At 69.2% G+C, this 56,897-nt stretch carries 45 protein-coding genes, 1 tRNA gene and 1 pseudogene (1 of these 47 only partly in view); 16 read left to right on the top strand and 31 right to left on the bottom strand.

Going from position 1 to position 56,897, the window contains the following annotated elements; all coding sequences use genetic code 11:
- The 3 genes in view from AC0VYB_RS00475 to AC0VYB_RS00465 are tightly spaced (at most 11 nt apart) and all read right to left on the bottom strand, a layout consistent with a single transcriptional unit that may run on beyond the window.
- Window positions 1-2,776: the 5' portion of a cytochrome b/b6 domain-containing protein gene (locus tag AC0VYB_RS00475; RefSeq protein WP_131248213.1), read on the bottom strand. Its footprint begins 17 nt before the window's first position; 2,776 of the gene's 2,793 nt are visible here — the first part of the coding sequence; its start codon is at window positions 2,774-2,776; its stop codon lies beyond the left edge, outside the window.
- A 1-nt stretch (window position 2,777) separates the two neighbouring features.
- Window positions 2,778-3,764, bottom strand: a complete 987-nt coding sequence (locus tag AC0VYB_RS00470) for an electron transfer flavoprotein subunit alpha/FixB family protein (RefSeq protein WP_063248744.1) — start codon at window positions 3,762-3,764, stop codon at window positions 2,778-2,780.
- A gap of 11 nt (window positions 3,765-3,775) precedes the next feature.
- Complete coding sequence (locus AC0VYB_RS00465) at window positions 3,776-4,552, bottom strand: electron transfer flavoprotein subunit beta/FixA family protein (protein WP_009379718.1); 777 nt, start codon at window positions 4,550-4,552, stop codon at window positions 3,776-3,778.
- A gap of 295 nt (window positions 4,553-4,847) precedes the next feature.
- On the opposite strand from AC0VYB_RS00465, the gene AC0VYB_RS00460 reads away from it, so the two are divergent.
- Window positions 4,848-5,339, top strand: coding sequence for an Lrp/AsnC family transcriptional regulator (locus tag AC0VYB_RS00460; RefSeq protein WP_255249009.1), 492 nt, complete (start codon window positions 4,848-4,850; stop codon window positions 5,337-5,339).
- A gap of 389 nt (window positions 5,340-5,728) precedes the next feature.
- Here the strand turns inward: AC0VYB_RS00460 and AC0VYB_RS00455 are convergent, their stop codons facing one another.
- Window positions 5,729-6,463, bottom strand: coding sequence for a TetR/AcrR family transcriptional regulator (locus tag AC0VYB_RS00455; protein WP_063248746.1), 735 nt, complete (start codon window positions 6,461-6,463; stop codon window positions 5,729-5,731).
- Window positions 6,464-6,694: 231 nt separating this feature from the next.
- On the opposite strand from AC0VYB_RS00455, the gene AC0VYB_RS00450 reads away from it, so the two are divergent.
- The 4 genes from AC0VYB_RS00450 to AC0VYB_RS00435 all read left to right on the top strand — a co-directional run bounded on the left by AC0VYB_RS00450 (window position 6,695) and on the right by AC0VYB_RS00435 (window position 11,036).
- On the top strand, window positions 6,695-7,204 hold the full coding sequence (locus AC0VYB_RS00450) for a YqeB family protein (protein ID WP_063248747.1): 510 nt from the start codon (window positions 6,695-6,697) through the stop codon (window positions 7,202-7,204).
- Between the two features lie 168 nt (window positions 7,205-7,372).
- The gene (gene pdhA, locus AC0VYB_RS00445; RefSeq protein WP_009379727.1) at window positions 7,373-8,476 is read left to right on the top strand and encodes a pyruvate dehydrogenase (acetyl-transferring) E1 component subunit alpha; all 1,104 of its coding nucleotides are present in this window, start codon (window positions 7,373-7,375) and stop codon (window positions 8,474-8,476) included.
- The gene (locus AC0VYB_RS00440) at window positions 8,473-9,498 is read left to right on the top strand and encodes an alpha-ketoacid dehydrogenase subunit beta (RefSeq protein WP_095376595.1); all 1,026 of its coding nucleotides are present in this window, start codon (window positions 8,473-8,475) and stop codon (window positions 9,496-9,498) included. The genes pdhA and AC0VYB_RS00440 overlap by 4 nt, the downstream gene beginning before the upstream one ends.
- Window positions 9,498-11,036, top strand: a complete 1,539-nt coding sequence (locus AC0VYB_RS00435; RefSeq protein WP_082834838.1) for a dihydrolipoamide acetyltransferase family protein — start codon at window positions 9,498-9,500, stop codon at window positions 11,034-11,036. Before AC0VYB_RS00440 ends, AC0VYB_RS00435 begins: the two co-directional genes overlap by 1 nt.
- Before the next feature lie 178 nt (window positions 11,037-11,214).
- Here the strand turns inward: AC0VYB_RS00435 and AC0VYB_RS00430 are convergent, their stop codons facing one another.
- The 8 genes from AC0VYB_RS00430 to AC0VYB_RS00395 all read right to left on the bottom strand — a co-directional run bounded on the left by AC0VYB_RS00430 (window position 11,215) and on the right by AC0VYB_RS00395 (window position 23,642).
- Window positions 11,215-13,254 (bottom strand): heavy metal translocating P-type ATPase, encoded by a 2,040-nt coding sequence (locus AC0VYB_RS00430; protein WP_063248750.1) that lies wholly within the window; start codon window positions 13,252-13,254, stop codon window positions 11,215-11,217.
- A 137-nt stretch (window positions 13,255-13,391) separates the two neighbouring features.
- Window positions 13,392-14,597, bottom strand: coding sequence for an acyl-CoA dehydrogenase family protein (locus AC0VYB_RS00425; protein ID WP_063248751.1), 1,206 nt, complete (start codon window positions 14,595-14,597; stop codon window positions 13,392-13,394).
- Entirely contained in the window at window positions 14,594-15,904 is a 1,311-nt protein-coding gene (locus AC0VYB_RS00420) for a beta-ketoacyl-[acyl-carrier-protein] synthase family protein (RefSeq protein ID WP_095376597.1), read from the bottom strand. Before AC0VYB_RS00420 ends, AC0VYB_RS00425 begins: the two co-directional genes overlap by 4 nt.
- Entirely contained in the window at window positions 15,901-17,496 is a 1,596-nt protein-coding gene (locus AC0VYB_RS00415; protein ID WP_131248215.1) for a class I adenylate-forming enzyme family protein, read from the bottom strand. The genes AC0VYB_RS00420 and AC0VYB_RS00415 overlap by 4 nt, the downstream gene beginning before the upstream one ends.
- Window positions 17,496-17,990, bottom strand: a complete 495-nt coding sequence (locus AC0VYB_RS00410) for a monovalent cation/H(+) antiporter subunit G (RefSeq protein WP_009379741.1) — start codon at window positions 17,988-17,990, stop codon at window positions 17,496-17,498. The genes AC0VYB_RS00415 and AC0VYB_RS00410 overlap by 1 nt, the downstream gene beginning before the upstream one ends.
- 396 nt (window positions 17,991-18,386) lie before the next feature.
- A complete protein-coding gene (locus AC0VYB_RS00405; RefSeq protein WP_009379743.1) occupies window positions 18,387-19,781 on the bottom strand; it encodes an NAD-dependent succinate-semialdehyde dehydrogenase in 1,395 nt (464 codons plus the stop codon).
- A 336-nt stretch (window positions 19,782-20,117) separates the two neighbouring features.
- Window positions 20,118-22,568, bottom strand: a complete 2,451-nt coding sequence (locus tag AC0VYB_RS00400) for a transketolase-like TK C-terminal-containing protein (RefSeq protein ID WP_009379746.1) — start codon at window positions 22,566-22,568, stop codon at window positions 20,118-20,120.
- 27 nt (window positions 22,569-22,595) lie between these two features.
- Entirely contained in the window at window positions 22,596-23,642 is a 1,047-nt protein-coding gene (locus tag AC0VYB_RS00395) for a 1-aminocyclopropane-1-carboxylate deaminase (RefSeq protein WP_009379748.1), read from the bottom strand.
- Between the two features lie 268 nt (window positions 23,643-23,910).
- Between AC0VYB_RS00395 and AC0VYB_RS00390 the strand changes: the two genes are divergently transcribed.
- From AC0VYB_RS00390 to AC0VYB_RS00375, 4 genes and pseudogenes are all read left to right on the top strand, one after another.
- A complete protein-coding gene (locus tag AC0VYB_RS00390) occupies window positions 23,911-24,552 on the top strand; it encodes a GntR family transcriptional regulator (RefSeq protein ID WP_095376603.1) in 642 nt (213 codons plus the stop codon).
- A gap of 189 nt (window positions 24,553-24,741) precedes the next feature.
- Entirely contained in the window at window positions 24,742-25,356 is a 615-nt protein-coding gene (locus AC0VYB_RS00385; protein WP_101624246.1) for a DUF6230 family protein, read from the top strand.
- Between the two features lie 104 nt (window positions 25,357-25,460).
- Window positions 25,461-25,691 (top strand): annotated as a pseudogene (locus AC0VYB_RS00380) (DUF6114 domain-containing protein); the annotation flags it as partial.
- A gap of 157 nt (window positions 25,692-25,848) precedes the next feature.
- A complete protein-coding gene (locus tag AC0VYB_RS00375) occupies window positions 25,849-26,577 on the top strand; it encodes a hypothetical protein (RefSeq protein ID WP_063248758.1) in 729 nt (242 codons plus the stop codon).
- Between the two features lie 42 nt (window positions 26,578-26,619).
- On the opposite strand, the gene AC0VYB_RS00370 is transcribed toward AC0VYB_RS00375, so the two are convergent.
- The 7 genes from AC0VYB_RS00370 to eat form a co-directional block, all read right to left on the bottom strand.
- Window positions 26,620-28,302 (bottom strand): alanine/glycine:cation symporter family protein, encoded by a 1,683-nt coding sequence (locus AC0VYB_RS00370; protein ID WP_313450475.1) that lies wholly within the window; start codon window positions 28,300-28,302, stop codon window positions 26,620-26,622.
- Between the two features lie 75 nt (window positions 28,303-28,377).
- Window positions 28,378-29,136 (bottom strand): type 1 glutamine amidotransferase, encoded by a 759-nt coding sequence (locus AC0VYB_RS00365; RefSeq protein WP_009379763.1) that lies wholly within the window; start codon window positions 29,134-29,136, stop codon window positions 28,378-28,380.
- Between the two features lie 111 nt (window positions 29,137-29,247).
- Window positions 29,248-30,024, bottom strand: coding sequence for a 3-oxoacyl-ACP reductase (locus AC0VYB_RS00360; protein WP_009379773.1), 777 nt, complete (start codon window positions 30,022-30,024; stop codon window positions 29,248-29,250).
- A 97-nt stretch (window positions 30,025-30,121) separates the two neighbouring features.
- Window positions 30,122-31,489 (bottom strand): aldehyde dehydrogenase family protein, encoded by a 1,368-nt coding sequence (locus AC0VYB_RS00355; RefSeq protein WP_119297099.1) that lies wholly within the window; start codon window positions 31,487-31,489, stop codon window positions 30,122-30,124.
- Between the two features lie 14 nt (window positions 31,490-31,503).
- Window positions 31,504-32,292, bottom strand: coding sequence for a gamma-glutamyl-gamma-aminobutyrate hydrolase family protein (locus AC0VYB_RS00350; protein WP_009379776.1), 789 nt, complete (start codon window positions 32,290-32,292; stop codon window positions 31,504-31,506).
- Window positions 32,273-33,757, bottom strand: a complete 1,485-nt coding sequence (locus AC0VYB_RS00345) for a glutamine synthetase family protein (RefSeq protein WP_009379784.1) — start codon at window positions 33,755-33,757, stop codon at window positions 32,273-32,275. The genes AC0VYB_RS00350 and AC0VYB_RS00345 overlap by 20 nt, the downstream gene beginning before the upstream one ends.
- Window positions 33,758-33,849: 92 nt before the next feature.
- Window positions 33,850-35,286, bottom strand: a complete 1,437-nt coding sequence (gene eat, locus AC0VYB_RS00340; protein ID WP_009379786.1) for an ethanolamine permease — start codon at window positions 35,284-35,286, stop codon at window positions 33,850-33,852.
- A gap of 152 nt (window positions 35,287-35,438) precedes the next feature.
- Between eat and AC0VYB_RS00335 the strand changes: the two genes are divergently transcribed.
- The gene (locus tag AC0VYB_RS00335) at window positions 35,439-36,215 is read left to right on the top strand and encodes a FadR/GntR family transcriptional regulator (RefSeq protein ID WP_009379788.1); all 777 of its coding nucleotides are present in this window, start codon (window positions 35,439-35,441) and stop codon (window positions 36,213-36,215) included.
- A gap of 7 nt (window positions 36,216-36,222) precedes the next feature.
- Here AC0VYB_RS00335 and AC0VYB_RS00330 read toward each other — a convergent pair whose 3' ends face one another.
- Window positions 36,223-37,644: an 8-oxoguanine deaminase gene (locus AC0VYB_RS00330; protein ID WP_190246614.1), complete on the bottom strand. Its 1,422-nt coding sequence runs from the start codon at window positions 37,642-37,644 to the stop codon at window positions 36,223-36,225.
- A 489-nt stretch (window positions 37,645-38,133) separates the two neighbouring features.
- On the opposite strand from AC0VYB_RS00330, the gene AC0VYB_RS00325 reads away from it, so the two are divergent.
- Window positions 38,134-39,744, top strand: coding sequence for a nucleobase:cation symporter-2 family protein (locus tag AC0VYB_RS00325; RefSeq protein ID WP_009379791.1), 1,611 nt, complete (start codon window positions 38,134-38,136; stop codon window positions 39,742-39,744).
- Between the two features lie 184 nt (window positions 39,745-39,928).
- Here AC0VYB_RS00325 and AC0VYB_RS00320 read toward each other — a convergent pair whose 3' ends face one another.
- The 3 genes from AC0VYB_RS00320 to AC0VYB_RS00310 form a co-directional block, all read right to left on the bottom strand.
- Window positions 39,929-42,298 (bottom strand): HNH endonuclease signature motif containing protein, encoded by a 2,370-nt coding sequence (locus tag AC0VYB_RS00320; protein ID WP_190246639.1) that lies wholly within the window; start codon window positions 42,296-42,298, stop codon window positions 39,929-39,931.
- Between the two features lie 462 nt (window positions 42,299-42,760).
- Window positions 42,761-43,444, bottom strand: coding sequence for an HAD family hydrolase (locus tag AC0VYB_RS00315; RefSeq protein WP_009379795.1), 684 nt, complete (start codon window positions 43,442-43,444; stop codon window positions 42,761-42,763).
- 374 nt (window positions 43,445-43,818) lie between these two features.
- Window positions 43,819-44,559 carry a M50 family metallopeptidase gene (locus AC0VYB_RS00310; RefSeq protein ID WP_009379797.1) on the bottom strand — a complete coding sequence of 247 codons (741 nt, stop codon included), beginning with the start codon at window positions 44,557-44,559 and terminating at the stop codon, window positions 43,819-43,821.
- A 284-nt stretch (window positions 44,560-44,843) separates the two neighbouring features.
- On the opposite strand from AC0VYB_RS00310, the gene AC0VYB_RS00305 reads away from it, so the two are divergent.
- Both AC0VYB_RS00305 and AC0VYB_RS00300 read left to right on the top strand, forming a co-directional pair.
- Window positions 44,844-45,776, top strand: a complete 933-nt coding sequence (locus AC0VYB_RS00305) for a PhzF family phenazine biosynthesis protein (RefSeq protein WP_190246615.1) — start codon at window positions 44,844-44,846, stop codon at window positions 45,774-45,776.
- A gap of 10 nt (window positions 45,777-45,786) precedes the next feature.
- On the top strand, window positions 45,787-46,737 hold the full coding sequence (locus AC0VYB_RS00300) for a methyltransferase family protein (RefSeq protein WP_009379801.1): 951 nt from the start codon (window positions 45,787-45,789) through the stop codon (window positions 46,735-46,737).
- Between the two features lie 3 nt (window positions 46,738-46,740).
- On the opposite strand, the gene AC0VYB_RS00295 is transcribed toward AC0VYB_RS00300, so the two are convergent.
- A complete protein-coding gene (locus AC0VYB_RS00295) occupies window positions 46,741-47,208 on the bottom strand; it encodes a VanZ family protein (protein WP_205772186.1) in 468 nt (155 codons plus the stop codon).
- Between the two features lie 42 nt (window positions 47,209-47,250).
- Window positions 47,251-47,808, bottom strand: coding sequence for a TetR/AcrR family transcriptional regulator (locus AC0VYB_RS00290; protein ID WP_131248223.1), 558 nt, complete (start codon window positions 47,806-47,808; stop codon window positions 47,251-47,253).
- A 198-nt stretch (window positions 47,809-48,006) separates the two neighbouring features.
- On the opposite strand from AC0VYB_RS00290, the gene AC0VYB_RS00285 reads away from it, so the two are divergent.
- Window positions 48,007-48,459: an anthrone oxygenase family protein gene (locus AC0VYB_RS00285; protein ID WP_222064789.1), complete on the top strand. Its 453-nt coding sequence runs from the start codon at window positions 48,007-48,009 to the stop codon at window positions 48,457-48,459.
- 49 nt (window positions 48,460-48,508) lie between these two features.
- Here AC0VYB_RS00285 and AC0VYB_RS00280 read toward each other — a convergent pair whose 3' ends face one another.
- The 5 genes from AC0VYB_RS00280 to AC0VYB_RS00260 all read right to left on the bottom strand — a co-directional run bounded on the left by AC0VYB_RS00280 (window position 48,509) and on the right by AC0VYB_RS00260 (window position 54,261).
- A complete protein-coding gene (locus AC0VYB_RS00280) occupies window positions 48,509-49,594 on the bottom strand; it encodes an NAD(P)-dependent alcohol dehydrogenase (protein ID WP_131248224.1) in 1,086 nt (361 codons plus the stop codon).
- Between the two features lie 95 nt (window positions 49,595-49,689).
- A complete protein-coding gene (locus AC0VYB_RS00275; protein ID WP_197932192.1) occupies window positions 49,690-51,513 on the bottom strand; it encodes a bifunctional 3'-5' exonuclease/DNA polymerase in 1,824 nt (607 codons plus the stop codon).
- Window positions 51,514-51,554: 41 nt separating this feature from the next.
- A complete protein-coding gene (locus tag AC0VYB_RS00270; protein WP_095376624.1) occupies window positions 51,555-52,784 on the bottom strand; it encodes a hypothetical protein in 1,230 nt (409 codons plus the stop codon).
- Window positions 52,785-52,900: 116 nt separating this feature from the next.
- Window positions 52,901-53,371, bottom strand: coding sequence for an anthrone oxygenase family protein (locus tag AC0VYB_RS00265; protein ID WP_009379810.1), 471 nt, complete (start codon window positions 53,369-53,371; stop codon window positions 52,901-52,903).
- Complete coding sequence (locus tag AC0VYB_RS00260) at window positions 53,368-54,261, bottom strand: NmrA family NAD(P)-binding protein (protein WP_475384909.1); 894 nt, start codon at window positions 54,259-54,261, stop codon at window positions 53,368-53,370. Before AC0VYB_RS00260 ends, AC0VYB_RS00265 begins: the two co-directional genes overlap by 4 nt.
- A 203-nt stretch (window positions 54,262-54,464) precedes the next feature.
- Here AC0VYB_RS00260 and AC0VYB_RS00255 point away from each other — a divergent pair, with 203 nt between their 5' ends.
- Complete coding sequence (locus tag AC0VYB_RS00255; protein WP_009379812.1) at window positions 54,465-55,496, top strand: AraC family transcriptional regulator; 1,032 nt, start codon at window positions 54,465-54,467, stop codon at window positions 55,494-55,496.
- Between the two features lie 116 nt (window positions 55,497-55,612).
- On the top strand, window positions 55,613-56,431 hold the full coding sequence (locus AC0VYB_RS00250) for a zinc metalloprotease (protein WP_063248777.1): 819 nt from the start codon (window positions 55,613-55,615) through the stop codon (window positions 56,429-56,431).
- Window positions 56,432-56,538: 107 nt separating this feature from the next.
- Here AC0VYB_RS00250 and AC0VYB_RS00245 read toward each other — a convergent pair.
- Window positions 56,539-56,625: transfer RNA gene (locus tag AC0VYB_RS00245), tRNA-Leu, on the bottom strand.
- Between the last annotated feature and the right edge of the window lie 272 nt (window positions 56,626-56,897).

Below are 56,897 nucleotides of genomic sequence, written 5' to 3'. Positions count from 1 at the left end.
GCCCGAAGAGGTTGGCGATCGGGGCGAGCAGCAGCGGCCTCGCCGCGAACCAGCCCGCTACGACGACGACCATCGCCACGATGAACCAGATGACTCCCGCCCAGCCGAGAACGTTCGTCCCGGCGAACATGTAGCCGAGGTTCTGCCGCAGTCCGGTCGCGAAGACGAGGAACACGTGGACGGCGATGAAGAACACGAAGAAGAGCATCGTCGGGAAGTGGATCGCCCGCGCCAGCGGCGCCGGGTAGATCTTGTTCAGCGTCGCCGCGTCCTTCGGCCACCACTCGCTCATCCGCACACCGGTGATCGCAGCCAGGGGGGCGGCGATGAAGACGACGATGAAGTACATGAGCTGCTGGAGCGCGTTGTAGTTGACCCACGCGTCCTCCATCGGCCACTCGAGCGTCGCGTACTGAAGCATCGCCGACAGCGCGTTCGGGAAGACCTCCCAGCTCGTGGGCACGATCCTCGCCCAGTGCCCGGAGGCGAAGAGGAGGACGACGAAGACGACGCCGTTGATCAGCCACAGCACATCGAGGCTGGTGTGCAGCCACAGGTTGATGCTGATCTTCTTCCCGCCCTTCTTCGGCGTGTAGAACGCCGGCGGCTTCTGCTGGTGGCGCACCTGCAGACCCGTGCGGATGATGAGAACCATGAAGAAGAGGTTGAGGAAGTGCGTCCACCGCGCCCATGCCGGGAATCCCGGCTCGACGAAGTCGGGCAGGTGGTACTCGCCCGGGTAGCGCTCGAGGAACTCGGGCACACCGGGCAGGGTCGTGACGCCGCGCGCGGCGAGGATGAGGATTCCGCCGACGACGATGAGTCCGCCGAGGCCGAGGCTCACGAGCTTGCCCCACTGGCCGAGCGACTTCGACCCGATCATGATCGGTTCGCGTGCCGGCTGGGCCTTCGCCTTCTCGGCTGTCTTCGGCTTCTCCGCCGTCTTGGTCGAGGCCGTCGATGCCTTCGCCGTCGTTCCCGCCGAGGCGGCCGATGCCTTCGCGGGTTCCGTCGGCTTCGCGTCGGTCTGCTTCGCCGAGGCGGTCCCGGCCGAGGTCGCCGCCGCAGGCTTCTGCGCAGCGGGCTTCTCGGCCGGCTTCGAAGCCGGGCCTGCAGTCTTCGGCAGACCGGTACGGGCTGCGGGCTTGGCACCGGGCTTGCCCGTGTCCGGTCCGGTCGACTTCGGCAGCCCCGTCCGGGTCTTCGGCAGACCCGAGCGTGCCGCCGGCTTCGCGGCCGTGCCAGCGGCGGCCGCGTCCTTGTCTGCTGCTGCTTCCGTGCCTGCGGCATCGTCGGCCGTCGCCGAGGCGGCGGCAGACCCGGCGGCGGTTCCCGCCGCAGCGGTGTCGGTTGCGGAGGTGTCGGCTGTCGCAGCTTCGCTCGAGGCAGCGGGCGCCTGCTCGGCGGCAGGCTCTGCAACAGGGGCGGTCGGTGCTGCAGCCGTCGAGGCAGCGGCGGTGACCGGGGCGAAGCCTTCGGGCGGCCAGGGGTCGCCGCCGGAGGTGCGCGGCAGTCCGCGGCGCAGGGGAACGTCGCTGAGTTCAGAGGCGCCGGCGGGCCGGTTTGCCGCTGCGACCGCGCCAGCGCCCGCTGTGACAGCACTGCCCGCAGCAGGTGCCGCGCTCGTCTCAGCGGCGGGAGTCGTCTCGGGCTCCGCTGCCGAGTCAGCAGCCGGCGTAGACGCGCCAGCGGCTGCCGCCGGGGCGCCCGACTCTGCGGGAGCACCGGTCTCGGCCGACGCACCGTCTGCCGAAGTGGACGGTGACTGTGCGCCGAGGCTCTTCACACCGGCCGGAGCGAATCCTTCCGGCGGCCACGGGTCGCCGCCCGACTGCCGGGGAAGTCCGCGGCGCAGCGGCACCGAGGCGTCCTCGCCCGCAGCTCCCCCACTCGAGGCGGCAGCGATCCCCGCTCCGGCGACGCCGGCACCGGCGGCCACTCCCGCAGCAGCACCGGCAGTCGGCTGTGTCGCGTCGGCCGCGACAACGTCGCTCGGCGCCTCTTCATCCTGTGCAACCCCATCGGCCTGCGCGCTATCGACATCGCTCGCACTCGACACGACCTCGGATTCGGAGACAGCGACCTGCTCCGACGAAACTGGCTCTGACGAGACCTGCTCCGACGCTTCCGCTGCGGACACGCCCGGCTCAGGCGCGGCCGTGGGCGCACCATCGGCCGCAGGCTGCGCCGAGCCAGCGGCGGGACTGCCGGCCGAGGACCTCGCGCGGACGGAGGCAACGCCCTCGGGCGGCCACGAATCTCCTCCGCTCACGCGCGGCAGACCGCGTCGCAGCGGAACGTCGATGACTTCGGTGGCGACGGCTGCCGCCGCCACCCCTCCTCCAACTGCCGCACCGGAATCTTCGGCGCCGAACTCATCGGCTCCGCGATCCTCGATCCCGAGGCCCGAACCACCGAGATCCTCAGCACCGGGTTCAGCGGCACCGTGATCGTCGGCACCGACGGCCGACACGTCGCCGGGGCCGGCCTCAGGGACCGACGAACCGGCATCGTCCGAGGTCACCGGGGCACCCACCTCGGCGGCACCGGATTCGATGACATCCGCCTCGGCGGGCTCAGTCGAAACTGCCTCAGCGGCACCGGACTCAGTCGCACCGGACTCGGTCAAACCGGGCTCAGCGGCACCACCCTCGGCGCTCACCCATTCGCGGGACTCCCATTCGACGGCCTGACCGACGGTCCCCTCCGGGGGCCACGGATCGCCGCCGGAGACCCGGGGCAGGCCGGCACGCAGCGTGGTGGAGAAGGTGGACATATCAGGACTGTTTCGCTTTCAAGGTCTCGACGGCCTGGGGCACGACCTTGAACAGGTCACCGACGACGCCGTAGTCGGCGATGTCGAAGATCGGCGCCTCGCCGTCCTTGTTCACCGCGACGATCGTCTTCGAGGTCTGCATACCCGCCTTGTGCTGGATCGCACCCGAGATGCCGAGCGCGACGTAGAGCTGCGGGGACACGGACACACCGGTCTGACCGACCTGGTGCGACTGGGCGATGAAGCCGGCGTCGACAGCGGCGCGCGAGGCGCCGACGGCGGCACCGAGGACGTCGGCGAACTCGCCGACGAGCTCGAAGGACTCCTCGGAGCCGACACCGCGGCCACCGGAGACGACCTTCTGGGCCCCACGCAGCTCGGGACGCGACGAGGTCTCGACGATCGGCTCGAACGCCGTCACCTGAGCTGCGCGCTTGCCGGAGTCGGCGACCTCGAGGACCTGCGAGTTCGCGGGCTGGGCCTCACCGCGGTTCTCGATCGAACCGAGGCGGATCGTGATGACCGGGGCACCGAACGTCGGGGCGGACTGAGCGGTGTAGCCGCCGCCGTAGACCGAGTGGTCGGCGACGATGCCCTCGGAGTCGCGGTCGACGCCGATCGCGTCGACCGACAGCGCCGATCCCGAGCGCACGGCGAAGCGACCGGCGAGGTCACGGCCGTCGATCGAGTTCGGGATGAGGACGGCATCGGGGGCCGTGAGCTCAGCGGCTGCGGTGAGGGCGTCGACGGCGAAGGACCCGAGCGCGGTGTTGCCTTCGGGCACCTCGGCGACGAGGGTCTGCACGGCGCCGAGAGACGAGGCCGTCTCCGCGGCGGCGTCACCGCTGCCGGAGGGTGCGATGACGAGGGCGACGGGGCTGCCGATGACACCGGCTCCGCCGAGGAGTTCGGCGGCGGGCTTCTCGAGCGCGCCTTCGGGGTCGACCGTCAGGGCGACGAGGATGGTGTCCTGGGGGAATTCAGACATGGGCGTTCTCCTTAGGCCAGACGGTTCTTGATGAGGAATTCGGCGAGTTCGACGCCGCCGTTGCCTTCGTCGACGACCTTCTCACCGGCTTCGCGCGGGGGCTTCTCGGCGACGGAGACCATGATCGAGCGCGCCGTCGACTGATCGGCGGCATCGACGTCGAGGTCGGCCAGACCGATGACCTCGAAGGGCTTCTTCTTCGCGGCCATGATGCCCTTGAAGTTGGGGAACCGGGCCTCGGGCAGCGCCTCGGTGATCGAGATGACGGCAGGCAGCTCGGCGGTCACCTGCTGCTGGCCGCCGTCGACGGCGCGGGTGCCGGAGACGGAGCCGTCGGCGATCTCGACGGCCGAGAGGTTCGTCAGATGCGGCAGATCGAGGTGCTCGGCGAGCATCGCCGGCAGCATGCCGGCGTTGCCGTCGGTGGAGATGTTGCCGGTGATGACGAGGTCGTAGCCGCCTCGGCGCACGGCTGCGGCGAGGACTTCGGCGGTGAGGCCGAGGTCGGCGCCGAGGAGTTCTTCATCCGCGATGTGCACGGCGTCGCCGGCTCCCATCGCCAGGCCCTTGCGGATCGTCGCCGTGGCACCCGAGGGCGCCATCGAGACGACGGTGATCTCGGTGCCGTCGTGGCTGTCGGCATAGGACAGGGCGACTTCGAGTGCGCGTTCGCCGATCTCGTCGAGCACGGCCTCCGAGGCGGCACGATCCGCCAGACCGGTCTCGAGATCGAGCTTGCGATCCCCGTACGTGTCCGGGACCTCTTTGACCAACACAGCGATCTTCAACGTGGCTCCTTATCAATGACGCAGGTCCGCCGTCGAGCAGTCAGGCCTGCTGCGAGTCGTCTCCGACCATAATCTACAGTCGGGAAACAGCCGTCCGTCAGTGGGGTCGCTGCTCGACCCCACCGTTCCTCCGCCCCATGCTACGTGGTGGAGGACACATCGGCGTCACCGGGGCGTCCGATCGGTCACAGCGGCCATGATACTTAACGAACGTTTACTTAAGTGTAGGTCGAATCCCCGGTGCTCGCATCCCCGCCGAGGCGGCCGACCGTGATCGCACCCCGTCCGACCTAGAATGGGGGCACCGACCCGCACCAAGGAGATCCCCGTGTCCTTCGACCTCGACGACATCGACCGCAGCATCGTCGCCGCCCTCGTCGAGAACTCGCGCCTGAGCGTCCGCCAGCTCGCCGAACGTGTCCATATCTCCCGGTCAGCCGCCCACAAACGCTTCACTGCGCTCATCGAATCCGGGGCGATCAAGGGCTTCACCGCCGAGGTGGACCGCAGTGCGCTCGGCATGACCGTGACCGCGGTGGTCGTCGTGAGGATCGGCGATCGGCCGTGGCCCGAAGTGCGCGACGATCTCGCCGCGCTGCCGTTCGTCGAGAAGGTCCAGGCCGTCAGCGGTGACATCGACGCTCTCGTCACCGTCAATGCGCCTGACAACACGGCGCTCTCCCAGGTCATCCTCCGCAGGATCCACGAGGTCCCCGGCGTCACCTCGTCGCGGTCGCTGCTCATCCTCGACGAGGCCGACGGGCACAGACCCGGAGCACAGCGCTGAGGCGCGCTGAAACCCTCGGAGCGACCACCGTCGCCTCCGCCTGGTGCAGTGAATCGGCAAAGCTGCATCGGTCGGGAAACGCGGCGAATCTCGTCGGCTCCGAGGGTTCCTGGCGAATGAAACAGTGAGACATCGAGCCCGCAACTCCAAGCAGGTGTGTCAACTGCCTGAGGCAACAGGAACGTGCCCTATATCTCATAGGTCAGCCTAACCTAAGGATTCGGCGAGCACAATCCCCCGCTGAGACTCGCGGGGAGGCCCCGCCGAAATCCGCGTCCCGGTCGCCCGCGATCGCCCGATCGCAGCGAAGCCGCTGGCGGCGGGGGACTCCCGCGGCGAGGGGCGCTCCCGAGGGGCGCTCTCGAGGCGGCGCATGACGTCAGGGCGACTCAGGTGCCCGGCGCCTCGAGTGTGCGCCGGACCGCACGAATCGTCAGGGCGAGCGCCTGAGCACGGGCATCGCGATCGGCGATCCCGGCGCTGACGGAGAACAGATGCCCGGAGCCGATGGTGAGGAAGACGTACATCGCCGCCCACCCGACGGGCACGTCAGCCGTGATCGACCCGTCGGCCTGGCCGCGCGCGATGACCGCCTCAAGCTGGTCGTCGTCGGACTCGGTCGTCGCACCCCCGGGACCGAGGTCGTCCGCGTCGCCCTCGCTCTCCGCACCCGAGGGGCCTCGCGACGCCTCGGCGCGGTCACTGCGCTCGCGCTCAGCCACGGCACGTTCACGCTCCGCCACGGCCCGTTCGCGCTCCGCTTCGACCCGTTCGCGTGCCACCTCGGCGAAGGTGTCGTCGGTGATGATCGGGTTGTCCGCGAAGAGGAGGGTGAGCACGTCGGGGACGGTGAAGAGCTGGGTGCAGATCCGCTCGACGGCATCGAGCCCGGTTCCGACCTCGGGACGGGCGCTGAGGAACGCATCCCCGAACATCCGCGCACCGAGGCGGGCCACCTCGGCGATCATCGCCTCGCGATCCCCGAAGTGCCGATACAAGGTAGTCCGTCCGACGCCGAGACCATCGGCGAGGTCGGCCATCGACGCGGTCGAATCGGCCGCGAGCAGCGGCAGCGCCCCGTCGATGAGGGCCGTCCTGCCCAGCCGCCCCATTCCCTTGGCCATATGCACCTTCCGTCGTCGTTCGCACTCATACGTGCCTTCCCATCCTCGCCGATCACCGCACGCGGATCGACTCCGTCCGGCGTCGACCCTCCGCCTGCACCATCAACCGGCCATTCCTCCACCCTTCCTTAGTGGAACATGATTGTTCCACTTTGGTACACTTATGTTCCAGTACGCGAGCTGACGCGCTCGGACCGCGCCCAGAACGCACACCCAGACCAGGGAGGAACGATGCCCACCACGCCAGACGCCGATTCCGGACACGTCCGCGGCGAATCGGAGGTCTTCGAGCTCAAACGATCGGACGCCGTCATCATCGGTCTCGTCTGCGTGGCGGCGGGCATCGCGCTCGGCTTCTTCCTCCCCGCGCTCGGTTCCGTCGCGGCACGCTTCCCCATCCCCTTCGGCGATGCCATTGAGAAGCTCAGCGGATTCGACGAGCAGTGGGTGGTCATCGCCCGGCCGTTCGTCGGCGCCGTGCTCGGGGCCGTCGCCGCCCTCGTCATCTCCGCCTCGGTGCCGCGGCTGCGCATCGACAACGACGCGATCACGGTGGACACACGCAACGGCCATCCGGTGCGGATCTCGCGGGAGTCGTTCTCGACCGCCTACTTCGACGGCGGCAAGCTGACGATCCTCACCGCCGGCGGGCATCAGGCGTTCCATGGCAGTGTCGAAGGGAAGAAGGACCGGGTCGCCGCGGCGTTCACCGCTCGAGGTTACCGCTGGGGCGAGATCTGAGCGGCGCCCGGGAGCCCCTCCCGCACCCTCGAAACCCCGGTGCCAAACGTCCACCGAGACCGCCTCCGATCGCTCACAACGTCCACCTTTGCCGACACGATCGGCACCCCCGTCCGTGACCGATCTCAGAGCCTGGATCGGTGATGCGGCTCACGTCATCATGAGGGTATGACCATCGACGTTCCCACCACCGGCCGCTCGCTGCCGCAGCTGCAGCCCATCAGCTTCATCGGCCCCGACGGACAGCCCACCGATACCGACACCGACGGCCTCGAGATCCCGAGCGACCGGACGCTGGCCGGCCTCTACCGGCAGATGGTCCTCGTGCGCCGCTTCGAGGCCCAGGTGACCCACCTGACCAGGCAGGGACGCCTGGCCACATACCCGTCCGCCGCCGGACAGGAGGCGTGCGAGGTGGGGGCGACGACCGCGCTCGCACCGGGCGACTGGCTCTTCCCCACCTACCGCGACTCGGCCGCGCTGCTCACCCGCGGTGTGCCCGTCGGAGAGATCCTCGCGGCCTTCCGCGGCGACTGGCACTGTGGCTTCGACCCGCAGGAGTACCACACCTCACCAGCGGCGACACCGCTGGCCACCCAGACCCTCCACGCCGCCGGTTTCGCGATGGCGTCGAAGCTCAAGGGCCGGGAGGCGTGCACGCTCACCTTCCTCGGCGACGGCGCGAGCAGCGAGGGCGACACCCACGAGGCCTTCAACTTCGCCTCGGTGTGGCAGACCCCGACCGTCTTCGTCCTCCAGAACAACCAGTACGCGATCTCGACCCCGCTGCGCGAGCAGTCGAATGCGACGATGCTCGCCGACCGCGCGGCCGGCTACGGGATGCCGGGCATCCGCGTCGACGGCAACGACGTCGCCGCGGTCTTCGCCGCCGTCTCTGCGGCCCTCGAGCGCGGACGCGAAGGCGACGGCCCGACCCTCATCGAGTGCCTCACCTACCGGATGGAGTCGCACACGAACTCCGACGATCCGACGAAGTACCGCGACTCCGAGGAGGTCGAGCATTGGAAGCAGTTCGACCCGATCACCCGCCTCGAGGCGTTCCTCCGCGCCCGCGGAGTCCTTGACGACGAGGCCGTGGCGACAGTCGCCGACGAGGCTGAGACCCTCGCCGCATCGGTGCGCGACGCGATGAACACCGAGGCCGAGATCGACCCGACCGAGCTCTTCGCCTACGTCTACGCGAACCCGCGCCCCGCCCTGCGCGAGCAGCAGGCCCAGTGTGAAGCCGAACTCGCAGGTGCCCACGCATGACCGCGACGACGGACGCACCGACGACCGAGGACACGACTCCGGCACCGACCTCGGTGACGATGACGAAGGCGCTCAACCAGGCCCTGCGCGATTCCCTGGCCGAGGACGAGAACGTCGTCGTCTACGGCGAGGACGTCGGCCGCCTCGGCGGGGTCTTCCGCGTCACCGAAGGCCTGCGGAAGGAGTTCGGACCCGAGCGCGTCTGGGACTCCCCGCTCGCCGAGTCCGGCATCGCCGGAACCGCGATCGGCATGGCGATGGCGGGCATGCGCCCGGTCATCGAGATGCAGTTCGACGCGTACGCCTACCCCGCGTTCGAGCAGATCGTCTCCCACATCGCGAAGATGCGGAACCGGACGAAGGGCCGCATCAGCCTGCCCATCACCATCCGCATCCCCTACGCCGGCGACATCGGCGGCGTCGAACACCATTCGGACTCCTCCGAGGCGTACTGGACGTCGACGCCGGGGCTGACCGTCGTCACCCCGTCGAACCCGGCCGATGCGTACTCGCTGCTGCGCGAGTCGATCGCCTCCGACGATCCCGTGATCTTCATGGAGCCGAAGTCCCGGTACTGGATGAAGGACAAGCTCAGCCTCCCGGTGACCACGGCCCCGATGAACCGCGCCGAGGTGATCCGCGAGGGCACCGACGCCACCCTCCTCGCGTACGGTCCGACCGTGCGCACGGCCCTCGAGGCCGCCGAGGCGGGAGCCGAGCACGGCCTGTCCATCGAGGTCATCGACCTGCGCACACTCTCTCCGTTCGACGATGAGACCGTGTCCGCGTCGGTCCGCAAGACCGGCCGCGCCGCCGTCATCCATGAAGCCGCCCAGTTCGGCGGATACGGCGCCGAGGTGGCCGCTCGGGTCACCGAACGCAACTTCACCTACCTCGCCGCCCCGATCCTCCGGGTCACCGGCTTCGACGTCCCCTACCCGTCCCCCAAGCTCGAGGAGTACTACTTGCCGACCGCCGAACGCGTTCTCGACGCCCTCGAATCGTGGGATTGGGATCTGTGATGAGTGCCGTGACGAGCGCGGGTGCCCGCGACTTCATCCTCCCTGACCTGGGAGAGGGCCTCACCGAGGCGGAGCTCATCAGCTGGAAGGTCGCCGTCGGCGACACCGTCCACGTCGACCAGATGGTCGTCGAGGTCGAGTCGGCCAAGAGCGTCGTCGAACTCCCCTGCCCCTTCGCGGGCACGGTCGTCGCCCTCCATGCCGAGGCCGGAGACACGGTCGAGGCGGGGCAGGCCTTGCTCTCCGTCGCCGAGGCGGGGGGTGCGGCCGGAGGTTCGCCCGCCGACCCGGGTGACGCGGCTGCCGCTGCGGGCGGCTCAACTGCCGCTGCGGGCTCCGGCACCAAGGAGGATCCGACCGAGCCGCCGACCGCCGATGACGCAGAGGAACCCGTCGGCGTCGAAGGCGGCGGCGCGAACCTCATCGGCTACGGCGCTTCGGAGCCCAAGGCCCGCTCGGGCAAGAAGCGGACGTTCGGCGGCAAGCGCAGTGCCGGGAGCGGCAGCAGTGCTGAGACCAGCAATGCTGGAAACAGCAGCGCTGCGGCGACTGCCCCGGAAACGGCTACGACGCCCGCCCCGGCGCAGTCCGCAGCCGCCCAGCCCGCTGCACCGGCAGCACCGTCGACGTCGCCCACAACCTCGCCGGTCACCTCGCCGATCGTGCGCCGCCTCGCCCAGGAGCATGGACTGAGCGCGAAGCACCTCACGGGCACGGGTCCCGGCGGAGTCGTGACGAGGGCCGATGTCCTCGCGGCGATCGAGAACGGCAGGACCACCGACCTCACCAGCAGCACCGCCGGACAGCCGGCCGCCTCGGCGACGGCTTCGACGGTCGAAATTACCGACCGTGACACCCGGACTCCGATCACGGGTCTGCGGAAGGTCGTGTCGGAGAGGCTCACGCAGTCGCGGAATGAGATTCCCGAGGCGACGATCTGGCTCGACGTCGACGCGACCGAGCTGCTGCGGACGAAGAAGGCCCTCGAGGCGCGCACGGGTGAGAAGTACTCGCTGCTCGCGCTCGTCGCGCGGTTCGTCATCGCCGGGCTCAAGCAGTACCCGATCCTCAACTCGTCGATCGACACGGCGGCGAACGAGATCGTCACCCACGGCGACATCAACCTCGGGCTCGCCGCGCAGACCCCGCGCGGGCTCATGGTTCCCGTCGTCCACGGAGCCGGCGAGATGAATCTGCGGCAGCTGCGCGACTCGATCGTCGACACCGTCGGCAAGGCGTCGACCGGCAAGTTCGCGGCCTCGGAGCTCTCCGGCGGCACGTTCACGCTCAACAATTACGGGGTGTTCGGCGTCGACGGATCGGCACCGATCATCAACCTGCCCGAGGTCGCCATGCTCGGCCTCGGCCGGATCAAGGACCGGCCGTGGGTCGTCGACGGCGAGCTCACCGTCCGCAAGGTGATGTACCTGAGCTTCGTCTTCGACCATCGCGCATGCGACGGTGCGGAGCCGAGCGAGTTCCTCACCTTCGTCGCCGACTGCATCGAGAACCCGATCTCCCTCCTCCCGGAGGTCTGAGCACCCACCCCGGACGCGCGTTGAGGACGCGCAGTGTCGATTCCCGAACGAGAAATCGACACTGCGCGTCCTCGATTCGCGCCGGGCGTCCTTCCCGCACAGCGTTCGGTCCGCGCACAGCTGTCGGGCTGTGCGCGGACCGAACCGGGGATGGGTCGGCTCCGAGGGGAGAGCCGGTCTACTCGGGCCTGGCCTCGTGAGCGATGCCGGAGTGCTCGTCGCCGTTGCCGAAGCGCAGCAGCCGCAGTGCATTGAGCACGACGAGGAAGGTCGAACCCTCATGGATGAAGACGACCGGACCCATCTGCAGGCCGAGCAGGCTTGCGGGAACGAGGAAGGCGACGATGACGAGGGAGGCGATGAGGTTCTGCCGGATGATCGCCGAGGAGGCTCGGCTGAGCCGGATGAGGAACGGGACCTTGCCGATGTCGTCGCTCATCAGCGCCACGTCGGCGGTCTCGAGCGCCACCGCGGAGCTCGCCGCGCCCATGGCCACGCCCACCGAGGCGTTGGCCATCGCCGGTGCGTCGTTGACGCCGTCGCCGACCATCGCGGTGTCGCCCTGCGAGGCGAGGCGGCGGATCGTCGACACCTTGTCCTCGGGCATGAGGTCGCCGGCGGCGGTGTCGACACCGACCTCGGAGCCGATCGCATCCGCGACGCGCTGGTTGTCCCCGGAGATCATCACGAGCTCGTCGACGCCGGAGGTCCGCAGTGAGCTGATGACGGCCTTCGCCTCGGAGCGGGGGGCGTCCATGACGCCGAGGGCGCCGAGGAACCGTCCGCCCCACCGCACGACCATGATCGTCCGTCCCTCGTCCTGCAGCCGAGTGACGAGACCGTCGATCTCCGGGGTGAGGTCGCCGGCGAACATCCGCAGGCTGCCGAGTTCCGCCGGTTCGCCCGCGATCGTTGCGGTCACGCCCTGTCCCGTGACCGATTCGACGTCGCCGGCCTCGAGGCGATCCGCGGCCGGAATCTGGGGTTCGAGGCCGGCGACGATCGCCGTGGCCAGGGGGTGGTCGACGGAGGATTCGAGGGCGAGCGCGACGCGGGAGAGTTCGGCGGCATCGACGCCCTCGGCGGGTCGGATGTCGGTGAGCCTGGGCAGACCCCACGTCAGTGTGCCGGTCTTGTCGAAGGCGATCGAGCGCACCTTGCCGAGCGTCTCCAGCGGTCCGCCGCCCTTGATGAGCAGGCCCGCGCGGGCCGCCCGGGCGACACCCGAGAGCACGGCGGCGGGAGTCGCGATCGCGAGCGCACAAGGGCTCGCGGCGACGAGGACGAGCATCGCCCGGTAGAAGCTGTCGGCGAACGACTCGTCGAGGAAGAGCCACCCGAAGGCGAGGACGGCGACGACGAGCGCGATGACCGCGGGCACGTACCAGCGCTGGAACCGGTCGATGAATCGCTGGGTCGCGCTCTTCGTGTCGTCGGCCTCGCGGACCATCGTGACGACGCGGGAGAGCGTCGAATCGGCGGCCACAGCGAGGACGACGATGTCGAGGGAGCCCGAGCCGTTGACGGTGCCGGCGAAGACACGCGAGGCCGTGTCGATCCGACCCGGGTTGTCGAGGGCGTCGCCGGGGTCGGCGACCGGGGACTTCTCGGCGGGAATGCTCTCACCGGTGATCGCCGCCTGGTCGACGGCCGAATTGCCGACGGCGACGAAGCCGTCCGCGGGGATCCGGGCATGAGGTCGGACGACGACGGTGTCGCCGATCACGAGGTCCTCTGTGGGCCGTTCGACGACGTCGTCGCCGACGCGGACCAGCGCTGTGGCCGGGGCCAGTTCGGCGAGCGCTTCGATCGACTTCTTCGCTCGGCCCATCGCATACTCCTCGAGCGCGTGCCCGAGCGAGAAGAGGAAGAGGAGGACGGCGCCCTCGGCGAAGCGGCCGACGCTTGCGGCACCGATCGCGGCGACGAGCATGAGGAAGTCGACCTCGAACCGGCCGTGTCGCACGGAGTTGATCGCGGTCGCGAAGGTGAAGAACCCGCCGAAGAAGTACGTGGCGAGGAAGAGGGGGATGGCGATCTGCGTCAGAGGTGCGCCGGGGACGAAGTACTCGAAGATCGCCCCGGCGATGTACGTGACACCGGAGGTGATCGCGAACCCGAGTTCCCAGGCGGGCCCGCCGAGGCGACCGTGACCGTGTCCGTCATCCTTCGGTCGAGTGGTCGTCGGTGTCCCGTCCTTGCGTGCTGCCGTGTCCATAGTTCAATCGTATGTACGTATGTTTATATGTCAATATGTTTCCGCGGACACATCGGAAGTGCACAGAGGGCTGCCAGAGAGGATCGACGTCGGCGGCCGACCCAGTGATCGAGAAGGCCTCAGACGTCGAGGATGCCTCAGTCGTCGAGGAGAGCGGCTGCGTACATCGGGCGCGCGGCGTCGGCGCTCGGCGGGTGGAAGAGACCCGCGGTCGCGTCCCGGTAGAGGCGGGAGGCCTCATGCGCGTTGTCGAAGCCGCTGCCGCCGGTGCTCATCAGGGCGATCTCCGCCGCCGAGCGGGCCACCTCGGCGGCCGTGATCCGGGCGGCCACGAGACGCAGCGGCCACCCGGCGCCGTGGTCGACGAGGTCGTCGAAGTCGCGGGCGTACGCGTCGATCATCGCGGGCACGGCCTGGTAGTCGAGGTGGGCGTCGGCGAGCCGGGCACGGGTCTCGGGCACCTCGGCGAAGGACGTTCCCGCCTTCGCCGACCTCCGCTTCTTCAGCGCCGTCGCCCCGATCTCGAGGGCGCGGGCGGCGACCCCGGCGTAGACGGCGGCGATGAGGAGCTGGAAGTTGCTCGTGATCGCGAAGGTGAGGAGGTCCGGGTGACGGCCGGCCGGGATGATGCGGGAGACGCGGTCGGGGCGCATCGGCACGTGGTCGAGGATCGTCGCCCGCGATTGTGAGGCCCGCATCCCGAGGACGTCCCACTGGTCGGAGACCGTGATCCCCGGGGCCCTGCGGTCGATGAAGCCGTAGACGAGCTCCCCTTCGGCGGGGGCGTCCGCGTCGGGGCCGGCGATGCCGTCGTCGTCCGGGGTGATCGCACCGTGGACGATGAGCCGGGTCCACACCGGGGAGAGCGAGGTGAAGATCTTCACGCCGGTGAGCTCGTATCCGCCGTCGGGTGTCGGCACCGCCTCGGTGGTCGAGCCTTGGAGGACCCAGTCGTTGCCGGGCTCCGAGATGCCGAAGGCGAAGATCTCCCCGGCCATGGTCTCGTCGAAGACCCAGGTCAGGGAGTCATCCCCGCGGTCGGCGAGCGCTTTGGCCACACCCGTGGTCATGAGGTGCATATTGACCGCCAGTGCCGTCGCCGGGGCCGCCGCGGCGAGGCGCTGCTGGAGGCGGGCGACCTCGAGAAGACTGAGCCCGGGTCCGCCGTGGGATTCGGGGACGATGAGCGTGAGGTAGCCGAGGGCGCGCAGCTCCTCGAGGTCCTCGTCGAAGAACGTGTTCTCCCGGTCGTAGACGGCCGCGCGCTCGCGGAAGCGCTCGAGCGCATCGTCGGGAAGGTACCGATCGCCGAGTTCGGCGATGCGGGTCTCACGGTCGCTCATCGATTCTCCTCTGTGGGGTGCTCTGTGCTCTCGGGGCGCTGCCGAGCCGGCCGCTCGGGGTTCCGCAGGATGATCGCGCCGTTGTGCCCGCCGAAGCCGAACGACGTCGAGAGGACGGTGTCGATTCTGCCGTCGGCGATCCTACGGGCCTGGCCTGCGACGATGTCCCAGTCGGGGAACTCGGGGGTCTCGAGGTTGAGCGTCGGCGGCAGGGTCTGGTCGCGCAGGGTCATCACCGCGATGATCGCCTCGACGATCCCGGAGGCGCCGAGGAGGTGGCCGGTGCTCGACTTCGTCGCACTCATCGGGATCCGGTGGGTCGCCTGCCCGAGGGCTGACTCGAAGGCGGCGAGTTCCGCCCGGTCGCCGGCCGGGGTGCCGGTGGCGTGGGCGTTGATGTGGTCGATGTCGGCGGGGTCGAGGCCGGCGTCGGCGAGGGCCTCGCGCACGGCAGCGGCGGCACCCCTGCCCTCGGGATGCGGGTTCGTCGGGTGGTGGGCGTCGCTCGCGGCACCGAACCCGGCGAGTTCGGCCATCACCTCGGCCCCGCGCGCGGCGGCGGACTCGGCGGATTCGAGGAGGATCGCCCCGGCGCCCTGGCTCATGACGAAGCCGTTCCGGGCGGTGTCGAAGGGTCGGCTCGCGGCGGTGGGGTCGTCCTCGAAGCCTGCGGCGAGTGCCCGCATATTCGCGTTCGAGGCGAGGTTGACCGGCCCGAGGCAGTCCTCCATGCCGACGACGAGCACAGCATCGGCGTAGCCGTGGCGGACGCGGCGCAGCCCCTCGCCGAGGCCGATCGCCCCGGACGCACATGTGGCCGAGACCCCCTGTGCGGGTCCCCGGAGGTCGTGTCGCTGGCTGATGAGCGCGGCCGCGGAGTCGGGGGCGCCGTGGATGGCGAGGGTGAGCGGGACCCCGCGCGGCCCGGCCGCATCGAGGGCGCGGGTCGCCTCCTGCATTGCGTCGACAGGACCCGATCCCGTGGCGGCGATGACGGCGACTCGGCGGCGTTCCCACGGCAGGTCCTCGGACGGGGTGGGGATGCCCGCCTGGGTGAGGGCTTCGTCGGCGGCGGCGATCGCCCAATGCTGGACGGGGCTGAGCCTGCGGGCGAGCGCTCGGGGTAGGACCGCCTCGGCGTCGAAGTCCCTGATCCGGCCGCCGATGCGTACGGCGAGGTCGGCGAACTGCTCCCCGTCGAGGACGTCGATGGCGCTGCGTCCTTCGCGCACCGACTCCCACAGTGCGGTGGCGTCGAGCCCGCACGGGGTGATCGCACCCATGCCGGTGATGACGACGCGGTTCACAGTCTCGTTCCCTCTCCGCTCACGATGAGGTCAACGGTCTCGGTGCGTCGGATCTTCCCGCCGACGGTCCGCGGCAGCCGGGGCAGTGCGTAGAACCGGCGCGGGACGAACTGCGGTGCGAGATGTGACCGGGCGTGGGCGAGCAGGGCCGACTTGTCGGGGTGCTCGGGTCCGTGGTCCCCGGCGCCGAGCTTGTCGGCGCCGGGATCGCCGTCGTCGACGACCCCCGCCTCTTCGATGACGAGCGCGATGAGGCTGCCGAGCGTGGCGTCGGGCAGGGCAATCGCGACGACCTCGCCGAGGCGCGGCAGGGTCGCGAAGGCCCGTTCGACCTCGGGGAGGGCGACCTTGTGTCCGCCGGTGACGGCGATGTCGCCGGCGCGTCCGGCGAGCTGGAGGCGACCGTCGACCATGCGACCCTGGTCGTCGACGCTCGCCCAGCCGTCGGGTCCGCGCAGGACGGCGTCGGTCGTGCCTGCGAGGTAGCCGTCGGAGCATGCGGCGGCGAGGATCCACAGGGTGCCGAGCTCGCCCTCGGGCACGGGGTCGCCGTTCTCGTCGCGGATCTCTGCGGCGATCGTCGGGTAGATCTCGATCCACGTCCCGTCGCCGTCCCGGCTGTCGCCGATGAATCCGATCTCCGCGGCACCGTAGTAGCTGATGAGCCGGGTGTCCGGGAGCACCTCGGCGAGGCGGTCGCGGATGGCTGCGGGGAGGTTCGCTCCCCCGGTGACGACGAGGTCGAGACCTACGAAGCGCTCGGGATCACGGTCGGCCGCCTCGGCGAGGGCCGCGACGACGGCGGGAACGGCGACGATCCGGGTGACGGACTCCTCGGCGATGCGACGTCCAAGAGGAAGCGGTGCGAACTCGTCGGCGACGTGGATCGTCCCGCCGGTCGCGAGGCTCTCGATGACGGCATAGAGGGTGAGGCTGTAGGAGACGGGGCCGGGGGCGAGCGTGACGACGTCGGGCAGGGGTTCGAGGTGCGCCGAGGAGACGGCGACGTTGGCGCGGTACTGCTCGCGGGTCTTGAGGAACGCCTTGGGGTCGCTCGTCGTGCCGGAGGAGAAGAGCATGAGGAACGCCTCGTCGGGGCCGCGGACGGACGGCGACGGGAGATCGGGACCCAGGGCATGAGCACGGTCGCAGCGGCGCTCCTGCTCGGCGGCGAGTTCGGCGACGGTGACGACGGTGCCGGTCCAGCCGGAGCCGGCGAGCGCCTCGGCGAGGGACGGGGAATCGCTGATGACGAGCCCGATGCCGGTCGCGGTGATGACGCCTACCTGGTGGTTCAGCGGCCATCGAGGGTCGATCGTCGCCGAGACGGCGCGGAAGCCGGCGAGCCCGGCGACGATGCGGGCGGTCGTGAACGCCGAGGTGAGGCTCACCGCGGTGATCGGGATGCCCGCAGTCTCCGGGGCCGGGCGCGGCGGGTGCCACTGAGCGCGGTGGAGGGCATCGACGGCGGCGGCGAGGCTGCGGGAGTCGGCGACGAGCCCGGCGTAGCTGAGGTGGGCATCCTCACCGACGATCGCGGGTCGGTCGGGGTGGGTCCGGGCGGTCTCGAGGACCGCCTCGGTGATGGGCATCAGGGAGCCTTGGCGGCGACCGGTTCGCTCGTCTCGATGCCGGAGCGGGCGACGAGGACTTCGCCCTCGGCGACGGGGATGACGGTGCCCGTCGCGTCGGGGATGCCGGCCTCGGCGTAGAGGCGGGTGACCTCGGTGCGCAGGTGGCGCATGATGAAGATCGCGACGATGGGGATGAGGACGATGATCGCCACCGAGGTGATCCCGACGGTCAGGGACACCGAGTTCGCGACTCCGTACATCGGGAGGCCGAAGAGGCCGAGGACGACCCCGAGGGTCGCGAGCACACCGAGTGCGACGAAGACGATCGACATCCGGCTCCACAGGCTGTCGAAGCGTCCGATGTGCTCATCGAGGGTGATGAGGTTCTGCAGTGAGGGTCGGCTGGTCGTCTGGTAGCGGCGATACGCCTGCTGACCGTCCTCGTGCGACCACTGCCGGATGACCTCGTTCTTCCCGGTGATGTGCCACCGCGATGTCCACTCTTCCGTCATACTCCGCAGTCTAGACGGCGAAGGTTGCGCAGTGGCTGAACATGATCCCCGCCGAGGTGGTCGTCACCGCAGCCGTCGGACGTCGGTGCGTCGGACGCCGGCGTCGCGCTTCCCGAGGAGGATCCGGTTCGATTCTGGTGCCAGATTCGAACCGGATCCTCCTCGGGGGCGCGGCAGGGGGCTCGGCAAGGGGCGCAGTGGCGTGCGCGGTGCCACCGGGTGCGCCCGAAAGACGAGCTCGGGCACGCGAAGCGGGCGCCGCACCCAGCCCGGGAGGACTCTCCCGCACCGGACGCGACGCCCGCTCACGTGCAACCGAACGTGCAACCGACCGACCGTGCCCCGCCGTCTGAGTCAGCGACAAGCACTGCTCAGCGGCGCACCCCGGTCAGGGTGTCACTCGGCGACGTAGTACATGCGCTTGTTGACGAACTCGTCCATGCCGTAGGGGCCGAGCTCGCGGCCGAAGCCCGAGCGCTTCGTGCCGCCGAACGGGATCTCCGCGCCCTCACCGGCGGGGGTGTTGACGTTCGACATGCCGACGTCGAGCTGCTGGGCGATCTTCGCCGCGCGCTCCTCGTCCTTCGAGAACACGGCACCGCCGAGGCCGAAGTCCGTGTCGTTGGCGAGTTCGAGGGCCTCGTCGTCGCTCGAGACCTTGTAGACCGTGGCCACGGGTCCGAAGAGCTCCTCGCGGAACGCATCCATGTCCGAGGTCACGCCGGTGAGCACGGCCGGGGTGATGTAGGCCGAACCGTCGTCGGCGAGTTCGCCGCCGACGAGCGTCGCGCCCTGCTCGACCGCGCGCTCGAGCTGCTTGCGGAGGTTCTCCGCGGCAGACCGCGAGGACAGGGGCGAGTATCCGCCTTCGACGGGCTCGGACGGGTTCGACTTCTCCGAGGACTTCGCGCGCTCGGTGATCCCGGCGACGAAGTCGTCGTAGATGTCGTCCATGACGATCATCCGCTTGTTCGCGTTGCAGACCTGGCCGGTGTTGTACAGGCGGGTGCCCCATGCGGTGTCGACGGCCTCGTCGAGGTTGTCGGTGTCGAGGATGATGTACGGATCGGATCCGCCGAGCTCGAGCACGGCCTTCTTGAGGTACTTGCCGGCGAGTGCGCCGACGATCGACCCGGCCCGCTCGGACCCGGTGAGCGAGACGCCCTGGACACGGCGATCGGCGATGATCGTCTCGATCTGGTCGTGCGAGGCGTAGACGTTGTTGTACACGCCCTTGGGCACGCCGGCGTCATCCATGATCTGCTGGATCGCGGCCGCCGAACGCGGGCAGATCTCAGCGTGCTTGAGGATGATCGTGTTGCCGAGCACGAGGTTCGGCGCGGCGAAGCGGGCCACCTGGTAGTACGGGAAGTTCCACGGCATGATGCCGAGGATCACGCCGACGGGACGGCGCTGGATGTAGGCCTTGCCGCCGGAGAAGGACTTGATCTCCTCGTCCTTGGAGAACTCGGGCCCGTTGTCGGCGTAGTAGTTGAAGATCGCCTCGCAGAACTCGGCTTCCTCGATGCCCTCGGGGATGGGCTTGCCCATCTCCTCGGCGATGATCTTCGCGAGCTCTTCCTTGCGCTCACCGAAGAGGGCTGCGACCTTGTTGACGATCGCGGCACGATCCTCGATGCTCTTCTCACGCCACTTCAGGTAAGCAGCCTGAGCTTCGTCGATGACCTGACCGATCTGCTCGTCGGTGGCGGTGTCGAACCGCTCGACGATCTCGCCCGTGGCCGGGTTCTCGACCCGGTAGCCGGTCGCGGCGCTGACTGAACTGCTCATTCCAGACTCCTTTGACTCATGGCACCCTGGGTGATTCCAGGGAAGCGGTTGCCTACTGCGACGCCGCCCGAATCGACGGATCGCGTATGCCTGACTCTCACGCTATCAACACGTGACCTGAGCAACAAGTGCCGGAACCTGGGGGTATCATCAGCACTCCGAGCCTCCCGATGCCCCCGCCGAGGTTGTGCGGATTCCGCGAATCAATCGACGGATTCCGTAGGTGAGGACTACGGCTGTCACGGTTTCGGCAGGCCGGTTCGAGGACCCCCGCACCTGCCGAATCAGGGGTCCGCACCCGCCGAGGCGGGGGACCCACCTCGGCGCCGGTGACGCTCACCTCCCGAGCAGGTCGAGGGCGTTCGAGACGATCGAGACCGTGTCGATGCCGTGGATCTCGTGGGCCTCGGAGACCGAGGAGGCCTGCCCGAAGTCGCTGACGCCGAGGTTGCGCGTCCGGTCTCCGCGGATGCCGGCGAGGAACGACAGCGTGTGCGGGTGGCCGTCGAGGACGGTGACGAGCGGTGCCGGGTGTGCGGCGGGGAAGAGCTCGTCGGCGATGGCCGAGCGCGGGCTCGGACTCACCCGGGTCCGCTCCTGGACGGCCCGGAAGATCTTCGACGGCGAGGTCAGGCACACGACACCGGCGCGGATGCCAAGACTCTCGAGCCTTTCTGCGGCGTCGAGGACCTCGGTCATCATCGCCCCGACGCCCACGAGGGTGACCGCGTCCTCGCTCGCCGGATGGTCGCTCAGCCGGTAGCCACCGGCGATGACCTGCTGCCTGCGGCGCTCGCGCAGGAGCGGATCGGTGGGGACGGCGGCACGCTCCTGGGCGACGGGCCGGGTCGTCAGCCGGAAGTACGCGGAGTCGCCGTCGGGATCGGCGAGGTCGCGCAGCGCTTCGAGCAGCGTCCATTCGAGGTCCTGCGCGAACGCCGGCTCCCAGCTGGTGAGCTTCGGGATCTCGAGAGTGACCGACGGAGTGTTGAACGACTGGTGCGCCCCGCCTTCAGGGGCGAGGGTCACACCGGAGGGAGTGCCGACCATGATCGAGCGTCCGCCCGCGTAGAGCCCGAACGTCCACGGTTCGAGGGCGCGGTTGATGAACGGATCGTAGATCGTCGCGATCGGCAGCAGCGGCTGACCCCACCGCTGCCCGGTGGTGCCGAGCTCACCGGCGAGGGAGACGAGGTTGATCTCGGCGATGCCCATCTCGATGTGCTGGCCGCTCGAGTCCTCGTGCCACTTGAGCACCCGCTCCCGGTCGTCGGAGAACCAGTCCTCGCGTCCGGCCGGTGACCACACACCGGTCTTGTTGATCCATCCGCCGAGGTTGGTCGACGTCGCGACGTCGGGTGAGACGGTCACGACGCGGCGGGCGACCTCGGGGGCGACGTTCTTGAGGTCGGCGAGGAACCGTCCGAGCGCGGCCTGCGTGGAGACGACGGCCTTCGGGGTGAACCCGAGCTCGGCGGGCACCTCGGCGACGGCATGGGTGGTGATCGGCTCCCGGCGCAGGCGCTCGGCAGTCTCGACGCAGAGCCGACCGGCCGGGGTGTCCGCGTCGAAGGTCTGCCATGGGTTCTCGAGGTCCATCCCCGAGGCGGCGGCGAGGTCGCGCATCTGGTCCTCGGTGAGCTGCGCGGCGTGGTTGCCGGGGTGGCCTTCGGTGGCAAGGCCACGGCCCTTGATCGTGTAGGCGAAGACGACGGTCGGACGCGTGTCGTCGATCTGGTCGAACGTGTCGACGAGCTGGCCGAGGTCGTGGCCGCCGAGGTCGCGGATGAGGGAGGCGAGGTCGTCGGGGGCGAAGCGGTCGGTGACGGTGCGCAGGGAGGCGGCGTCCGCCTCGGCGAAGCCGGCGAGCAGACGGTCGTGGACTTCGGTGGGATGGGCACGCAGGAGACGCTGGTACTCGGGGTTGGGCATCGAGACGAGCCGCTGCCGCAGCGCCTCACCTGCCTCACCGGCGAAGACGGTCTCGAGCCGGCGCCCCCACTGACACGTGAGCACCTGCCAGCCGGCGGCGGCGAACATGCCCTGGAGGCGTTGGATCTGGACGTCGGGGATGACCCGGTCGAGGGACTGGCGGTTGAGATCGACGATCCACGTGACTTCGCCGAGCGCGCGGACTTCGGGGTCGATGATCGCCTCCCACACCGCGCCTTCGTCCATCTCCGCGTCGCCGAGGAGGGAGTAGAAACGACCGGCTGAGGGGGTGTCGGGGAAGCGGTCGGAGACGTACCGATGGGCCAGGGCCGCCCAGATCGGGGCGGTCGCGCCGATGCCGACGGATCCCGTCGAGAAGTCGACGGTGTCGGGGTCCTTCGTCCGCGAGGGGTACGGCTGGAGGCCGCCGCGCGAGCGCAGGGTGTCGAGGTAGGAGACGTCGAGGTCGCCGAGGAGGTAGTTGATCGCGTGGAGGACCGGGGAGGCGTGCGGTTTGACGGAGACGCGGTCGACAGAGCGCAGCGTCGTGAACCAGAGTGCGGTCATGATGCCGGCCATCGACGCCGAGGACGCCTGATGTCCGCCGACCTTGACGCCGTCGCTGTTGGCCCGCCCGCGGTTGGCGCGGTCGATGATCGAGGTGGCGAGCCAGAGCACGCGCTGGGCGATCTCGTCGAGGACCTCGTCCTCACCCGAGGCCGAGGCGGTCAGCGGCCTGTCGTTCGTGCCGGGCGGGCTGACCTGCATCGACGTCTCGAACTGGTGGAGTTCGTCGGCGTCGCGCTGGTCGGTGCTCGGCGTGTTCACGGTGCTCTGCTGGTCGTTCGCGGCCATGGTCGTGTGCCTTTCGAGAAAGGGGGATCAGCGGGTCGTGGCGGGGGTCGGAGTCTCGGAGAAGATCGAGCTGTACGCGTTGAGGGCGAGCTGTCCGCCGAGGTGGGCGTAGAGGACCGTCGAATCCGCACCGATCGTCCCGTCCCCGACGAGGTCGATGAGTCCGGCCATCGACTTGCCCTCGTAGACGGGGTCGAGGATGACGCCTTCGAGTTCGGCGGTCGTGCGGATCGCGGCGACCGTCGTCTCGTCGGGGATGCCGTAGGCGGGTCCCTGCCAGCCGGAGCGGATGTCGACCTCGGCCGGTGTGATCTCGCGGCCGAGCCTGATGAGGTCGGCGGTGCGGTTCGCGATCCGCGTGACCTGCTCGCGGGTCTTGTCCAGCGTCGCCGAGGCGTCGATGCCGATGATCGTCCGGGGCCGGCCGCCGGCGGCTTCGAGGGCGGCGAAGCCGGCGATCATGCCGGCGTGCGTCGATCCGGTGACCGTGCAGACGACGATGGTGTCGAAGAAGACCCCGAGCTCGGCCTCCTGTCCGGCGACCTCGTACGCCCAGTTCGCGAACCCGAGTCCGCCGAGGGGATGCTCCGAGGCTCCGGCCGGGATCGGGTACGGGGTGCCGCCGGCGGCCTCCACCTCGGCGATCGCGTCCTCCCAGCTCGAGCGGATGCCGATGTCGAAACCGGAGTCGTCGAGGCGGACGTCGGCGCCGATGATCCGTGAGATCTCGATGTTGCCGACCCGGTCGTTGACCGGGTCGTCCCAGTCGACCCAGCGCTCCTGGACGAGGCGGGACTTCAGTCCGAGGTGCGCGGCGACGGCGGCGACCTGGCGGGTGTGGTTGGACTGGTAGCCGCCGATCGAGACGAGGGTGTCCGCGCCCGAGGCGAGGATGTCGGGGACGATGTACTCGAGTTTGCGGGTCTTGTTCCCGCCGAATGCGAGACCCGAGTTGACGTCTTCGCGCTTCGCCCAGATCGTCGCCCCGCCGAGGTGGTCGCTCAGTCGGCGCAGCTCGTGCACGGGGCTCGGGCCGAAGGTCAGGGGGTAGCGCTCGAAGTCGGTGATGGCCATGGCGTCCTCGTCTCTGGGGGCGGTGATGGGACTGTGTCGCTGTCGGTCGGGTCACGGGCAGTCGGGTCACGAGCAGTGGTGGATGGGCCTCGTCGTTGAGACCCACCTCACGATATGCAATATATTGCATTCCGAGCGTCGCTACAATGAGGAGCGACCGACCATCCCACATGTCAGGATTCACAGGGGCTGGCCACCCAGCCGTCACCGCACAGATCAGCTGTCACCGTACAGACCAGCCGTCACCGCATAGACAGGGAGAGCAGCCGTGCCGATACCCGAGGCGTCACCGATCCCGCACCGCACGCTGCTGCGCGACGACGTCTACCGGTCGATACGGGATGCCATCATCCGCGGTCAGCTCGCACCGGGAGAGCAGCTGCGCGATCAGGAGCTCGGGTCGTGGCTGCGGGTCTCCCGCACCCCGGTGCGCGAGGCCCTGCAACGCCTCGCCCAGGCCGGCCTCGTCGTCGCGGAGCCGGGGAAGATGACCCGCGTTGCCCCGGAGAACCCTGCGGCGATCATCAACGCCCGCCAGGTCGCCGCCGAACTCCATGCGCTGGGGATGAAGCTCGCACTGCCGCACCTCGACGCCGACGACGTCGCCGAGATGGATGAGGCGAACGCACGCCTCCAGGCCGCGCTCGAGGCCGCGGACAGCGAGGCCGCGATCGCCGCCGACGACGACTTCCACGCGGTGGCGCTCACGCGCAGCGGCAACCCGCTCATCCTCGACCATCTCGAGGTCGTCACCGCGACGCTGCGCCGTGCGGAATACCTCCACTTCGATTCGGAGAAGGGGTCGGCTTCGCCGGAGCAGCACATCGAGATCCTCGCCGCGATCCGCGCCGGCGACCACGACCTCGCCGTCACCCTGACCAGGGAGAACTGGTCCGTCCTCGAGGGGTGAACTCTCGCGGCGTCCGTCCTGCCGCGCCCCCTCCTCAACACCCCGCACACAAGGAGCCCTCCCCCATCGGCGACCTCAGAGGGTGTTGCGTCTGAAAGGACGATCGATATACTCGCCAGTAACACCCCGTAGTAACTTACGTCACATATTGAGGCGCCGACGCAGTCGTCGGCGTCGGGAAGAGGATCGATGAAGTTCCCGAAGTTCCGCCACATCAGCAAGCTCACCTCGTCATACGCCGGACGGATCGCCCTCGTCGCGATTCCCGCCGGCGTCGTCTCCGCCGGTCTCATGGGAGGTGTCGCGCAGGGTGCCGTGCCGGTCTCGTTCTCGGTGTCGGGAAGCCAGTTCCAGATCAGCGCCTCCCAGCTCGAGGGCACGGGGTTCTCCCAGTACGGCGGCACCGCCGAGGACAGCGAGGGCGGCAAGCACACGGTCGCGATCGCGAACATCAAGAGCGCCGAGCTCAGCGATCTCTGCCAATCCGCGGTCACCGACACGCCGCTCGGCAAGGCCGGAGTGCTCATCACCGCCGGCGGCGGCGACGAACCAGCGACGGCGAGCGATCTGCAGATCGGGATGACCGGACTCAAGGGCGACGCCGAGTTCTCGAACATCCGCATCGGCGTCGACGCCTCCGGCGTCAACACCAAGGCCAAGGGCACTGCGGGCGACTTCGCCCAGGATTCGGACACCATCTCGATCTCGGGACTCGAGCAGACGGCGTGGAGCACTCAGGCGTCAGTCTTCACCCTCAAGGGGATGAAGCTCGAGCTCACCGACGGATCGAAGACGTGCTTCTGATGGCGAGCGCACAGACACGACGAGCGAACACACAGTAACGCCGCGGTCGCCACCGGACGGAGCGGACCGGAGGCTTCCGGCGCTGGCGTCGACAGCGGCCGTTCATCGGCGGACTCCTCGTCATCCTCGGCGGGATCGAGCTCTTCTTCTCCGGTCAGCTCGACACGGGCAATCTCCACATCCAGCTCGGCATCGAGGGGCTCCAGGCGACGATCATCCCGATCACCCTCGTCGTCCTCGGCGCCCTCGCGATGGCGATGCCCGTCCACCACGTGTTCTACGGGATCCTCGCGCTCATCATCGCGGTCTACTCGCTCGTCGGGGTCAATCTCGGCGGCTTCATCCTCGGGATGCTGCTCGCGAGCATCGGCGCCGTGCTCGTCGTCGCGTGGATGGGCCCCGCGAACCGAGCGATGAATCGAGCGCAGAGTCCGTCGGATCGGGGGACGAACGGAGGGACGTCGCGGAGACCGCGAGCCGGGAAGGCATCGTATGAGGGCGCCCGTCCGCAGCGCCGCGCTGGCTCTCTCGGCACTCGCCCTCACCGTTCCCGCGACGGTGCTCACGTCGATGGGGGCCTCCGCCGCCGAGGTGGGGCCCGGTTCCGGGGCGCTGTGCAGTCCGCAGTCCCCGTGCGGGGATCCGGCCGAGCCGGGACCGAGCGTGGGTCCCACCCCGACGGAGTCGCCCACCGAGTCTCCGTCACCCGGTCCGACCGAGTCGCCGACAGAGTCCCCGGAGCCCACGGAGTCCCCGTCACCGACGGAGTCGCCGGAACCCGTCGAGGCGACGGAGGACGACGATGCGCCGATCTTCGCGAAGACCCCGGCGTCGCTGGGCTCGGAGAAGCTCTCGTTCACGGGGCTGAGCGGCGTCTCGATCGTCTCGGTGCCCACCGCGGACGGCGGGTCGATCCGGGCGCTGAAGATCACCGCTGATTCGATCACGATCACCGGCTTCTCGCTCACGGTCCGCCCGCCCGGTGAGCCGGGCCTCGTGACCAAGGCGGACGAGATGACGCTCAAGGGGGATGTAAGCGTCTACATCGGGTCGATCACCGCGACGACGAAGGACGGGAAGTCGCTGACCATCGGCACCGACACCCCGCCCCCGCTCGACGACGTCGAACCGGGACTGGTGCGGGTGACGATGGGCCTCGTCGGCTCGATGGCCGATTCGATCAGCTACTCGAACACCGATCAGAAGATCGTCAAGCCCTGAGCCGCGGAGTGAGGTGGCCGACCGGACAGCCGGTCGGCCGCTTCACTCGCCCTTCTTCGCGCGGGCGAGCTTCTTCTCCCTGAGCGTGCTGCGCACCTCGCGGAGCCGGTCGCGTTTGCGCCGGCGTCCCGCCTCGGCGGCGGCGACCTGCTCCGACGTGGGCTCATGGTCGCCCATGCCCACCTGGAGCTCCGGCGGGCTGATCTCGGTGACCACCCCGACGTCGATCTTCTTCCGCAGCCGGAGGATCTCGAGGCGGAGGATGCGGCAGAGGAAGTAGATGCCGAGCAGGTTGGGAAGGGCCATGAGGAAGAAGATCGCATCCGAGAAGGCGATGACCGACTCGAGCGACATCGAGGCGCCGACGATGACGGCGAGGATCCAGAAGATCTGGTACGCCTTGTCCGCCTTCTTCGAGTTCCCCGTCAGGTAGCCCAGGGCCTGCTGCCCGTAGTATCCGTAGGCGAGGATCGTCGAGAACGCGAAGAGGACGACGGCGACGGTGAGCAGGATCGGGAACCAGCTGCTCACAGTGCCGAATGCCTCGGCGGTCAGCCCGATGCCGTCCTCGGTGCTCGTCGTGTAGAGCCCGGTGGTGATGATCGCGAGCGCGGTGAGCGTGCAGACGATGACGGAGTCGATGAGCGGCTCCCACATCGCGACGAAGCCCTCGGTCGCCGGCTTCGTCGTCTTCGACGCGGCATGGGCCATCGCGGCCGAGCCGATGCCCGCGGCGTTGGAGAACAGCGCCCGCTGAATGCCGACGATCGCGACGCCGACGATGCCCCCGGCGATGCCGTCGGGGCTGAACGCGCCCTCGACCATGAGGACGAACGCGCCGGGGATGGCGCCCGCGTTGACGATGAGGATGACGATGACGGAGAGGAAGTAGAGGATCGCCATCATCGGCGGGAGCTTCGACGTCCACTGCCCGATCTTCCGGATCCCGCCGAGGATGACGAGCGCGGTGAGGACGGCGATGACGACGCCGATGAGCCAGAGCTTGTCGGCGAGGAAGCTGTCCTCGCCCCCGGTGGCGCCGACGAGGATCGACGCCGCCTGGTTCGCCTGGAACAGGTTGCCGGCACCGATGACGCCGATGACCGCGGTGAGGGCGTAGAACGCGGCTAAGAACTTCCCGAGCTTCGGGCGTCCGATCTCGGCGAGTCCGTCGCGGAGGTAGTACATCGGCCCGCCGGCGACCGTGCCGTCGTCGTTGATGCGCCGGTACTTCACACCCAGCGTCGCCTCGGCCATCTTCACCGTCATCGCGAAGAAGCCGAAGATGATGATCCACAGCGCAGCGCCCGGTCCGCCGACCGTGATCGCCACGGCCACACCCGCGATGTTGCCCAGGCCCACGGTGCCCGAGAGCTCGGTGGCGAGCGCCTGGAAGCTCGAGACCTGACCGGGGTCGGTTTTGCGGGTGAAGCGTCCGCGGATGATGCCGAGCGAGTACTTCAGACCTGTGACCGGCTGGAAGCGGAGGTAGATCGTGAGGAAGACCGCGGCGGCCATGAGCCAGACGACGATGAGCGGGATGCCGAGGTCGCCGATGCGCAGCTCGAAGAAGACGATGCTGCTGAAGGTCTGCGCGATCGGCCCGAGGAAGGACTCGATCGCCTGGTCGATTCCGGCGGCCTGCACTGTGTCGGCGGCCTGGAGTGTGCCGGTCGGGGCCTCGACGGCCGAGAGCTGGGACAGGTGTTCAGTTATGGAATTCATGCGCACGGGTGCGAGTGAGGGATTCGTCCGGAGGATCGGTCCGGGACCGGCACCCAGCATCAACCTAACAAGCGCTCAGCTCGTTGTCAGGTTGACGTCATCCGCCCCAGCGCCGTTTCGGCCCTCTCGCCTGCGCAGATACTCGACGAATCTCTGCGCGAGCTCGCGGCCCCACGCGATGAGCTCCGCGTCGGCGGCGCGGACCTCCTCGACGATCGACTCGGCCGTCTTCCCCTCGGGCAGCGGGACCGAGTCCGAGGACAGCCAGCGGGCGATCTGCACGGCGTCGGTCTCCGGGTGGAACTGCGTCCCCCACGCGAACTCGCCGACCCGGAACCCCTGCACAGGCGCGTCCGAGCCGGTGACGAGGAGTTCCGCACCCTCCGGCAGGCTCATCTCCTCCTGATGGAAGAGCACCGAGGGCAGCGTCCGTCCGGCGAGTGCGGCGAAGACCGGGTCCGACTCCCCCGCCGAGGTGGTGCGGAGATCGTAGATCCCGATCTGCGGGCGCTCCCGCCGGGAGATCCGCGCGTCCGTGGCCGCGGCGAGCAGCTCCCCGCCGAGGCAGACGTTGAAGCTCGGGAACTCACCGCCAGCAGAGCGCTGCAGCAGCTCCCTCACCTGCGGAAACCACGGATTCGCCGTGTCCTCGAGGGGACCTGCGGCGCCGCCGAGGACGAGGAGCGCAGCGTAGTCGCCGGGGGCCGGGATCGCCTCGCCGAGGTACGGACGGACGACGACCACCTCGGCGCCGGCCTCCTCGAGCCACTGCCCGAAGCGTTCAGGACCGGTGCCTTTCTCGTGTTCGATGACGAGAATCCTCACGTCTGCCATGGCCTCATTCTCCTCGGTCAAGCCGGCGAGCACTTTGCGATGCGAGGAACGCCCGAAAAGTGCGCTCCGGCTTGACCGAGAGCCCCGCACGCCCCAACTCAGCCGCCGCCCTCACTCCGCAGTGACGTACGCCGAGGTGATGCCGCCGTCGACGGTGAACGTGGAGGCGTTGACGAACGTCGAATCGTCGCTGGCGAGAAACGCCACGGCCGCGGCGATCTCCTCGGGCTCACCGAAGCGGCCGCTGGGCACGTGGACGAGGCGGCGCTGAGCCTGCACGGGGTCGGCGGCGAAGAGCTCCTGGAGCAGCGGCGTGTTCACCGGTCCGGGACACAGGGCGTTGACGCGGATGCCGTCCTTGGCGAACTGGACCCCGAGTTCTCGGCTCATCGAGAGCACCCCGCCCTTCGAGGCCGAGTAGGAGATCTGCGAGGTGGCGGCCCCCATGAGGGCGACGAACGATGCGGTGTTGATGACCGATCCCGACCTCTGCCTGACCATGTGGGTGAGCGCGTACTTGCAGCAGAGGAAGACCGAGGTGAGGTTGACCGTCTGGACCTTCTGCCACGCGGCGAGGTCGGTCGTGAGGATCGAATTGTCCTCGGTGGGGTTGATGCCGGCGTTGTTGAACGCGACGTCGACCCGGCCGTAGTGCTCGACGGTGGTGTCGAAGAGGTTCTTCACATCCTCCTCGTCGGCGACGTTGACGCGGACGAAGAGCCCGCCGAGTTCCTCGGCGACCTCCTGGCCGCGAGCCTCGTCGAGGTCGGCGATGACGACCTTCGCGCCCTCTTCGGCGAGCCGCTTCGCGCTCGCCAGCCCGATGCCCGAGGCACCGCCGGTGATGACGCAGACCTTGTCCTTGAGTCGGGTTGCCGCTGTGGTCATGGTTCTCCTTGGTGATGTGTCTGAGGTGGTGTGTCTGAGTTGGTGTGTCTGAGGTGGTGTGGCTGAGGTGGTGGGTCTGGAGCTCGCCGAGCCCGGCTCACTCCCCCGGCCGGGTCGCGAAGAAGACGTTCTTGACTTCCGTGAATGACGCGACCGCGTCGGGGCCGAGCTCGCGGCCGAGCCCGGACTGCTTGAACCCGCCGAACGGCGTCCAGTACCGGACCGAGGCGTGCGAGTTCACCGAGAGGTTCCCGGCCTCGACCCCGCGGGAGACCCTCATCGCCCGGTCGAGACTGTTCGTCCAGATCGAGCCCGAGAGCCCGTATTCGGTGTCGTTGGCGATCCGCAGGGCGTCGGCCTCGGTGTCGAAGGGCACGACCGAGAGGACGGGACCGAAGATCTCCTCCGTGAAGTCAGCGGTGGAGGTCGAGGCCGGGGTGAGCACGGTCGGCGGGAACCAGAACCCCGGTCCCTCCGGTGCCGTTCCCCGGAACGCGACCTCGCCGGCGGCGACGTAGGAGGCGACCTTGTCCCGGTGCGCTGCGGTCACCAGCGGTCCCATCGCCGTGTCCGGAAGCGTCGGATCGGCGGCGGCGAAGTCTCCGACGGACTCCTCGAGGGCGGCCATGAACTCGTCATAGATCCCCCTTTGGACGAGCAGCCGCGAGCGAGAGCAGCAGTCCTGTCCCGAGTTGTCGAAGACGCCCCCGGGGGCCGCTGCCGCAGCGGCGGCGATGTCGGCGTCGTCGAAGACGATGTTCGAGTTCTTGCCGCCGAGTTCGAGGGTGAGGTTCTTCACCTGCGCCGCGCAGCCGGCCATGATCCGCTTGCCCACCTCGGTGGAGCCGGTGAAGACGATCTTCCGTACGGCAGGGTGGGTGACGAAGCGTTCGCCGACGACAGATCCCTTGCCGGGGATGATCGTCAGCACGCCCTCGGGGATCCCGGCTTCGCGGGCGAGTTCGCCGATGCGGATCGCCGTGAGCGGGGTGATCTCGGCCGGTTTGAGGACGACGGTGTTGCCGGCGGCGAGCGCGGGGGCGAACCCCCACGAGGCGATCGGCATGGGGAAGTTCCACGGGACGATGACCCCGACGACCCCGAGCGGTTCGGCGAAGGTGATGTTCACTCCCCCGTCGACGGGGATCTGCCGGCCGAAGAGGCGTTCGGGCATCGCCGCGAAGTACTCGATGACGTCGCGGACGTTGCCCGCCTCCCACGTCGCGTTCGAGATCGTGTGCCCGGCGTTGGCGACCTCGAGGGCGGCGAGTTCGTCGATCGCCCCGCCGACAGCGTCGGCGAAGCGCCGCAGCAGCCGCGCCCGGTCGCCGGGGGCGACCTTCCGCCACTCGTCGAAGGCCGTCTGCGCCTTCGCGATCGCGGCGTCGGTGGCGTCGACATCGGCGAGCTCCACCTCGGCGATCGACTCCTCTGTGGCCGGGTTGACGACGGTGAACGTACTCACGTCACTGCTCTCCTTCACGTTGTGATCCTCTCGCCGAGGCGGACCCCGGTTCCGCTCATCCGCTGCCTGGCCGCGTCGACGAGGGCTGAGACGACGCGGGCGTCGTCCGGGTTGTGCTCGGGGTGCCACTGCACCGCGAACAGCCACCCGTCCTCACCGGTCTCCGCAGAGCGGGCAGGGTCGGGTTCGATGGCTTCGATAAGTCCGTCACCGCTGCGGGCGGTGACGACGAATCCCTCGCCGAGGCGGTCGACCGCCTGATGGTGATAGCAGGGTGCCGTAGCCGCCTCCCCGAGGATGGCCCGGGCGAGGCTGCCCGGCTCCGTCGTCACTGCGACCTCGCCGTAGACGCCGGGGTTCGGCTGGTAGTCGGAGTGCCCGAGGACCTCGGGCAGGTGCTGGATGAGGGTGCCCCCGGTGGCCACGGTGATGACCTGGAGGCCCCGGCAGATGCCGAGGACGGGCAGCCCGCGCTCCCGCGCGCCGCGGAAGAGGAGGAACTCGGACTCGTCGCGGAAGGGCTGGGAGGCGGTCCGCTCGTGCGGAACCTGTCCGTACGCCTCGGCGGTGACATCGGCACCGCCTGCGATGAGGAGGCCGTCGACGCGGTCGAGGACCTCGGGCGTCTGCCCGTGCGGGGGCAGGAGGACGGGGATCGCCCCGCACCCCGCGACCATCCGGACGTAGTCGGCGGGGATGAGGGCCGCCTCGGCGTCCCAGACTCCCCACTGGGCCTGCTGCATGTACGAGGTGATCGCGATGACCGGGGCGGCGTCCGCCCTCTCAGAGTCGTTCGAAGCCACGGATCCTCTCCCAGTCGGTCACGGTCGCATTGTAGGCGTCGAGTTCGACATCGGCGGCATGGACGTAGTGGCGCACGACGTCATCTCCGAAGGCCGCCTTGGCGATCTCGGAGGTTTCGAGCAGGTCGCGGGCACCGGTGAGCGTCGTCGGCAGGCGCTTCGCATCGGTCGTGTACGCGTTGCCTTCAGTGATCGGCGGGAGTTCGAGTTCGTTCTCGATCCCGTGGAGGCCGGCGGCGATGAGGGCGGCCGCGGCGAGGTAGGGGTTGAGGTCGGCGCCGCCGACCCGGCATTCGACGCGCAGGGACGGTCCGTGCCCGACGACGCGGAACGCGCACGTGCGGTTGTCGAAGCCCCAGGCCACGGCGGTGGGGGCGAACGAGCCCTCGACGAAGCGCTTGTAGGAGTTGATGTTCGGGGCGAAGAAGTACGTGAAGTCCTCGATGCAGGCGAGCTGGCCGGCGATGAAGTGCTCCATGAGTGGGGAGAAGCCGTGCTCACCGTCGCCGGCCATGACCATGTCGCCGTCAGCGGATCGGAAGCTTAAGTGGATATGGCACGACGATCCCTCCTTCTGGTCGTACTTCGCCATGAAGGTGATCGACTTGCCGTGCTGGGCGGCGATCTCCTTCGCCCCGTTCTTGTAGACCGCATGGTCGTCGCAGGCCTTGAGCGCCTGCTGATAGCGGAAGGTGATCTCGTGCTGACCGAAGTTGCACTCGCCCTTCGCTCCCTCGACGTAGAGGCCGGCACCGGCCATCGAGTTGCGGATGTCGCGCAGCAGCGGTTCGATCCTAGCGGTGCCGAGGAGGGAGTAGTCGACGTTGTACTGGTTCGCCGGGGTCATCCCCTGGTACTTCGAGGCGAACGCGTCCTCGTAGCTCGTATCGAAGGTGATGAACTCGAGTTCGGTGCCGACGTGGGCGCTCATCCCCGCCTCGGCGAGGCGGTCGAGCTGCTTCTTGAGTATCTGCCGGGGGGAGGCGGTCACCTCGGCGCCGGTGGTCCAGAGGAGATCGCAGTTGACCATGGCCGTGCCCGGCTGCCATGGGATGAGGCGCAGGGTCGCGAGGTCGGGCTGCATGACCATGTCGCCGTACCCGGTCTCCCACGAGGACATCTCGTAGCCGTCGACGGTGTTCATGTCGACGTCGACGGCGAGCAGGTAGTTGCAGGCCTCGGAGCCGTGCCCAGCGACGTCGTCGAGGAAGAACTGTGCGCCCAGGCGTTTGCCCTGGAGGCGTCCCTGGGCGTCGGTGACGGCGACGACGACGGTGTCGATCTCTCCGGCCTCGGTGAGTCGGCGCAGTTCGTCGAGGGTGAGCGGCTTCGCCTGGAGGGATCCGCGGGTGGTCCGCTGCGGGGCGTGTGCCGTCGTGGGCGCCGAGGCGGCTGCCGGGGCGACATCGGCAGGGGCTGCCGCCTCGGCGGAGGTGGCCTCGGAGGGCGTGGTCAGATGGGTCATCGGTGGTACCTCAGTTCTCTGTGCGTGCTGTCTCGTCGGTCGTTGAGGTGGTCAGGATCTGTCTGAGTCCGCTGTCTGTCTGAGTCCGCTGTCTATTTGAGTTCGCTCTCGGCGGCCTCGATCTGGGCGAACTCCTCTTCGGGTGCGCTCGCGACGAGGTGGTGGCGGGAGTAGAACCAGAAGTAGGCGAGCGCGATGAGGAAGACGCCGGCGGCGATCGCGGCGGCGAGGATGTCGACGAAGAAGGTCGCGACGACGGCCACCGAGGCAAGCACGAGGGCGATGCCCGTCGTCACGACACCGCCGGGGGTGCGGTAACCGCGAGGCAGGTCCGGCTCCTTGAAGCGCAGGCGGATGTGCGAGAGGTTGAGCAGGACGTAGGAGACGGTGGCGCCGAAGACGGCGACGTTGAGGAGGACTCCGCCGTTGCCGCCGGAGAGGACGGCGATGAGGAAGCCGATCGTGCCGGGGACGATGAGCGCGAGGACCGGGGTCTTGCGCTTGCCGGTCAGGGAGAGCCATTTGGGCAGGTAACCGGCGCGGGAGAGCGCGAAGAGCTGGCGGGAGTAGGCGAAGATGATCGAGAAGAAACTCGCGATGAGACCCGCGAGGCCCGCCCAGTTGACGAAGGTCGCCAGCCACGAGTTCTCGCCGTAGACGAAGCGCAGCGCCTCGGGCAGCGGGTTGTCGGATTCGCCCATGGCCGCCGAGCCCGCGATGCCGGGGACGAGGAGGAGCATGAGAGCGCCGAAGACGACGAGGATCGCCATCGCGGTGATGATGCCGCGGGGCATGTCGCGCTTCGGGTCGGCGGATTCCTCGGCGGCCAGGGGCACGCCCTCGATCGCGAGGAAGAACCAGATGCCGAAGACGAGCGAGGCGAGCAGACCGCTGAAGCCCATCGGCAGGAACGCGCTCGAGCCGAGAGCGGTCGTCGGTTCGATGTCGAAGAGGTTCGCGGCATCGAAGTGGCCGACCGCGGCGACGACGAAGACGATGAGGGCGATGACGGCGATCGCGGTGATGACGAACATCAGCCGCAGCGCCTCGCCGACGCCCCAGAGGTGGACGCCGGCGAAGATCGCGTACGCGGCGAGGTAGATTGTCCACGTGGGGACGGATTCGGGGAGGATGCCGAGGGCTTGGACGTAGCCGGCGATGAACGTCGAGATCGCCGCCGGAGCCATTGTGTACTCGATGAGGATCGCCATGCCTGTGGCGAAGCCGCCCAGCGGGCCGAGCGCGCGGCGGGCGAATCCGTAGCCGGCGCCCGCGGTCGGCAGGGTCGAGGAGAGCTCGGCGAGGCCGAAGACCATGCACACGTACATGAGCCCCATGAGGAGGAAGGCGATGAGGAGACCGCCCCAGCCGCCTTCGGCGAGGCCGAGGTTCCAGCCGGAGAAGTCACCGGAGATGACGTAGGCGACGCCGAGGCCGGCGAGCAGGATCCACCCGGCCGCGCCCTTCTTCAGCTGCCGCTTCTCGAGGTAGTTCTCGTCGACGTTGCCGTACTCGATGTTCTTGCTCATATCCGCCCCATCACGTTCAATGGATCACAATCAGACCATTGGCTGGGGTCGAATGTAGTATGACTCAGATCACGGTGTCAAGGATCTGCCGAAGGTCGAGACGAGCTCCGTCGAGGCCGCGGAGGGAAGTCGAGGTGAGAGGAGGTTTGGGCGTGGAACGGACTGCCGATGCCGGGGACGAGAGGCACAGCGCCGCTGGCTCTCCCACTCGCCCTGCCCGGATGCGCGGGGGCAACGTCTTCGAGCACACGATCGCCGAGCTGCTGCGCGCGATCCGCCTCGGCCAGTACCTCGTCGGGGACAAGCTGCCGCCCGAGCGGGAGCTCGCCGCGCGGATCGACGTCTCACGGGCCACCCTGCGCCAGGCGCTGAGCGAACTGCAGACAGCCGGCGTCGTCGACGTCCGGCGGGGCCGGTACGGAGGCGCCTTCGTCACCCGGCTGCCGAGCGCGGACACGGGAGCCGGGGTCGACCTCGGCGAGCTCGACGATGCGGTGCGGTTCCGGCACATCCTCGAGACCTCGGCGGCACGGATCGTGGCCGGTCGCGAACTCGGCGCCGAGGAGCGGGAGAGGCTCATCTCCGCGGAGCGGAGCTGCTGGATGCCGCTGGGGTCCTCGGCCGAGGACATCGAGCAGTTCCGCGCCCTCGATGCCCGCTTCCATCTCACGATCGCCGAGCTCACAGGCATCCCGTCGCTCGCGCATGCCGCGGCGACGACGCGGGACCGGATCAATGCGCTGCTCGATCGGATTCCGTTCATCCACACGAACGTCGAGCATTCGTGCACGCAGCATCAGCAGCTCGTCGCAGCGATCCTCGACCATGACGCCGAGGCGGCGGCGACGCTGGCGGCCCAGCACGCCGAGGGCACCGAGCAGCTCCTGCGCGGATTCCTCGAGGGGGACGGCTCGACAAAGGAGCGGTGAGTAGGACTCACCCGCTGACGAGCCGTCGCGCCTCCTCCTGGTGGGCGGCGATGAGGGCCTCCTTGTCGAGCGCCTGCCCGTCCGCGTCGATCGCGTGACCGTCGATTACGCGCCACTGCCCGCCGACCATGACGCGGTCGGCCTTCTCCGCGCCGCAGAGGACGAGGGCGGGGATCGGGTCGTGGGAGCCGGAGAAGGCAAGCCCGTCGAGGCGGAACAGCGCGAGGTCGGCCTGCCTGCCGACCGCGATGGTGCCGATGTCGTCGCGGCCCAGCGCTGCCGCCGAACCCGCGGTCGCCCAGTCGAGGACGCGCTCGCACGTGACCGCCTCGGCGCCGTAGCGCAGACGCTGGAGGTAGAGGGCCTGCCGGACCTCCCGGATGAGGTTCGAGGCGTCGTTCGAGGCAGAGCCGTCGACGCCGAGGCCGACGTGGACGCCCGCGTCCTCGAGTTCGACGGCGCGGGCGATGCCCGAGGCCAGGCGCATGTTCGAGGTCGGACAGTGGGCGACGGAGACGCCGGCCGCGCCGAGGCGGGCGATCTCCTCGTCGTCGAAGTGGATTCCGTGGGCGAGCCACGTGCGATCGCCGAGCCAGCCGACCGAGTCGAGGTAGTCGACGGTGCGCAGACCGAAGCGCTCGCGGCAGAAGTCCTCCTCGTCGAGGGTCTCGGCGAGGTGGGTGTGGAGGCGGACGTCGAGGTCGGCGGCGAGCGCCGCGGACTCGCGCATGAGCTCGGTGGTCACCGAGAACGGGGAACACGGGGCGAGGCCGATCTGCACCTGCGCGCCGGCGCCGCGCTCGTGATAGGTCTCGACGAGGCGGCGGGAGTCGGCGAGGATGACCTCGGGGTCCTGGACGGTCTGCTGCGGCGGGAGGCCTCCGTCCTCCTCGCCGAGGGACATCGATCCGCGGGTGAGCATCGCGCGCATGCCGAGGCGGCGGACGGCCTCGACCTCGATGTCGATCGCGTCGTCCATGCCCGTCGGGAAGAGGTAGTGGTGGTCGGCGGCAGCCGTGCAGCCGGATTCGAGGAGTTCGGCCAGGGCGACGGTGGTCGCGAGCTCGAGGGCCTGCGGAGTCAGGCGCGCCCACACGGGGTAGAGGTTCGTCAGCCAGCCGAAGAGCGGGAGGTCGGCGACGGGAGCCCACGCGCGGGTGAGCGTCTGATAGAAGTGGTGATGGGTGTTGATGAGCCCCGGGGTGATGACGTGATCGCTGACGTCGATGATCTCGTCGAAGGCTCCGGCGGGGCCGCTGCTCGATGCCCCATCGTCCACGGGCCCACCGCCCACAGGCTCGCGGCCAGCCGGCACGAGCTCGACGATCGTCCCGGTCTCAGTGTCGATGACGATCCCACCGTCGGCGGTCGCGTCAGTATTGCGGCCGAGGTGGACGGCCTTGGGATTGCGCAGCCAGATTCTGGACATCTGCGTCGCCTCTCGTGCGTGTGCTCTCAGGTGGGCCACGGCCCGCCCGCTGTCGCGGCGACTGCGCTGGGGCGATCGCCGCCAGCTCAGGTTTCACGGCGTCTGCTGCTCCGCCGGTCGGTGCGCAGTCCCTCTTCGCAGGCTTCGATCCGAGTCCGAACGGAAGTCCGAGCCGCGTGCGATTTGTGCCTGCGGGGCACACCGACAAGACTGCACTCTAGCATGTGTTCCGGATCACGAATTCGAGTTGCCATCGCCGTTCACTTCGCCTAGTGTTCTGCGATAAGGAAACTTTCTTTCACATCTTGGAAGTTGTTCCCGAGAATCGAATGATGATGAGCAGAGGTGCCGACCCCTCGCAGGTGAGGTCTCGGCTCCGTGGAAGCCGCTGGCGAGCTCATGGAGGTCGGACTGACATCCGACCGCTCCGGTTCGAGTCCGGATACTCAGGCTCGCGTCCGGGGGCCCGGATCAGCGGGCAGGAATTCAATGGAGAAGCAGATGTCGGTGTCCAAGCAGTCACAGCAGAAGCAGCGTCGCCCCGAGGACGAGCGACTTCCCGTCGGGACGTCGTTCGCCTACGGGTTCCAACACGTCCTCACTATGTACGGCGGAATCATCGCCGTGCCGCTCATCATCGGCAAGGCCGCCGGACTCGACGACAGCGGCATCAGCGTGCTCATCGCCTCGTGTCTGTTCATGGGCGGCCTCGCGACGATCCTCCAGTCGTGGGGCGTGCCGTTCTTCGGGTCGCAGCTGCCGCTCGTCCAGGGCGTGTCGTTCGCCGGCGTCGCGACGATGACGGCGATCCTCGCGGGAGGCGACGGTCTGCCGGAGGTCTTCGGAGCGGTCATCGTCGCCTCGGCGATCGGCCTCATCGTCGCCCCGGGATTCGCGCTCATCGTCAAGTTCTTCCCACCGGTGGTCACGGGAACGGTGATCACGACGATCGGTCTCTCGCTCATGCCGGTGGCCGCGGGCTGGGCAATGGGAGGCAACGCCGAGGCCCCCGACTACGGGAGCATGCGCAACATCCTCATCGCCGTCGGCACCCTCGCCGTCGTCCTCCTACTCAGCAGGATCCCGGTCGCCATGATCTCGCGGCTGTCGATCCTCCTCGCGATCGTCGTCGGCACGATCGTCTGCCTGATCTTCGGCTGGGCGGACTTCTCGAACGTGCTCGATCGCGGCGTCTTCGCCTTCCCCGAACCCTTCGCGTTCGGCATGCCGACATTCTCCGCGGCGGCGATCATCTCGATGTTCATCGTCATCATCGTCACCTTCGCTGAGACCACCGCCGACATCATCGCCGTCGGCGAGATCGTGAAGACGAAGGTCGACTCGAAGCGCATCGCCAACGGCCTGCGCGCCGACATGCTCTCCTCCGCCGTGTCCCCGGTCTTCAACTCGTTCACCCAGTCGGCGTTCGCACAGAACGTCGGTCTCGTGGCGATCACGGGCGTGAAGTCGCGGTTCGTCGTCACGGCCGGCGGCGTCATCCTCGTCGTCCTCGGTCTGCTGCCCGTCATGGGCGGGGTCGTCGCGGCGATCCCCTCCCCTGTCCTCGGCGGCGCCGGCATCGTCCTCTTCGGAACGGTCGCGGCGTCGGGCATCCGCACCCTGTCGAAGGTCGAGTACGAGGGCAACCTCAACATGATCATCGTCGCGGTCTCGCTCGCGTTCGGCATCATCCCGGTCGTCGCGCCGGAGTTCTACAACGCCTTCCCGTCGTGGGTCGGCATCATCCTCCATTCGGGCATCTCGTCCGCGACGATCATGGCCGTCCTCCTCAACCTCATCTTCAACCACATCGGCGCGAAGTCGAAGGACCGCTCCGATCGCTCGGTGTTCGTCGCCGGCACCGGTCGCGTGGTCCGCAGGGAGGACCTGCAGCGCCTGCTCGATCACGAGGCCATCCTCGCCGAGGGCGACACCATCAAGGACGGCCGCATCGTCGACTGCAACGGTGAGGAGGTCCCGGTCGTCACCGACGACCAGCACGAGAAGATCGCCGAGGCGGTCCGCAACGGCGAGGTCAAGACCCGTGACGATGTCCGCCGGGTGATCGAGGAGACGGGAACGGAGACGCCCGACCGCTGACAGACCGGGTCGGTGAGCCTGTCGAAGGTGGAGAGCGGTGCAGAGAAGGATGGCCCAGTCAGTCTGACTGGGCCGTCCCCCTTTGAGTGGTTGTGCGGTCATGCGGTTATCTGACCCGGTTATCGAGTAGTCGTGGGAGTGGGTGGCCAAGCGGGCCTGGTCGAAAGACTGAGGAACAGGCCGGTCAGAACGGCGGGGGTTCGCCGTTGTCCCAGACCCAGCGCCGTACCTTCGAGTTCTGTGGGTTCGACTTTCGAGCGCCCGGATTCTGGGGGCCAGGATTCCGAGAGTTTCGCTCCTGGGAGTTCGTGTGCGCCATGGTCGGATCGCCTGAGTCCTCACCCTCACGGCACCGGAGCAGCCACGGGGAGATTTCCGGCGCGCTCACCCAGCCTGGAGAGCCGACGCTTCCTTCGGGCCCAGGGCACTCCTCAGCGAACATGGTGTCACCCGGTTCCGGCACAGGAGTGACTGCATCGCTATGCGAGCCACCGTCGCGCTCCGAGCCACCGTCGCCACCCGCAGCGCTGCCTCGTTCCGAAACAGTGCCCGCGCCATCGTCTGTCGCTGGAGCGTCTCCCACGTTCCCGCTCACGCTCTGAGCCCCGTCGCCCATCAGCCGAGCCGCGTCGCCCATCAGCCGAGCCGCGTCGCCCATCAGCCGAGCGTTCTCGATGTTGACAGGGTTGTCCCCTGCAGCCACCGTCGCCCTGATTCCGTGCGGGAATCGGTACTCCAGCACGCCGTTCTCGTCCATGCTCACCGAGTACTTCCCGTCGGTCTTCGCCTGGTGGTCCTTCTTGCACAGCGGGTGGAGGTTGCCGAACACGGTGAGTCCGCCCGTGGCCGGATCATCGTGGTTGTAGGGGATGATGTGATCGACTTCGGAGGACTCCGCTCGCCGTCGACAGCCGGGCATCGTGCATCTCTGCCATTTCGTCACCAGCGTCTGTCGCACCGACTGCGGGATGTAGTAGCTCTTGGCCTTGGCGTCGATGGGAGTACCGGTGGCAGGATCGGTGAGGATCCTGGTCCAGGTCGAGCACTGGCCAGCGATCGCCCTCGCCGTCTCCGCCGGGATCGGCGACCCATCGGGGAAGGCGCCGGGCAGGTCGGACTGTCCGAGAAGAGTCATACAGGGCACGGTGGTGATCATCTTCGCCTGCAGGGCGAACCAGTACGGACCCGTCGGCATCGACACGAGCACTTTGATGCGACTGCGACCCTGTTCGTCGCGATCGACGACCGAACCGGAGTCCAGCTCGTAATCCTCGGCGACGATGCCATCGGACTCGGCAAGTCTGCCGGAACCGTCATGGGGAAGTCCGTCAGCGCGAAGTCCGTCGGCGCGGAGTCCGTCAGCGCCGGCCCGGGCGCCGTCCTCGGCCCCGTCCCCGGTTCCGCCGCCGACCGAAGCGGTGCTCTTGCCGGCCGGGATGCTCGTGGCGGTGTCGACCGCCTCGGCGATGGAATCATCGATGTCGTCGACGCTGCGGACATGCTCGAGGTCGAGCGGGATCTGCCGAGTCGTCGTCGCCCCAGTTTCGGTGTCTTCCGCGAGGACTTCGATGCGGACCTGGGGACGGGTGCATGTGGCGATGTCGAACATCAGCGCGTCGATCGCACGATCGTCGTCGATGACGGCACCCTCGGGCAGCTGGTCGGCGAAACAGGCTGTGTTGCCGTTGCGGATCGCCTTCGCGAATGCCTCGATCCGCAGATAGTAGGCCTGCAGGTCGGCCGCGGGTCCGACGAGGGAGACGCTGGCAGTCCCGTCGGGATACGTCGTAATGGACACCCGTCGTTTCTCGTGCGCCGTCTTCGTACGATCGGGTTCGGGCTGGATCGCATTGATCCGTGTGCCCAGGGACTTCGCGAACGTCTCCGGGGTGATGTCGGCACGCCTCCCGGCAAGGTAGTCGTCGATGTTCGGCAGCAGTGCGAAGCGCACGTCCTGGCACAGCCGCGTCGCGACGTTGACGTGTTCGATGGTGAACTCGCCGCCGAGGCAGCGCTGATAGAACTGCGGCAACCCGTGAACGAGGATCATCGACGCGGTCACGTGGCTGTAGGTGCGCGAGGTCGTCGCGCCGAGGACGGTGGCGAATTCGGCAAGGTCCTCGGTGTGGGAGTACATGTGCACCCAGGTGTAGAACGTCGAGTCCGGCCGAAACCGCGGGAACCCCGGCAGATGCTCGGGTTCCGGGGAATCTGCGCCGAGTCCTGCTCCACCGAGTCCTGCTGCAGAGACTGCTGCTTCGCCGGCAGCGCCGACAGCTGCTTCGTCGGGGGAGGCATCGGTGGGTCCGTCCGCGTTCGAGGACTCCGCTTCGTCGGTACGGCCATCGGAGTTCGCGGACTCACCCTCGTCGGTCACAGCCTCCGCAGACGCACCACTGTTCGAAGGGCCTTCGAGCTCGTCGCTCTCGGGAACCTCATACCTGTGGGCGGTGTCGATGAACGACGCATGTGCATAGGGCTCATCAGGCCGCGGGTTGAGCAGGCGGAGGTGCTCGATGACTTCGTCGAGGAACAGCCCGGCAGTGGTCCGCATCGCGTCGAAATGCGCGCGGTCACAGGCGGTGTAGACAGAAAGGGCGTCGGCGAACGGGGAATCGGGGTCGACATCGAAACGAGGAGTGCGCGGCTGATTCGGCTGGTCACCACCAGCGGCATCGCAAGCGGCCCCATCAGGGTTCGAAGGGTCCTCCACTGCCGGTCACCTGCCTTTCCACTTCAGTGTGGATCGTTGATTCCAGTGTAGGTCACGTCACAAATCGTGTCAATCCTTTTTTCGAAATCTCTTCGAACGTCGAATTCATTGAATTTCGGACGCTCAGTGATTTTCGGCTGCCAATCGGCAGGCTGGGGCAACCTATCGGCAGGCTGAAAGGACGGGCCGACTGAACGGCCGAGCAGGCCGACTGCACGTCCGAGCAGGCTGAATCGGCAGCCCAGAGTGCAATTCGTCGTTCTGGAATCAGAGGCGGACAGGTGGGAAACCCAGTCCCAGCCCTCACCCCTCGCGCGTGACCAGCCCCGGCAGCTCCGCCATCGAGTCGAAGGTCGCGTCGGCGCCGGCGGCGAGCAGGGTCTCGGGCGTCTGGTGCACGGGCGACGGCGGGCAGAAGCCGAAGACGTAGGATCCGGCGGCCCGCCCCGCGATGACGCCGGTCGGGGAGTCTTCGATGACGGCCGCCTCGGCGGGGTCGACTCCGAGCGCATGCGCGGCGGCGAGGTAGACGTCGGGGGCGGGCTTCGACCGCGGCAGCTCCATGCCGGAGAAGATCCGTCCTTTGAAGACGTCGTAGAGGCCGATCTTCTTCAGCTGCAGTTCGATCTTGGGCCGGTCGGCGCTCGAGGCGCACGCGAGCCTGCCGGGGTAGGCCTTCTCGATGATGTGGACGGCGTCGACGACGCCGGGGATCGCCTCGAGGCGGGCCTCGAGCTCGACGTTGCGTCGCTGTCGGAAGTCGGCGAGCCAGTCGGCGTCGATCCGCACGCCCGTGTGCTCCTCGATGACGTCGGCCTCGTCGCGGAGCATCTTGCCGACGAACCGGGCGACGGCCTCCTCCTGGGTCAGGTCCCATCCCATGTCCGCGAGCATCCCGCGCAGCACCTCGTTCGTGATGCTCTCGGAATCGACGAGGACGCCGTCACAGTCGAACAGCACGGCAGCGAACTTCGGGCTCAGATCCATAGTCCGATTCTGTCATCCCACCGTGGGCGCCGTACGCAGGGGTTCCGTGCACCGGTCCCTGCCGACCGTCCAGGCGGGGAGGTGGAGCATCCCCTCGCCGAGGCGGCTGTGCCCGCCCGCACGAATCGTGCATCGCCGTTGGGGTGGCCCGGTCCCCAGTGACTGCGGTCGCCCGGTCGCCCTGTAATCTTCGGCGGCCCGGGGACCTCCGGCCACCCGCGGAACCCCGGCCCTAGGGAACGAGGGCTCCTTGGGAACTCCGGCGCCTGAGGAAACTCGGATCACCGGGAAGATCCAGTCCGGTGGAACCCCGGTTGACCAGGGATCCCGACGACGGTCGGGATTCGGGGGCAAGCCCCGCCTCGGCGAGGGGATCAGACGACGAACGCCGAGTAGATGAGGAGTCCCGACCCGATCGCGCACCCGACGATGACGAGGGCGAACAGGGTGAGCCAGCCGCCCGCGGGGATCGCGGAGCCGCGGCTGAGGATGAACGCGTCGGACTGCTGGACGTTCCGACGGCGGGTGTGGACGCGGATGACCTTGACGAGGTCCTTGAGCGAGCCGAGGGCGAGCGCGACGCCGAGCCCGGCGACGAAGACCGCGATCCACTCGGGCGGCAGGAAGACGACGAGGAACTGCGCGGCCACTGCCGTGCACACGGCGATGACGACGCCGGCGACGTTGCGGATGAAGATGAGCGCGATGAGGAGGACGAGCGCACCGAGCGAGAGCGCGAGCGGTGCCCAGCCGTAGATCGCCGAGGTGATGAGGACGAGCCCGAGCACCGCCGGTGCCGGATATCCCCAGAATCCCGCCCACGTTGCGGAGAATCCGACCCGACCGAACGAATTCATCTGCCCCGAGTGGTCGAAGTTGAGCGAGATCCCGCGCACGACCCGTCCGGTCGTCAGCGCCGCGAAGGCGTGACCGAGTTCGTGGACGAAGGTGACGAAGAGCCCGAAGAACCGCCAGATCGCCGGCGTCATCGTGATGATCAGAGGCACGCCGAGGATGATGAGCAGCTGCGTCGGCCCGAGCTCGAGTCCGTCCCCGCGTCCGAATCCGGAGGTGATGGCCTCCCACCACGTCTCCACGCCCTGCCTGAGATCCATCGTCACCTCGTCGATCCTCGCTCGCCCCGTCCCGGCCCCGTCCTGAGCGCCGAGTCCGGACCCAGTCCTGAGCGCCCAAGTCTAGGAACGGAGTCTGAGTGGCGCGCTCAGCTCGGTGGGAGGCTGTCCACAGGTCGGGCAGTCAGCACTGTCGGCGGTGCCGGAACGGACGAGCCCGATCGACAAGTCCCCTTTCTGCGTCGGAGGTCCGGGGGCTGTGTGAGAAAGCGAAGCTTGCCCCACTACGATGGGAACAGGTCAGCCATGACGATGAGGAGTCCCCCATGCCCCGCAGTCGCGCGTTCGCCCAGGTCGATGTCTTCTCCCGCGAGCCCTTCCGAGGCAATCCCGTCGCCGTGATCCTCGACGCCGAGGGACTCGCCGACGACGAGATGGCACAGATCGCGAACTGGACGAACCTCTCGGAGACGACGTTCGTCCTCCCGCCCACCGATGAGCGTGCCGACTACCGCCTGCGGATCTTCACCCCCTCCCGCGAACTGCCCTTCGCCGGGCATCCCACCCTCGGCTCGGCCGCGGCATGGCTGGCCGCCGGCGGCACCCCGCACAGCGCGACGACGGTCGTCCAGGAGTGCGGCGTCGGCCTCGTCGACCTCCGCCGCAGCGGCCCCGACAGCAGCACGACCACCACTGCCGACCTCTCCTTCGCCGCTCCCGAGCTCCTCCGCTCCGGACCGCTCGCCGACGACGACGTCGCAGCCATCGCCTCGGCGCTCGGCATCGACCGGACCGAGATCCTCGACCACGCGTGGGTCGACAACGGTCCCGGCTGGGCGGCGGTGCGCCTCGACTCCGCGGAGAGGGTCCTTGCCCTCACCCCCGACTTCTCGGCGATCCCGGACACGAAGCTCGGCGTCGTCGGCGCCCACCCGGCAGGCTCCGAACACGCCTACGAGGTCCGCGCCTTCGTCCCCGGCGTCGGCGTCGCCGAGGATCCCGTCACCGGCAGCCTCAATGCCTCGGTCGCGCAGTGGCTCATCGGGCAGGGCCTCGTCCCCGATTCCTACACCGCGACCCAGGGCACCGCGATCGGCCGCGCCGGGGTCATCAGCATCAGGTCCGAGCGCCCGACCCCGGGCGACTCAGACCCGAACCCCGACGAGGCAGCCCTCACCGAAACAGCCCCAACCCCCGCCCCGTCGATCTGGGTCGGCGGCCCGACGACGGTGCGCATCACCGGCACGATCGAGGCGTGAGGAGCTGACGATGCCGCACACCCGCCCCTCCACGGACCTGCCGCTCACCCGCACCCACGCCCGGATCTGGTTCGCCCTCCAGGCCCTCGCCGGAGCCGCATGGTGGTTCGGCGTCTTCACCGTCCCCGGCATCCGCACCGCGACGCTCGGGTCCCTCGAGCCGGTCGTCGTCGCCGTCTTCGACATCCCGCTCTTCGTCCTCGCCTCCGCGGCCGTGGCCCTCGGCGTCCGCCTGGCCGTGTGGGTCGTCGTCCCCTGGACGATCCTCGTCGCCCTCGGCATGACCGTCTACGCGACGGTGACCACCGAGGCGGGACTCGGTGCCGTGGCGATGATCGCCGCCGCTGTCGCGAGCACGATCGCCGGTGCCCTCATGCTCGCCGGCCGCATCCCGACCGAACGCCTCCTCTTCGGTCCGTTCGCGTTCTCGAGCTCCCGGACCGAGGACGAACGCTCCCTGCTCATGCGCACCGGCATCCAGCTCGTGTGCTTCTGGGGCGTCTTCCTCGTCATCATCCCGTGGATCATCTCCGCGCTCGAGGAGCGCTGGGGCCTCGAGGTGAAGTTCCCCGTCCTCGTCGTCCTCGCCGGCTTCGCCCTCCTCGTCCTCGCGAGCGCGCTCGGCATCTGGTCGGCGGTGACGATGGCGCGCTACGGCGGCGGCACGCCCCTGCCCGCGGAGATGCCCAACCGTCTCGTCGACGACGGCCCCTACCGCTTCCTCCGCAACCCGATGGCCGTCGCCGGGGTCGCCCAGGGCGTGGCGATCGGCATGTTCATCGACTCATGGCTCGTCATCGCCTACGCCCTGGCCGGGTCCCTGCTGTGGAACTGGATGATCCGCCCCCTCGAGGAGGCCGACCTCCGCGACCGCTTCGGTGCCGACTTCGACGACTACTCCGCCGAGGTGGCCTGCTGGGTCCCGAAGCCCCGATCGACCGCGCGCAGCGAGTCCGACTGAGTCCTACCGCACCGCGAATTCGGCGGGCTCTCTCTCGACGCGCTTGGGCAGGAGGAGCATGACGAGGAGCGCGAGCGCGGCTCCGAGCCCAGCGCCGAGCGTGTTCGTCACGAGGTCGCTGATCGTTCCGAAGCGCGTCGGGGAGAGCAGGGTGAGCTGCGTGGCCTCGATGAGGCAGGTGAACGCGGCACCGGCCACCCAGCCGATCCACCAGCGGCGCACGCCGAGCTGGAATGCGAGCAGAAACCCGAAGGGCACGAACAGTCCGACATTCGCAAGCATCTCCACCCGCTCGTAGCTCAGCCACTCCGTCGCCTCGTGAGAGGCGAAGAAGGCGAGCAGGCGGGCGATCGGCGACCCCGGCGACGTGTCGAGCTGCTGCGGGGTGAGGGTGATGAGGGCGATGAACGCGGTGTAGAGGATGAGCAGGCCCATAGGAACCGTGCGCACGCGCTGCCTGTAGCCTCTCATCCCCGCCAGAGTACCGGCCGATCCTGAGACCGACCGGTGACCTCACGCGAAGCGCGCGCTGAGGTCGGTGACCCGCCGAGCCCGGTCCGCGGTCTTCATCCGTCCGGCGCGCTCGAGCAGGCTCATCCCATGCAGGGCACCCCAGAAGACCTCGGTCGCGGTGTCCTCGCCGATGACGTCGGCGAGCACCGTGAAGGCGTCCCTGAGCTCGGGTTCGTTGTCCGCTTCGGCGAAGCGCGCGCCGATCGGCTCGGCGAACATCGCCTCGTAGACGGCAGGGTGCGCGTCGGCGAAATCGAGGTAGGCGTGGGCGAGCGCCTCGACGACCCCACGCGAATCGGGTCTAGCTTCAGCGCCCGCCGTCTCGATCGCCGCCTGACACCGCTGCCGCAGGTCGGTGAACCCGTCGAGGGCGACGGTGCGCATGATCTCGGCCTTGCCTCCCGGGAAGTGACCGTAGAGGACCGGCTGAGAGTAGCCGATCGCCTCGGCGAGGCGCCGGGTCGTCACCGCCGACCAGCCTGCGGAATCCGCGCTGGTGCGGGCGGCCGCGAGGATCGCGGCACGCCGCTCGTCGAGTCGTGTCTGTCTGTCCGTCACCGCCAGCCTCCCTCGATTCCCTTGCGCAACTGTCCGTCGCGTCCTACTCTAGCAATGATAGATTTCCTAGCATTGCTAGATTGTGAGCATGGCTCGATCGAAGGTGCCGAAGAACACTCGAGGCAGCACACGAGCGCGAACCCGAACCAGCACACGCGATCACACCAGCACCAGCACACGTCACAGGAGGACCGCATCGTGGACGCCATTCTCGGAATCCTCGCGACGACGATCGTCGGCATCATGGTCGGCGTCGAGCTCGCCGTCGCCGTCGTCGTCAATCCGATAACCCTGCGCCTGCCCGCCGGCCCGTCGCTGACGGCCCGAGCCGACGGCGCACGCATGCTCGGGGCGGCGATGCCCGTGTGGTACCTCGTCTCCCTCGTGCTCACGGGCGCGTTCGCGGCGCTGACCTGGGGCTCGGCATCGGCGTGGACGGCCGCTCTCGCCGCCGTCCTCCTCGCCGGCAGCGTCATCATGTCTGTGGCCCTGCTCGTCCCGATCAACAACCGCACCCGGACGTGGAGCGCCGAGTCCCATCCCGCGGACTGGCGGGAGCAGATCGGGCGGTGGGACCGGCTCCACATCGTCCGCGTCGCCGTCATCGTCGCCGCCTTCGCCCTCCTCGCGTCGGCGGCGACCCTGCTCTGATCGGCGCTGAAGGCTCTGACCGGCACTCCGGCGCCGAAGCGCCCGCGCCTCAGAGTGCGGGTTCCACCTCGGCGTCGTTCAGCGTCGCAATGTCGATGACGGCGCGGAAGTAGACCTCACCGGCGACGACCCGGTCGTAGGTCGAATCCGCCTCGGTGATGCCGATCGTCTCGATCTGGGCGGCGATGCCGTGCTCGGCACAGAAGTCGAGCATCTCCTGGGTCTCAGCGATGCCGCCGATGTTCGACCCGGCGAGCACCTTGCCGCCGCCGATGAGCGAACCGAACGAGAGCTCCTGCTTCTCCGGCGGGAGGCCGACGACGGCCATGACCCCGCGCGGAGCGAGGAGCCGCAGGTACTTATCGACGGGGATGTCCGCGCTGATCGTGTTGAGGATGAGGTCGAACTCGCCGCGGTGGTCGGAAAAGAAGTCCTCCTCCGCTGTCGAGAGCATCCGCGTGGCCCCGAGGTCGATCGCGAGCTGCTCCTTCTTGAGGCTGCGGGAGAGCACGGTGACCTCGGCGCCCATCGCCGCGGCGATCTGCACACCCATGTGCCCGAGTCCGCCGAGCCCGAGGACCGCGACCTTCCTCGGCGCCCCGTCCTTGAGCTCGCCGGCACCCCAGCGGTGAAGCGGCGAGTAGGTCGTGATGCCCGCGCACAGCAGCGGGGCGGCGACGTCGAAGTCGAGGCCGTCGGGGATGCGGAGGACGAAGCGCTCGTTGACGACGACCTTCTCCGCGTAGCCGCCCTGCGTGATCGTGCCGTCGACGTCGGTCGAGTTGTACGTGCCGACATTGCCGCGCAGGCAGTTCTGTTCCTGATCGGCGAGGCATTCGGCGCATTCGCCGCACGAGTTGACGAGGCAACCCACGCCGACGCGGTCGCCGACCTTCCACTCGGTGACCTCGGATCCGACAGCGGAGACGACGCCGGCGATCTCATGGCCGACGGTGAGCGGGAAGCTCGCCTCGCCCCATTCGTTGCGGATCGTGTGGATGTCGCTGTGGCAGATGCCCGCGGCCTTGATGTCGATGACGACATCGTCGGGGCGCGGGTCGCGGCGGTCGATCTCGGCGACGCGGAACGGCTGATCAGGTCCGGTCTTCTGCAGTGCCTTGACGGTGATCGACATGGGTTCCTCCAGTGCTCGAGACAGGGATGAGTGCGGACTCCGCACACACTACATCCTGCCGCTGACATGTCCCCCCTGCGTCAAGGCCCGTGTCCCTACTTCGCCGCCGCCCGTTCCCCGATCGTGAGGTCGAGGGGGAAATCGACGGGGGCACCGGAGAAGAGGAGCCTGCCCGCCGAGGCGGCCGCCTCCCGGATCGCGTCCGCTGTGGCGTCCGCGTGCGCCTCCGGGGCATGGACGATGACCTCGTCGTGGAGGAAGAAGACGAGGTGGGCGCGCCGCGAGAAGGCCGGACCCGAGGCGGTCGCGGGCGAATCGTCGATCTCCGGCAGTGCGGCCAGGCGCTGCCGGAGGTCGGCCAGCCACGCGAGCGCCCATTCAGCCGCGGTGCCCTGGACGACGAAGTTGCGGGTGAAGCGCCCCTGGTCGCCGGCGGCCCGGCGCGCGCGGTTCTCATCGGCGGTGGTCGCATCGACCTGGTCAGCCCGGGACTGGACCCGGCGCCAGCCTTCACCGGGCTCCGGGGAGGTCCGCCCGAGCCACGTCGTCACCACTCCCCCGGTCCGTCCCGCCTCGGCGGCGGAGTCGACGAGATGCATCGCCGCGGGGAAGGACTGGCGCAGTCGGGGCACGAGGCGCCCGGCTTCCCCGGTCGTCGACCCGTACATTGCGCCGAGGACGGCGATCTTCGCCTCCTGCCGCGTGGCGACGATGCCCTCGTCGACGAGACCGGAGTAGAGGTCGCGGCCGGACCCGGCCTCGGCCATCGCCCGGTCGCCGGACATCGCGGCGAGCGCCCGGGGTTCGAGCTGGGCGACGTCGGCGGAGATGAGCCGCCACCCGGGATCGGCGCGCAGGGCAGGGCGCAGCTGGCGCGGGATCTGCAGTGCCCCGCCGCCGCTCGCCGCCCACCGGCCGGTGACGACGCCGCCGGGGACGTAGACGGGACGGTAGCGGCCCTCGGCCACCCACTCGGCGAGCCAGTGCCAGCCGTTGGCCGAGAGCAGCCGTGCCATCCGCTTGTAGCGGAGCAGCGGTTCGATCGCCGGGTGGTCGGATTCGGCGAGCTCCCACTTCGCCGTCGAGGACACGTTGATTCCGGCGTTGCGCAGGGCGGTGAGCAGTCGGGTCGGGGAGTCAAGACTCACCCGCGAGTCGTCGAGGGCGGTGCGGACCTCCTCGGCGGCGGCGAGCATCTTCGAAGGCTTCGCCCCGGCGGCGGGCCTCGGACCGAGGAGGTCCTCGAGGATCCGCTCGTGCTCGGTCACGTCCCAGGGCACGCCGGCCGCGTGCATCTCCGCGGCGACGAGGCCGCCCGCGGACTCCGCGGCGAGGAGGAGCCGCAGCCGCCCTGGGTCGGTCGCCGTCTCGAGCGCCGCCTGCTGGCGGGCGAATTCGGTGAGCGCGGCGTCGATGCCGTGCGGGACCTCCTTCGGGCGTCCGCGACCTCCCGCGACGTCGAAGAGGGTCTCGGCCTGTCCGACGGCGGGTGCCGTGGCGGGCCCCGCGTCCCATTCGTCTGCCGCGGTGAGTGCCGAGCGGTCGGTGACGAGGGAGGATCGGGCGAGGATCGCATGGGCGAGCCGGAGGTCATGGGCGCGGTCGATGCGCACCCCTGCCGCGAGGAGCGCCGGATACCACTTCGGGGTGTCGCTGACGACCCACCTCGGCGGTGGCGTCGACCGTCCGTCTGACAAGGAGGCCGCCCCCTCGGGGGCTCCCGACCCAGCACCGCCCTCACGGTCGCGGACGAGGTCGGGCAGGGCCGCCTCGGCGAGGGTCGTCCTCCCGATCTCCTCACCGTCCGGTCCGAGGTCGACGACCGTGACCCGGTGGTCGCGCATCATGGGCGCGTCCGCCTCCGATTCCGCGCGCCCGAGCACCATCCACGCGGGAGTCGGCGCGGTCTCGGAGGGCATGGACCCACCCTACTGCGCGGCCCTGACGCGGCGAGCCCGTTTCAGGCTGGCGGGAGGAGCACCGCGGTCCCCGAGGTGCCAGAGACGATGATGAGGCCGAACTCGATCCGCAGCTCCGAGTACCCCAGCGGCCACTCACCGACCTCGGCACCCGTCTCGTCGAGGAGGACGAGGCCGTCGGGTCCCCGGTCGAAGAGGAGCAGCGAGCCGTCGGCGCTCACTCCCAGGAGTCCGATGATGCTGCCCGGAAGGTCCTCGATCTCACCGGTCTGCGTGAAGTCGCGCTGCCGTTCGTCCTGGAAGAGGGCGGGCGTCCCCGCGGCGCTCACGCCGACGACGGTGCCTGCCTTCCGATGGTCGGCGATGGGGAGGGTCACCCCGTCGCGGGGAGACGGGACGAACGGGTACTGCGAGACGCCCTTCGTCCGGTCGATCTCGTTGCCGCGCAGGTCGAAGTACGCGTACTCGGGGTCGGTCTCCTGGACGATCTCCACATATCCGTCGCTTGCCCACGTGATCTCTGAGGCGTCGGGCACCGGCTTCGAGAGGACGTTCTCCCCGGCCGCCATGTCGATGACCGACACCCGGTTCACCGACACCTGGGGGACGCCGAGGTGATCGTCGCCGAGCACGGTCACCTCGGCACCCGAGGCGATGGGCTGGCGCCACGCCTCTTCGCCGCGCTCCCCGCTGGTTCCCAGCTCGAGGCCGACGACGTCGTTGCTGTCCGTCTGGACGACGACGCCGGAACCCGCCCAGGCCAGCGGGCGGACGCTCGAGACCGCGGCCCCCAATCCGAGTGCCTGCCGTTCGGTTCCCGTCGCCGGGTCGTAGAGGCTCCAGGCTCGCTTCGCGCTCAGCCACTGCGTCCCGACGACGACACTCGCCGAGGCGGCGGCCGGGACCGTCGACTCCGGATTCTCCGGCAGCAGAGCTCCCCGCCCGCAGGTCGCATCGTCGATCTCCCAGAGGATCCCCCCGCCGCGCAGCTGTCTGCCCATCACCGTCGCGCCACCGCCGATGCCTCGTTCGACTTCGACGACCACATCGTCGGTCACGGCGCAGACCTCGTTCGGCGTCGCGTACTGGTCAACGAACCCGGCCGCGTACGCATCGTCGAGCCACGTGCCCGCATCGCCGTGCGGGGTCAGCTGCAGATCCGCCTCCGGGGGCAGGTCCGGATCATTCGGATCGGGAGTGCAGGCGGAGAGCACGACGAGTGCGACGGCAAGCGCGGTGATCGTGCGGAAGGCGTGACGGCTCGAGGACATGGAAGCGAATCTATCCCCGAATCCGCCCTCAGAGCTTCCGGCGCTGTTCCGATTCCGGCACAGAGCGGGTTCCGGCACAGGTCCGGGTCCGGAACAGCGCTGCTTCCGGCGCAGCCTCACCCGAGTGCGAGGGCGAGCGCGAACCCGAGTGCGGCGACGACGCTGGCCCAGCACCGGATGAGGTTCCAGCGGTTCCACCTCGCCTCGAAGCCCGTGCGCGCAGCCGCGCAGTCAGCGGCGGTCTCGATCCTCGCTCGGACGAGTCGGGTGTTGAGCGGGACGTTGACCGTCATCGTGATGATGAGGGAGCCCAGCGACCCGGCAGCCCCGACCCAGAGGAGCGGCACGGTGCCCGTTTCGACCGAGCCGACCACCGCGGCGGCGAGCGCCGTGAGCGGGGCCCCGAAGAAGACGACGAGGAACGAGGGCCGGAGGATCGCCTCGTTGACGGCGCGGAATCCGCGGACGAACTCCTCGTCGCTCAGCCGGCGGTAGGCCGGGGAGACCGCGCAGACGAACGCGAAGAGGAGTCCCGCGAGGAGTCCGTTGAGGACGACCGCCGAGGCGGCGAGCAGTGCCGTGGTCATGACCGTTCCCCTGCCCCGGGATCCGTCCCGCCCGCGCCGAGGAGTCCCGCGATCGTCTCCTCGATCGTCGTCGTCACCGTGACCGACCGGTCCCCGCGCGGGGCGAGGAGTCCCGCCTCGTCGGCGCGGTAGAGCTCGGCGAGGCTCTCGGCGACGTGCGGACGGAAGCCTGCCTCGGTCAGGGCACCCGCCCACGCGGGGGCGGGAACGAGGTCGACGGTGAGCTCACGGCCGAGACCGCGCCCGAGCACCTCGGCGACCTCCTGTTCGGACCGGGCGGGCCCGATGACGTCGACGGTCTCGCTCGTCTCCGGCGGCTCGAGCAGCGCCCGGGCCGCGGTCGCACCGAGGTCGCGGGTCGCGACCATGGGCACGGGCACCTCGGCGGAGGAGGCGAAGACGGGGTAGAGCCCGGTGGTCCGGGCGAGGTCGACCACGTCGGCGACCTTCTCCTGGAAGTGCCCCGAGCGCAGCGCGGTGAGCCTCGTACCGGTCGCCCGCAGCGCCTCCTCGAGGCGGTGGAGACCCGTGATCGGGCCCGTGCCCGTCGTCAGGTCTGCGCCTCCCGAGGAGAGCATGACGACGTGCGGCACGGCTGCCCGGGCCACGGCCGCGGCGATGGCGGCGATGAGCCGGTCGGCGTGGGCGTCGAGGTCGTCGGCGTCGAGGTCGAACGGGAGCAGGGTGAAGAACCCCGCGGCACCGCCGAGCGCAGCAGCCACACCCTCCTCGTCGTCGAGGGCGGTGACGACCGCCTCGGCGCCGGCCTCCTCCCAGCGCTTCGCGTCGGTGTCCTGGCGGATGAGGACGCGGACCTCGGCCCCTGCCGCGAGCAGGGCCCTCGCGGTGGCCGATCCGACGCGTCCCGTTGCTCCTGCGATGACGTACATGGTCTCTCCCCTTCTGCTCTGTGGCTGCTCCGTGGCTGCTCGTCCGCTCTGCGAACCGTTCAGCCTGCACCTCTGACGCTACTGAGCACCTCTCGGTCGATCCATGCCCGAACGACCGCACTTCTTGCTCGATCGTCCGAGAACCGCAGACGATCGGTGGGATCGTGTGCGACGATGCGGTCATGGCGACAGGCCCCAGCAGAATGGACACAGTCCCCCGGAGCACCGGCACCGTGCCCACGCCGGGAGGTGCGGACGACCGGCTCGCGCGCGTGCTCGCGAACCTGCGGATGCGGTCGACGTTCTACTGCCATGCCGAGTTCGGGGACCCGTGGTCGCTCGAGATGCCCGCGATCCCCGATTCGCTGAGCTTCCACGTCCTCATCGCCGGCACATGCTGGCTCCGTCTGCCGGGGGCAGGCTCCAACGGATCCACCCTCGTCGAACTCGCCGCCGGTGATCTCGCCCTTGTCCCGCACGGGGCCGGCCATGACCTCCTCAGCGACCCCGATTCCCCGCGCGGACCCCGCGTCGACCTGCTCCCCCAGGACTACCTCAGTGAGAGCTACTCCCGCCTGCGCTACGGCGGACCGGGGAGGACCACGACGCTCATCTGCGGGGTCGTCGCCTTCGACGATCCGGCCGCACGCGAACTCATGCGGGCCCTTCCGCCCGTCCTCCACGTCGGCGGGGACTCGGCCGCCGTCGCCTCCTCGGTGCGCGAGACCCTGCGACTCATCGCTGCCGAACTCGCCCACCCGCAGCCGGGCGCGGAGACCGTGGCGACCCGGCTCGCCGACGTCCTCGTCGTCCAGGCGATCCGCTCGTGGATGAACTCCGACGCCGAGGCGAGCGCCGGGTGGCTGCGCTCCCTCCAGGACGAGCGCATCGGCCGGGTCATCGAGGCCATCCATGCATGCCCGGGCCACGAGTGGACGCTCGAGCGGCTCGCCAGGGTCGCCGGGATGTCCCGGTCGTCGCTGTCAGCGCGGTTCGCCGAGCTCGTCGGCGAGGCCCCGATCGCCTACCTCACCCGCTGGCGGATGAGCATCGCCGAGTCCCGCCTGCGCGAGACCGACGTCACCGCGGCCCGCCTCGCCGGAGAGCTCGGCTACCGTTCGGAGGCCGCGTTCAGCCGCGCCTTCACCCGCGCGAACGGCCGCACCCCCGGTTCCGTGCGGAGGGAGAGCGCTGCGCACAGGCGGAGCGCTGAGCAGAACGCGAGGCCCCGGTGACCTGAGCCGAGCGCCCGGTGACCTGAGCCGCAGAACCGCAGCCGAATGACCCGAACCGCTGCGAATTCACCGAATCGTAGCATTTGCGCAGGCCGGAGCGGTGCGAAGATGCAGGCATGGACACTTCGCAGCAACGACCCACTGCGAGTCACCGCAGCCGACTGATCCTCGGCGCGAGCCTCGCCTTCGTCATCGGCGCGACGATCATGATCCTCCTCCACGAGACCGGTCACGCGGTCATGGGTGCCCTGCTCGGCTACCACCCGCAGCAGCTGCCGTTCGGAGTCGACTACACCCCGGCGCCGCCGCCGGAGCCCCACGTCCTCACCCTCCTCGCCGGCCCCGTCTTCAGCTTCGTCACCGGTGTCATCGGGGTCATCGTCGATCGCGCACTGACACCGTTCCGGAACCGTCCGTTCTGGCGTCTCGTGTGGCTGTGGACGATCTTCACGAGCATCCAGGAGGGTCTCGGCTACCTCCAGGTCACCGCCCTCATGCCCGCCGGCGACACCGCGCAGGCCTTCACCCTGCTCGGTCTGCCTCCCGGCGCCTTCATCGCCGCCACGGTCATCGGCTGGCTGGGCCTGCCGCTCACGGCGTGGGCGTTCGCCGCCCCGATCCGCGAGCTCGCCGCCAGCGACCGTGATCGCACGGCGATGGCCGTGTGGGCGTGGCTGCTCGGCACCGGCGTGCTGCTCGCCCTCATGGCGCTCTACGTCGTCCTCAGCCCCATCGACGACTCCGGCGCCGTCACCGCGGTCCTCGCCGGGGCCGCGGCGATCGGCGTGTTCGCGCCGGTGTCGATGATGTTCCGTCCCGGGGCCGGTGCGGAGACCGCCCCGCAGTTCCGGTGGCCCCACCTCGGCGGGTTCGTCCTCCTCGCGGTCCTCGTCGCCGTCAACCTCGTTCTCACCCGCGGGTGGTTCTGGCCCTGATTCGGCCGGCACTGATCCCGGCGGCCCGGACCGTGTGCCCCTGGCCCGGGTGATCCGGACACGCGAAGAGCCCCTCACCGGAATCCCGATGAGGGGCTCTCGTCCGCTGGTGCGCGAGGGGGGACTTGAACCCCCACGACCTTGCGATCACTGGCACCTGAAGCCAGCGCGTCTACCAATTCCGCCACTCGCGCGAACAAGAGAAGACTCTATCATCGCGGGCGACCGATCCGGAAACCCGCAGAGGCTCGGAACGGGCCGAACGTGGCGACCTTCACATTTCACTCCCTCCGTGAGACCCCACAGGAGCCCGGCCCGACCCCTGCATTCCGCGCACCGGCGGGTGAGCGCGGGTCCCTGTGACCTCCTCGGCGGGCGTCGCATCCTTCCTCATCGACCGATCAGTCACCTCGGTGCTCTCAGGTGCCGTCCCGCCCGTCCTGCCAGGCTGAACGCACACGGTGAA

This window comes from Brevibacterium sp. Z349TD_9 (assembly GCF_056173565.1).
Note: the sequence above shows the minus strand (reverse complement) of the source record. Positions and strands in the feature narration are given on the sequence as shown.

Excerpts from the sequence above, each read along its gene's own strand:
- AC0VYB_RS00410 (WP_009379741.1), bottom strand. The coding sequence starts at position 17,990 with ATGACGGAAGAGTGGACATCGCGGTGGCACATCACCGGGAAGAACGAG.
- AC0VYB_RS00305 (WP_190246615.1), top strand. The coding sequence starts at position 44,844 with ATGCCCCGCAGTCGCGCGTTCGCCCAGGTCGATGTCTTCTCCCGCGAG.
- AC0VYB_RS00250 (WP_063248777.1), top strand. The coding sequence starts at position 55,613 with ATGGACACTTCGCAGCAACGACCCACTGCGAGTCACCGCAGCCGACTG.
- AC0VYB_RS00430 (WP_063248750.1), bottom strand. The coding sequence starts at position 13,254 with ATGGACACGGCAGCACGCAAGGACGGGACACCGACGACCACTCGACCG.
- AC0VYB_RS00260 (WP_475384909.1), bottom strand. The coding sequence starts at position 54,261 with ATGTACGTCATCGCAGGAGCAACGGGACGCGTCGGATCGGCCACCGCG.
- AC0VYB_RS00415 (WP_131248215.1), bottom strand. The coding sequence starts at position 17,496 with ATGCCCATCACCGAGGCGGTCCTCGAGACCGCCCGGACCCACCCCGAC.
- AC0VYB_RS00425 (WP_063248751.1), bottom strand. The coding sequence starts at position 14,597 with ATGAGCGACCGTGAGACCCGCATCGCCGAACTCGGCGATCGGTACCTT.
- AC0VYB_RS00400 (WP_009379746.1), bottom strand. The coding sequence starts at position 22,568 with ATGGCCGCGAACGACCAGCAGAGCACCGTGAACACGCCGAGCACCGAC.
- AC0VYB_RS00265 (WP_009379810.1), bottom strand. The coding sequence starts at position 53,371 with ATGACCACGGCACTGCTCGCCGCCTCGGCGGTCGTCCTCAACGGACTC.
- AC0VYB_RS00310 (WP_009379797.1), bottom strand. The coding sequence starts at position 44,559 with ATGGATCTCAGGCAGGGCGTGGAGACGTGGTGGGAGGCCATCACCTCC.
- AC0VYB_RS00300 (WP_009379801.1), top strand. The coding sequence starts at position 45,787 with ATGCCGCACACCCGCCCCTCCACGGACCTGCCGCTCACCCGCACCCAC.
- AC0VYB_RS00325 (WP_009379791.1), top strand. The coding sequence starts at position 38,134 with ATGGAGAAGCAGATGTCGGTGTCCAAGCAGTCACAGCAGAAGCAGCGT.
- AC0VYB_RS00370 (WP_313450475.1), bottom strand. The coding sequence starts at position 28,302 with ATGAATTCCATAACTGAACACCTGTCCCAGCTCTCGGCCGTCGAGGCC.
- AC0VYB_RS00280 (WP_131248224.1), bottom strand. The coding sequence starts at position 49,594 with ATGTCGATCACCGTCAAGGCACTGCAGAAGACCGGACCTGATCAGCCG.
- AC0VYB_RS00375 (WP_063248758.1), top strand. The coding sequence starts at position 25,849 with ATGAGGGCGCCCGTCCGCAGCGCCGCGCTGGCTCTCTCGGCACTCGCC.
- AC0VYB_RS00405 (WP_009379743.1), bottom strand. The coding sequence starts at position 19,781 with ATGAGCAGTTCAGTCAGCGCCGCGACCGGCTACCGGGTCGAGAACCCG.
- AC0VYB_RS00275 (WP_197932192.1), bottom strand. The coding sequence starts at position 51,513 with ATGCCCTCCGAGACCGCGCCGACTCCCGCGTGGATGGTGCTCGGGCGC.
- AC0VYB_RS00365 (WP_009379763.1), bottom strand. The coding sequence starts at position 29,136 with ATGGCAGACGTGAGGATTCTCGTCATCGAACACGAGAAAGGCACCGGT.
- AC0VYB_RS00315 (WP_009379795.1), bottom strand. The coding sequence starts at position 43,444 with ATGGATCTGAGCCCGAAGTTCGCTGCCGTGCTGTTCGACTGTGACGGC.
- AC0VYB_RS00295 (WP_205772186.1), bottom strand. The coding sequence starts at position 47,208 with ATGAGAGGCTACAGGCAGCGCGTGCGCACGGTTCCTATGGGCCTGCTC.
- AC0VYB_RS00455 (WP_063248746.1), bottom strand. The coding sequence starts at position 6,463 with ATGGCCAAGGGAATGGGGCGGCTGGGCAGGACGGCCCTCATCGACGGG.
- AC0VYB_RS00460 (WP_255249009.1), top strand. The coding sequence starts at position 4,848 with ATGGGGGCACCGACCCGCACCAAGGAGATCCCCGTGTCCTTCGACCTC.
- AC0VYB_RS00435 (WP_082834838.1), top strand. The coding sequence starts at position 9,498 with ATGAGTGCCGTGACGAGCGCGGGTGCCCGCGACTTCATCCTCCCTGAC.
- AC0VYB_RS00345 (WP_009379784.1), bottom strand. The coding sequence starts at position 33,757 with ATGACCCATCTGACCACGCCCTCCGAGGCCACCTCCGCCGAGGCGGCA.
- eat (WP_009379786.1), bottom strand. The coding sequence starts at position 35,286 with ATGAGCAAGAACATCGAGTACGGCAACGTCGACGAGAACTACCTCGAG.
- AC0VYB_RS00270 (WP_095376624.1), bottom strand. The coding sequence starts at position 52,784 with ATGTCCTCGAGCCGTCACGCCTTCCGCACGATCACCGCGCTTGCCGTC.
- AC0VYB_RS00385 (WP_101624246.1), top strand. The coding sequence starts at position 24,742 with ATGAAGTTCCCGAAGTTCCGCCACATCAGCAAGCTCACCTCGTCATAC.
- AC0VYB_RS00360 (WP_009379773.1), bottom strand. The coding sequence starts at position 30,024 with ATGACCACAGCGGCAACCCGACTCAAGGACAAGGTCTGCGTCATCACC.
- AC0VYB_RS00395 (WP_009379748.1), bottom strand. The coding sequence starts at position 23,642 with ATGGCCATCACCGACTTCGAGCGCTACCCCCTGACCTTCGGCCCGAGC.
- AC0VYB_RS00470 (WP_063248744.1), bottom strand. The coding sequence starts at position 3,764 with ATGTCTGAATTCCCCCAGGACACCATCCTCGTCGCCCTGACGGTCGAC.
- AC0VYB_RS00450 (WP_063248747.1), top strand. The coding sequence starts at position 6,695 with ATGCCCACCACGCCAGACGCCGATTCCGGACACGTCCGCGGCGAATCG.
- pdhA (WP_009379727.1), top strand. The coding sequence starts at position 7,373 with ATGACCATCGACGTTCCCACCACCGGCCGCTCGCTGCCGCAGCTGCAG.
- AC0VYB_RS00330 (WP_190246614.1), bottom strand. The coding sequence starts at position 37,644 with ATGTCCAGAATCTGGCTGCGCAATCCCAAGGCCGTCCACCTCGGCCGC.
- AC0VYB_RS00320 (WP_190246639.1), bottom strand. The coding sequence starts at position 42,298 with ATGCGGACCACTGCCGGGCTGTTCCTCGACGAAGTCATCGAGCACCTC.
- AC0VYB_RS00255 (WP_009379812.1), top strand. The coding sequence starts at position 54,465 with ATGGACACAGTCCCCCGGAGCACCGGCACCGTGCCCACGCCGGGAGGT.
- AC0VYB_RS00440 (WP_095376595.1), top strand. The coding sequence starts at position 8,473 with ATGACCGCGACGACGGACGCACCGACGACCGAGGACACGACTCCGGCA.